Genomic DNA, 56,467 nt, shown 5'->3' with positions numbered 1-56,467 from the left:
GTACACGTTGAGCTTGGGCAGAAGCCGGAAGTCTTGGAAGACATAGCCGATGGATTGACGCAGTCTGTTGACCTCGCGCCCCTTCAAAGCGTTGACGTGGAAGTCCCCGAAGTAGATATCTCCCGAGCTGACATTGGTTTCGCGCACCATGAGCTGGAGGAAGGTCGACTTGCCGGAGCCGGACGGGCCGATGAGAAAGACGAATTCTCCGTCTTCAATCTCAAAGGACACGTTGTCCAGCGCGGGCCTCGTGGAGGTCGGATAGACCTTGGACACATTCTCGAAAGTGATCACTTAAGCCACATTAGCAACATTTGCTACTCGGGCCTAGGCCTCCTGCTGCGCCATGCGCCACCGAATCCCGGATTCTAGGAAGCCATCGATATCTCCGTCCAAGACCTTGGAGGGATCCCCCACCTCATAGTTCGTGCGCAGATCCTTGACCATCTGGTACGGGTGCAGCACATAAGAACGCATCTGATTACCCCAGGAGGCATTGCCGCCCGCGCCCAGCGCATCAAGCTCCGCGCGCTCCTCCTGGCGCTTGCGCTCCAGCAGCTTCGCCTGCAACACGCGCATCGCGGAGGCCTTGTTCTGAATCTGGGACTTCTCGTTCTGGCAGGTCACCACGATGCCCGTCGGGATGTGTGTCAGGCGCACCGCCGAGTCTGTCGTATTTACGGACTGCCCGCCCGGCCCCGAGGAGCGGTAGACATCCACGCGCACCTCCGAATCCGGAACCTCGATGGAGTCAGTCTGCTCCACCACCGGCAGCACCTCGACCTCCGCGAAGGAGGTCTGACGGCGGCCCTGGTTATCAAAAGGTGAAATACGCACGAGGCGGTGCGCGCCCTGCTCCACGGAAAGCTGACCATACATGTATTCACCATGCACCACGAAGGTGGCAGACTTAATGCCCGCTTCTTCGGCATAGGAAATGTCATAGACATCCACCTTGTGGCCGTTCTTTTCCGCCCAGCGCGTGTACATACGCATGAGCATCTCCGCCCAGTCCGCGGCATCCACGCCACCCGCGCCGGAGCGGATGTTGATGACCGCCTCACGCTCGTCATATTCGCCAGAGAGCATCGTGGTCACCTCGAGCGATTCGATAGCGGCGCCGAGCTCCTTCAACTCTGTCTCGACAAGCTCCTGGGAGGCCTCATCGCCCTCCTCCTCCGCCAGCTCAGACATCACGGGCAGATCCTCAATGCGCCCGCGCAGGGAATTCAGCTTGCGTAACTTTGCCTGCTGCGCCGACAGCTCCGAGGTCACCTTCTGCGCATGATCGGGGTCATCCCACAGCGACGGGTCTCCCGCCTGGGCCTCGAGTTCGCGCACGCGCTCGGACACCGCCTCCGGGTCCATCACCTTCTCAATAGAGGTCAAAGTGGCGCTGAGTTCCTCAAGTCGTGCTGTTTGTTCCGGACGCATAGACCCCTACTTTACTTATTCTTTCTCCCTGATTAGCCATCGGCCGCGTTTAGCGCGACAATAGGCGGCATGAGTGACCAGCCAAGCCTCACCGAGATGATCGATGCCATCATCAAGACCTTCATCGTTGCCCACGCGGACGATACCGACGCCCACCTTGCCCAGGCGCTTGTCTATAACGCCGGCCGCCTGGCCTGGCGCCTGCGCGAGCAGGGAGTAGACATCGAGCAAAAGACCTCCGTCTCCGATGTCGTCACCGACGCCGACTTCGCCGCCGAGCGTTTCGTCGCCGGTGTGCTTGAGGCCCTGCGTGGCGAGGACGGCATCGTGGGCGAGGAAGGCGCGAACCGCCAGTCGAAGTCCGGCCGCACGTGGGTCATCGACCCCGTCGACGGCACCTACAACTTCGCCTCGGGCTCCGATTATTGGTGCTCTGCGCTCGCGCTTGTCGACGCTGATGGGGTCGTCCTCGGCGCCGTCCACCGCCCCGCCATGGGTTATACCTGGTTCGGCGGCCGCGACCACACCACGAGCTTGGACGGCAAGGACGTCGCCAAGCTCAGCGATGCCCCCGCCGACAAACTGTGCTTGTCGACGTACCTGCACCCTACGTCCATGACCGACCCGAACATCGCCGCCGCGTGGGAGAAGGTGGCACCACACTTTGCCACCGTGCGCATGCTGGGGGCGGGTTCCGTGGATCTCTCCTGCGTGGCGGATGGCACGTGGGGTGCCTGGATGCAGCACTCAGTTAAGGATTGGGATTGGTATCCCGGCCAGGCGCTAGTGCTGGCCGCGGGCGGCGCGGCGCGCAAGGTTGAGGCCGGCGGTGTGGAATGGTGTATCGCGGGTAATAAACAGGTAGTCGATCAGATGGAGGAATGGCTCCGTGGGTAAGTACAAAGAAGACCTCGGCTTAGCCTTGGAAATGGCGGGCCATGCGGATGCCGTCACCATGCACCGCTTTGAGGCTGCCGACCTATCCGTGAAGGACAAGCCGGACATGACTCCGGTTTCGGATGCGGACTTAGCCTGCGAAAAGGCCATCCGTGATGCGCTCAAGCGTTCCCGCCCGCGCGATGAAGTCTTAGGCGAAGAGTTCGGCGGCGAAGCCTGCTATGAGGGCCGCCAGTGGGTCATCGATCCTATCGACGGAACCAAGAACTTCGTGCGTGGCGTCCCTGTCTGGGCCACGCTTATCGCTCTTCTGGAAGACGGCGAACCCGTCGTCTCCGTCATCTCCGCTCCTGCTTTGCGACGTCGCTGGTACGCCGCCAAGGGCGGCGGCGCCTACCGCGTTTTCGGCGGCGAGCCGAAACGTCTGCGCGTCTCCGAAGTGTCCAATCTCGAGGATGCTTCCTTGGCCATGAGCTCCCTGGCCGGGTGGGGGCTTCACCGCGACACCTTCATTTCCCTGACCGACAAGGTCTGGCGCCTGCGCGGCTACGGTGACTTCTGGAACTACTGCCTCGTGGCCGAAGGTGCGGTCGACATCGCTGCCGAGCCTGAGGTTTCCCTCTGGGATCTAGCAGCTCCGGCTCTCCTTGTCACCGAGGCCGGCGGCCGCTTCACCAACGTCCGCGGTGAAGACGGTCCCCACGGCGGCTCGGCACTGGTCACCAACGGCACTCTGCACAAGGCTGCCCTCTCTGCCCTGTCCTAACGCCGCGTGGCGCCCCAACGCCACACGCCGGCTTCGCTCCCCTGCGAGCCGCGCCGCGTAGGTCACTTCGATGGTCACTTCGATCAAATAAGGCCCCAGATCTTTAAAGATCTGGGGCCTTATTTGTTAGAAACGTACTTCTAGTTCTCCGGAAGCGTGAATCCAGAACCCACCTCACCGCGGCGGTTCAGATCCGCAACAATGGCATCGGTGTTGGAGACGACCGTCGGGTTGTGCAGCGCTCCTTGCCACGGAGTACGGCAGGACGGCAGTCCCGGGAACAGTCCACGGGAGACGGAACCGACGATGCGACCATCACGGAAAACTGGTGCACCGGAATCCCCCACCATGGCGCAGACCTGGTTCACGGAGATCTCCTTGCCGTGCTGGAAGGTCATACCGCAGGTGGTACCAGTGGCGACGCCACGCTTGCAGGCAACCTCACCCGGCTGTGCCGCGCCGCCGACACCGTAGGCGGTCACGCCGTTGTAGCTGCGGGTTACCTCAGCCTTGGAACCAAACTCAATAACCGAGTAGTCCAGGTAGGTGTTCTTAGTCACCAGGGTGCCGGTAGGGCCAACCTGCCAGGAGTCCGCCGACGACACAGGATCACCCACGTTGCCGCAGTGGCCAGCGGTGATGCCAACTTTGCGGCCTTGGGCATCGGTACCTGCTGCAGTCAGCGTGCACATCGTGTCCTCGCTGATATACAGCGGGGTGCCCGGGCCGTAGAGGGACTTACCCTCGGTCATCGCAGTGTTGGATTCCTCGGGTATCTGCGGTGCATCGTAGAAGGAACCAGGTACACGGTGCAGCACGTAATCTGCCTGCGGCTTGCCTGCAGCTAGTTTGGAGAACGAGTCGTTCTTCCACACGTAGTTCGGATCCGTGCCCTTCGGCACGAATTCCGGCTGCGTAGCCTCCTGCAGCAGCCCAATCGGCTCCGGGTTGGTCAGCGGGTCGCCCGTGATGGCGTCAGCACCGGTGTAGGCAGGAGCATCCGGGAAAACCGGCAACTGCGCTTGGTCTACGACCTCGCGTGCCACTGGAAAATTCTGTGCGGACGCCGCTGCGGCGGAAGCGTCTTGTGCTGCTTGAGCGGCGGCGCCGTTGACGGCGGTATCGATGGCGTCGGTAAGCTCGGCGTCCACCGGCTTGGTCTCAATACCCACAGACGCCAAATCCGCTCGCACCTGGTCCACGATGCCCGCCGAATCTAGCTCCGGGATGGTGGGAAGTTCCTGGGCGCCGGCCGCCGGGTTGCCCAGGAAAAACGCACCTGCGAAAGCCGAGCCCACAAGGACTTTCTTAAGGTGCGGGATTTTTCGCATTACGCAATTCCTCTTTCACTTCTTCTCGTATTGGTCTATAAGACCTACCCATGATGGCACGCCCACTGTGGCGTGTGTTTCAACCGCGTGGGACTGTGTCCAACCCGTTACATTACTGACAGCTTTCGGGTGCCCCCTCTTTTCTTTCACCACAGTCCCCCTACCCCCGCCCAGACCTACAATGGAGGTATGTCTGAGAACCCCACCTCGCCATCATCAGCTGCAGACATTTCGGAAATTGTCGCCATTGTACTGCGTGATACTCACGGCCGAGTTCTTGTCATTCGCGCTACGTCCACCCCAGAATTCGTCCTGCCTTTCGGCTCCATTGACAGCACCCTCAATCCCGCCCGCGCGGCCCAGCTCATTGCCCACGAAGCCATACGCGCGGTGGTCGATACGTCCAAGCTGCGCCGGCTTGCCACCTATATCTCCCCAGCCGCCAACGACGCCCCACAGACTATCCACGCGCACGTGTATGTCTACGAAGAAGAAATCTCTGTTGCACACCCCGACAAGGAGATTGCCGAGCTAGCGTGGGTCGATCCCGCCGCTCCGGATGTCGAAATCGCCCCGTTACTCAAGGAGAGGGTATTCCCCGCCCTGTAGGAACTCTAAGTCCATAACGTCTAGACTCCCCACCATGATTACGCAGCGACTACTCCCCGTTCTCGCCGCCGATTCCCTTGCCCTTGCACTGGCCGGCTGCATCACCGACGACAGCACTGATGGCACGCTTTCTGCTGTCTCCCCCACCACTCAAGCTGGGTGGAGCGATCCGTCAGCCAGTTGTCTGCGCCCTCCGGGATGCCCACGACCGGCGCGATGGCCGACAGTGTGTCGTAGCGCTCTCGATCGCCCGAGGAACGAACATCAAGGATGAGGAGAAGGTCCGGCTGCACGCCGAGCGAGAGCGCCAGCTCGGCGTCGCCCCAGCCCAGGGCCACGACGCGCCGCGGGGCCTCGTCAATGGTGACGCCGCCGAACTTGGTGGAGATGGTGGCCGGGAATGCCGCGTTGTCCGAGTTGGAGGCGGAGGCCGCGCTCGAGGAGCAGGCGGCCAGGCCGAGGGCGAGCACAGCGACGACGCCGAACACGCGCACGGAGGCAGGACAAGAGTTCACGAGAGGTACTTGTATAGAAAGGAAACGATGTGCCGCGTAGCTGGGCCTTGCCCATCTCCCATGCGCGAATTACCGGCAGGCTAGGACTGCTACACAGGAACGATATCCTCCAGCAGCGGCACCCGCTCGTCCAAGGCGTAGTTGGTGGACTCTGCTGTCGCGAGCGAGAAGGCCTGCGAAAGCTCCTTCGGCATGACGATGGCGCGCCCCTCGCGGACCGCGGGCAGGCCCATCCACGCCGGGTCCGTCTCCACCGTGGAGATGTCCGTGGACACGGCCTGCGCAATGACGACCTCCGAGTCCGCGTTGGACAGGGTCTCCCCCGAGAGCGGGATATTCTTCGCGGACGCCGACTGCGACTTCACCCAGGGGTTGAGCGAGAAGCCGAGCTCGATGAGCCGATCTGCGCGGTTGGTGCCGTCGTTGTAGGCACCCCACGTCGTGGCCGTGCGGCCGAGAACGGCGAAGGTCGTGCCCGACCACTCCGGATGATCCGCGGCGATGCCCGAGATGCGCTCCTGCAACTGCTCGATCTGCTCCTGCGCCTCCGCAGGCTTGCCCAGAGCGGCGCCGATCATGGTGAGCTGCTCGTCGCGCGACGTCTTATACTTGTCGCCGCCCGCCGAGACGCCGATGACCGGCGCGATGGCGGAGAGCATGTCGTAACGCTCCTGGTCACCGGACGAGCGCACGTCGAGGATGAGGTCGGGCTCGAGCGCCGCCACCGCCTCGTAATTCACGTCGGTCGTGCCGAGGATCTCCGGCGACTGCGTGTAGCCGTGTTCTACCCAGGGGCCCACGCCGTCGCCACCGAAGGAGAGCCAGTCGGCCGCGGCGATGGGCTCGACGCCCAGCGATAACGCTACCTCCGCATCGCCCCACCCCAGGGCCACCACGCGCCGCGGGGCCTCCTCGACGGTGACGTCACCGAACTTGGTGGCCACTGTGACCGGATAGGCCGCGGCGTCGCCGTCAGCCGATGCCGACTGCGCCAACGATGCCGACGATGCCGCCACCGAGTTGTCGGCCGCACCGGAATCGGGGTCCGACGAGCATGCGGCCGCACCCCAGCCGACAAGGGCGAGCGACAGGAATACCGCGGCCGAGCGACGAGTGCGGGAAGTCCGCAGAGGCATAAAAGACCTGGCGAATTGAGAAAAGATAGCCTAACCAACATTAGGTGGACCTATCTCAAGCCGACAAACCTCCAGCAAGGAAAGACAATTCACGTATATCGGCGAAATAAGGCTAACCTTACCTACATGACATCGACGACTCTGCCGACACCGGCCGCGGGCACCCCGCGCGCCGCGGGCCACAGCAGACGACTCCTCGGCCTAGCCCTCCTCGTGGCCGCACTCGCCGCCCTCGTCTTCGCCAGCCTGGCACTGGGCGCCAAGGCGACCTCCATCTCAGAGCTCACCCAGGCCTGGCCCACCGCCTGGGAGATCCTGCGCGGGCACACCGACACCGCCCAGGCCGCCGGCACCGTGGGCAGCAGCGTCGCCGAGATCGCCGGAATCCTTGCCACCATGCGCATCCCGCGCACCGTGCTCGCCATCGTCATCGGAGCTGCGCTCGGACTAGCCGGCACACTCGTTCAAGGCCTGACCCGCAACCCGCTCGCGGACCCTGGCCTACTCGGCGTCAATGCGGGCGCCGCACTCTTCGTCGCGGCGGGCATCTTCCTCTTCGGGCTGACGTCCATGCAGTCGCACCTTTTCCTCGCCTTCCTCGGCGCGGGCCTGGCGGCGCTGCTCGTCTTCGGGCTCTCCGCCGGCGGCATCGGTCGCGGCGACACCCTGGGCCTCGTCCTCGCGGGTTCCGCCCTGTCCGCCGTCCTCGCGGCGGCCACGTCGGCCATCGTCTACATCGATCCCAACGCGCTCGACACCCTCCGCTTCTGGCAAGCGGGGTCCGTCACCGGACGCGGCTTCGACATCATCACCCCTGCGCTCGTGCCGCTCGCCATCGGCGCGGTACTAGCGCTGGCGCTGGGCCCGACGCTCAACATCCTCAATCTGGGCACGGAGGCCGCGCAGGCGCTGGGCACCAACGTTGCCCGCGCCAATATCCTGGGCCTCGTGGCCATCACCCTGCTGGCCGGCGCGGCCACGGCAGCCGCGGGCCCCATCGGCTTCATCGGTCTCGTGGTGCCCCACGTCGCCCGCGGCATCACCGGCCCGGACTACAAGTGGGTGACCCCCTACTCCGCGCTGGCGGGCGCCTGCCTGTTGCTCGGCGCCGACATCGTGGGCCGCCTCATCATGCGCCCCGGCGAGCTCCAGGCGGGCATCGTCATCGCGCTGCTCGGCGGGCCGGCGTTTATCTGGCTCGTCCGGCACCGAACGGTGGTGAGCCTGTAATGAAGTACCTCAGCCTCGGAAAGTTCAGCTTCCTCTACCACCCGCGCACGCAAGCCTGGACCGCGGCCATCGTGGTCGCGAGCGCGCTCGTGTGGGTCATCAGCCTCGGCATCGGCGAGTTCCCCCTTAACCCCGCCGAGGTCATCGGCGTGCTGGCGGGCGGCGGAAACAAGCTCGAGCGCACCGTCGTCATCGACTGGCGCCTGGCCCGCTCGCTCGTGGGTCTAGCCGTCGGCGCCGCGCTGGGGCTCTCCGGCGCCATCACGCAGCGCATCGCCCGCAACGGCCTGGCCAGCCCGGACATCCTGGGCATCAACCAGGGCGCCACCGTGGCGGCCGTGGCCATCATGGTCTTCGGAGGATCTGCCGGGGCCGGCGGGGCGTTCGGCGCCTACGTCGGCATCCCGCTCGCCGCCATGGCCGGCGGTCTCGCCACCAGCGCGGCCATCTGGATGCTGTCCCGGCGCGGCAGGGTGGATATGTTCCGCCTCGTCCTCGTGGGCATCGGCGGCAACGCCTTCCTCCACGCCCTGGTCACGTACATGTTGGCCGCCACAGATCTCAACACCGCGGCCGCGGCCAAGGTGTGGATGGTCGGCTCGCTCAACGGCTGCACCTTCGAGCACCTATGGCCCACCCTGGGCATGCTCGTGGTGTGTGGCCTAGTGCTAGCCCGCATCGCCATCGATCTGCCCGCGCTGGAGCTCGGCGAGGATTCCGCCCAAGCCCTCGGCGCCCCCTTGAAGAAGATCAACGCGGCACTGCTCATCGTCTCAGTTCTACTGGCCGCGGTGACCGTCTCCGCCGTGGGCCCGGTGGGCTTCGTGGCCTTCGTCGCCCCGCAGATCTCCGCGCGCCTGGCGCGGGTCGGGGCGCCGCCCCTGGGGACATCGGCGGCCATGGGCGCAATCATCGTGTGCGTGTCCGACCTCATCGCCCGCTGTGCCTTCGGCTGGGAGATCCCGGTGGGCATCATCACCTCGGTCATCGGCGGACCTTTCCTCATCTGGCTGCTCTGGCAGCAAACTCGAACACGAAAGTAGACGACCATGCAACGACGTAACTTCCTCAAGATCACCGCTGGCCTCGGCGTCGCCGCCTTCGCTGCGGCCTGCTCCAAACAGGAGACTGCGCCGAGCGAGCAGGCGGCCACCTCCGCGGCATCGTCCAGCGCCGCCGAGCAGCACCAGCGCGTGATCGCGCTCAACACCGGCCAGCTGGACAACCTCCTCATGCTGCGCATTCTCCCGGTGGGCGCGGCCAAGGCCAAGAACCTGGGCGTCGTCCCGGACTACATCCGCAACCGCTTCGGCTCCGACTTCGATCTGGACTCCATCGCGGACTGCGGCCTACGCGCCAACCCGGATCTGGAGACCATCGCCTCCCTGAAGCCCACCCTCATCTGCGCTAACTCGCGTACGGACGAGGCCATCCTGGAGCAGCTCAAGGCCATCGCGCCCGTCGTCACCGGTAAGGGCGGCGGCGAGAACTGGAATCAGGACCTCCTCACCATCGCCGAGGCCGTGGGCAAGAAGGACTCCGCCGAGACCCTCCTGGCCGAGTACGAGTCCAACGCCAAAGCCTGGGGCGAGGGCCTATCCTCCAAGCCCACCGTCTCCTTCCTGCGTTCCAAGGACGACCAGTTCCAGCTCTACGGGGTCAACTCCATGGCGGGCTCCGTGGCCGCCGATGCCGGCCTGCCCCGCCCCGCCAACCAAAAGCAGATTGAGAAGGCTGGCCAGGACATCTCCGCCGAGCAGCTCTCCGAGGCCGACGCCGACTGGATCTTCTACGGCGTCAACGCCGGCGCCGCCGACCCCTCGCAGGCCGCCACGTGGCGCTCTCTCAAGGCAGTGCAGGCCAACCAGGCCGTGTCCGTGGACTACGAGTCCTGGTACATGAACGCGTCCCTGCTCTCGGCCACCATCATCCTCCAGGGTCTGAAGGACAGCATCAAGTAATGAACGCTCGACTTTCCGCGCACTCCGTCTCCGTCGGTTATGGCGATACCGTCATCAGCCGCGACGTCACACTCGACATCCCCGACGGCCAGGTCACCACGCTCATCGGCGCCAACGGCTGCGGCAAGTCGACCCTCCTGCGCGGCCTGTCCCACTTGCTCCCACTGTCGGCGGGCTCCGTCACCCTCGACGGGAAGAAGCTGGGTGACTACTCCTCCCGGGAGCTAGCCACGCGCTTGTCGATGCTCCCCCAGTCCCCCATCACCCCTGCCGGCGTCACCGTCGCAGACCTCGTGGCCCGCGGCAGGCACCCGCACCAGTCCTGGCTGCAGCAGTGGTCCGCCTCCCACTCCGCCGCCGTGGACGAGGCCATGGCGCTCACCAACGTCTTTCAGCTGCGCGACCGCCCCGTGGACTCCCTGTCCGGCGGCCAGCGCCAGCGCGTGTGGATAGCCATGGTCCTGGCTCAGGACACCGACATCGTCTTCCTCGACGAGCCCACCACCTACCTGGACCTGGCGCACTCCATCGACGTCCTCGAGCTCGTCTCCACGCTCAATAAGGAACAGGGCAAGACCATCGTCATGGTGCTCCACGATCTCAACCTAGCCGCCCGCTACTCGGACAACCTCGTCCTCATGAAGGACGGCTCCGTCACGGCCCTGGGCTCGCCCGAGTCCACCATCACGCCGCAGGCCCTGCGCGACGTCTTCGGCCTGGACTCCCGCGTCATCGAGGACCCCGTCACCGGCGGGCCGCTCATCGTGCCGGAGCGCCCATAAGCCCCGTCGTTCCCTGCGTTTTTCGATCATGGGAAAGGCGGCGGGAGTTCATCATGTTCACACTTTCAGTCACAGGACGGCTACTGCACACTGTGTGACACATTCTGCGAATCGTTGCTCATTGCTAGCAAAGACTTAACAGACTCGTGACCAGTAATCTCTAGTCCCCGTCGTGCTGTGAAACTACCCTGTGGGTATGAAGAATCTGCGCGCACTCCTGTCCCTCAGCCTGCTGCTGCCACTCGCCGCGTGTTCCGCCGGCGAGGAGGACTCTGCGGCACCGTCGGCAGTCACGACCACCGTCGTTCACTCGGCCAACGCCCCTGCGGGTGACGATGCCGCCGACGACGTTGCTTCCGGGGCCGCTCCCGGCGCGTCCGGCACCGCACCAGCCCCAGCATCCTCCACTATCCCGCCCTTGCCCGAGGGCGCCTGCGCCACCTCCCAGCTCTCCGCCGAGATCGCCAACGAGCAAGGAGCCGCTGGCTCCCTGCTCGTCGACATCGTGCTGACCAATACCTCTGGCGAGGAGTGCACCCTCACGGGCTTCCCCGGCGTCTCCGCCGTCACCGGCAACGACGGCACTCAACTAGGCCCCGCCGCGCTGCGTGAGACCAGCACCGAAGCTGCCACCGTGACGCTGGCGCCAGGGGCCCAGGCCCGCGCGGGGCTCAAGATCACCAACGTGGGATTGCTCGACGCGGCGGCCTGCCAACCGCAGGACGCCGATGGCCTGCGGATCTATCCGCCCGAAAACACCGACAGCCTCTATGTCGCAGTACCGGGCCTGCAGGGCTGCGCGGGCGAGGTCGACATCTTGTCTGTCCAGCCCATTACTGAGCTCTCCCCGTAAATCATTTCGATCTCTAACAATTTCCAGCCGGTGATAGAACTCGGCTTCGCGCTTCGTTAGTCTCGGCCACGAGTTCGCCCCTCGGACGAAGGACATACACCATGACCACTCTCCCTGCCCTCCTGCCCCAACGCACCGCGCGTGCCGCAGTAGCGGCGGCATCAGCAGCCGCGCTCGTTGCGTCCTGCTCCCTCCCCGACACCCGGCGCGAGGCAGCCCCGTCGGAATCCGCAGTGGCACCTGACTCGAGCACGGCGACCGAGTCTGCCTCCAACCCAACAGCGACCTCGAGCACTTCCTCACGCGCGACTCGCAGCAGAACCAGCCCAGCTACGTCGAGCAGGGCGGCATCGACACGCAACTGGCCCGTATCCTTGGCCGAAGAAAGCTGCGACTCGAACGCCGGAGTCGCCGACACCGGAGCCGGCGAATTCGTTGGCAAAGGCGAAGCACCAACGGCCATCGTTCATTTCCTGTCGACGGAGGAGCCTGAACGCGGAGCACCTCTCAAAGACTTCAAGGTCACCCAAGATTCTTTCGATTCGTGCGAGCCCCTGAGCTACATCATCGCCTCCGGCAACTACGAGGGCGAACAAGTGGTCTTCCCCATCGTTTTCAACTGGGGCCACCCGCTCAATGACAGCAATGGGTACTTCTCCGGCGACGGCTTCGACTTCACCATTGGCAGCGACTCCGTAAGTTTCACTACGGGCGATACTCCCGCACATGAGGCAGGCAAGCCAGTGAGCGTGACATTTACCGCGATGGACTTCGGAGCACTCAAGACCGAGCTCAACGCAGAAGACAAACACCACATCGGAATCGACCTCACCCAGCTGAGCGACGCCGTCGATCCGGCCGACCTCGACGAGTTCTACGAATTCGACACCAATAGCGGCCCCGTCCGCTGCCGCTTCTCCATCAGCGAAAGTGAATGCGGCTTCATCGACGGCGATTTTTCCCCCGCGGAAGCCATGAACGGACCAAGCAACTACTTCCTCAAAACCCATGGCGAAACGGAAGTCGACCTCGCCACCTTCAGAGACGACTCCAAGGACTTCCTGTCCGACAAGAAATTTGAAAAGGTCGGCGACGGCACTTACGAGGCCGGCACCTTGGGTCACCCCATCCAGGCGGAGCTCAAAGACGGCACTCTGACCCTCTACTTCCCCGACGGCGCCTACGTCTTCGAGGACGGCGTCCTCGACTTCTTCAACGAGGATGACCTGGAGGCGGGTACCATGCGCTCGGCGGCAACGTCCTCTGCCCGCGCGGATTAGCCCTCGATGTCGCGCAAGTAACGGGCCAACACCCCGCCCGCAATAGTGCGCAACGCGACGTCCTTGGTCACCACCGTGCCCGCGGCCACGACCGCATGCTCCCCTTTGTGGATGCCACCTTGATCCTGGAAACGCGCGCCCGAGTTGATGACAACGTTTTCCCGATGTGCGTGTTGCTGCCAAACAGGCTGGATACCTAGCGCGAGCAAGGTATCGCTGTCTCCTAGGCCAACTGCGGCAATGCGCTCGTTCCCATTGCCCTCAATATTTGACGCCGAGGAATCCTCGCCTCGGGAGCAACCGGAAAGGACGAGAGTGGATGCTGCTAAGACAGCGGCCGTCTTCATTGCCGCGCGACGGGTCAGCGAATTGTTTCGAAACATATAGAAGCCTAACGTGTAGGGAGCTCATTGGGGTGCGGTGAAGGCCATCGGACGCACGGGGTGTTGATCGATCCTCGAGCGCGCGTCAATCACGTCTACCGCGTCTACCCCACATGGGGCAGCCTAACTAGATAAAGGATAGGCTAAGTTAATTATTTTTGGGGGTGTGTGGCTGCCGATATGGAGGCAGCTCAGCCGCTAGGGGCCAGCCGACAGGCGCTCCCAGCCGAAGGGGTGAGACCCCAGCCGATAGGAAGGCTCCCAGCGGAAGGGGGCCCGGCCGACAGGGGGCACTTTAGAAACGGTTTAGCAAACCACCGAACGTCCGCTGCTCCTCCACACGCTTCGCCCGACCACCGGCAGTTACCTACCTCCCCTCCCCACCTCGAACAGCTGGGCACTCCACCCCACCGGCTGCTTCGAACGCACTACCGCACCCACGGCAGCCAGGTGCTTCGCAATCACACGGGCCGTGGGCAGCTGCGATCCATACAGAACGAGGCGTGATAAATCTTCCTGGTAGTCATGATCCTCGGCCCCACTTTCCTGCAACACTGGGGTCACCAGGAACAGCTGCGCCCCAGAACGTAGTACGGCAGCTACCAGCTGCTGCAACTCTATAGCTGGCCAACGTCGCCACGGATCAACCAGCACCACAGCATCTACCTGCTCGCACAAAGTAGCCACTGTGCCAGCCCAATCCGCCCGGCGCGCATCCCCACCGCTACGCCCAACCATTGGAGCGTGCAGTGCACTATATCGAGCACGATCCCGGCGGCGTGGAGCAATATCGCGCAGCATAACCTCCTCTGCGCTGGCCTCAGGCTCCGTCATCGCTGCAGTTGTTGGGCCTACTGAAATCCTTGCGTCATCCTCTGCCTCCGAAAACGACCCCAACACCACGGCGTTGGCCTGCGGTATCTTACGTAGAATCTCATCCGCATACACCGCCGCGGCCGGACCTCCCACCGCACATCGAAGCGAGCCAGCATCCTGTCGTGCTAGTAGCTTGGTGCTCAGAATCTCCGCTGCGGCCGGGGCCGACCACTGAGCGCTGGAGGCCGCCTGTTCGTGTTCCTCCACGGCCAGTTGTGGCTGGGTTTGCACAATGTAGTCCCAGCGGTGCTCGCCGGTATCAGCCGGATTCTGCAGTGCCTGCCCTAGCTGGCCAAGTGCTGCGGTCTTGGCGGCTGCCGGCCCGGTAATCCAATCCCTTACTGGAGAATCCGGGTTTGCCAACTCGCTGCCCAGCGTAGTGAGGCCGATTCGAACCGCCCGTTGGTCCGCCACATCCTCCGCTGAGCTATCCAGTGCTACATCCGCCGACAACGTCACTAACCCCACTGCCTCCAGGTAACGCGCAATCCGGAGAGCCAGCTCCTGCTGCAGGCCAGTTGCTTCGGCCAGTTGATCCACTCGATCCGCGCCCTCATCAATCAGGCCAAAAATCCCCAACCCTACGGCTTGGCGCACCAGAATCGCCGACCCCATTTCGGTGAGTTCATGCAGCTCAACCAGCGCATTACGGTGGCTCGTCACAGCCTCTGTCTCCGCCCCCTCACTGTCGCCCTGCGACGGAGTGCCCGTAACCTGCCCCGCACTCTCAGCCTGCGTAGCCGTCGCCCCTGCTTCCGATTGCACCGGTGCCATTGCGCGCCAGTACCCCGTAATCTCCACGTTTTCCCGCGGAATCCCCAGAGCTCGAACCCAGCGTCGGATCACCTTCAATCGCCCGGCCTCTCCCGCAGCCCATACATAGGGCATCGCAGCGGGCTCGGCCGCCCACTCTGGGTGTTCTCCGTACAACTCGGTAACTTTCGCCACGAAGTCCCCGCCCTCGTCTCGCACCTGCCAGTGAATGTCCACCTGTGCTTCGAACTCCAGTCGCTGGACATGTGCCCGCGTGGCTACCTCAATAATCGCCATTGCCCTATACCCGGCGGGCAAAGACTCTATACAGCGAGCAATCGCCGGCAGCGCCGTCTCGTCGCCCACCATCAGTAGCCACGGAGTGTGGGTGGGCAGCGCTGCGCAAGACTTCGGCCCTGCGATATACAGGGGATCTCCCGGTCGAGCTCGTGCGGACCAGTCCTCGGCCAGGCCTTGGCCATGCCGCGCGAAGTCTACGACGAGACGGCCCTGGGAGGCGTCGAATGAACGGACGGTATATGTCCGAAACAGATCTTTGACTTCCTCTTGCCATAGCACCGTCGCGTCCTCCCGTGTGATGGGGTGAGGGCGCTCCCCGGTGGCCGGATCTGGGAAGATGATGCGGATATCGTCGTCGAAACCATCGCTGACTAGCGGGGGTGCGTCTACGCCGAACGCACTATGGGCGCGTAGTTGTTCGCCCGTCAGAGTAATGCGACGCATCCCTGGTGTGATGTCCTCGATGTCATCGACCTGCAGTTCGCGGATCGTAATGGGGTAGATTTCCCTGTCTCGGCTATTCCTCGCCATGGTCATTCCTTTCTCGTTTCTGGGTTGGCGGTGTGCGGTGAGTCGGTGTGCGTAGGGTCAGTATGTGGGTTGGTTCAGTGGATTGGGACGGTGTGTAGCGGGTCAGTGCGGTGGATCGGCATGCGGTGGGTCGGCATGCGCAGGGTCGATGCCTCTCGCCTCGGGTGCTGGCCGGTCAGCCGAACTCTTGTCCAGCACCGCGGTGCCCACTGCTGGAAAACGTTCTTCCAGCCATCGGCTTTCACCAGCTGCGCGTGCGTAAGTTCAAGTTCGCTCACCCGCACCGGATACGCCCCTGGACGGCGCCTCCACGCAGCAGCCGGATCCCACTGCGCAGAAGACAAGCAAAGTTCCTTGCGGGTCGGCGGGCGGCAGCGGGGAGGCGAGTGAGCGAACAAGAAAGGGCAAAAGAAAACACCCCACGCTGCCACACCGGGCGACACACTCGCGAGGGGTGCTGGAGAAAAAGAGACTAAGAGAGCTTTTTCAAGGTAGGCTTGACCTGCTCCAATACCCATGCACGGGACAGGGAGGTCGGCGTGTTCAGGCCGGCAACCACAGCCTCGTTACCCGCCAGGGTGGCGCCGGACTTGACCTGCGGCAGGTCTGAGTAGCCCGGGATCTTCTCCACCTCCGCGATGTCACCGGTGCGGTTATAGATCACCATGAAGTCCGCAGCCAGGGCGGAGACGTTTTCTGGCGACAGAGTCACGCGCCCCTGCTTTACCTCAATAGAGCCGTCGGTCAGAGGTTCCGGGAATTTCATACCCAGGTCGTAGATGAAAGAGGCTCCTGGGTCCTTCGGGTCGGCCACAGCTCCAAAGGATCCCTGAGCGAACTGGGAGACCACACCGGTCTTACCCTCGATATTCGGCAGCTCGGACTTCGCATCGGTGAAGACCTTCTCATCCTGGTCGATGACTTCTTGAGCTTTATCTTCCTTGTTGAAGATCTTGCCGAGCTCCTTCAGCTGCGACTTCCAGCCGATCCCCTCACCCTCGGTGCCAATACCACCCAGAGTGGGCGCGATCTCGGAGAGCTGTGTGTAGTTATCCTCGGAGATCGTCCAGTAGTCCCCGACGATGAAATCCGGAGCAGCGGCAGCGATCTCTTCCTTCGGCAGAGTCTTGAAATCGGTCTGCTTGATAATCTCCACGCCGTCCAACTTGCCGTCGCGCCACGGGGCATTCATGTCCTTAGCAGACACCACCACGGCGGAGGGCTTGATGCCCATAGCCAGCAGGTTGTCGATGGCTGGACCAATGGCAACGACGCGCTCGGGGTTTACGGGGTATGTGTCTTCCCCCCTGGCGTGCTTGATGGTGACTTCGGAGGCATTATCACCGGAATTCGCTGCGGAGTTTGCGCCTGAGGAAGTATTTTCCGCCTTGCCATCTGTATCGGAGCTGCAGGCTCCCAACATCAGGGTAGTGGAGAGCACGGCGAGACTGAGCGCACGGACAACGATTGAGTTCTTCATCCTGAATGGGTTTCCATTTCACTAAACGAACAAGGTTAGGTAAGGCTACCATCACCCAGGGTAGGCTAACAAGGGTAATCCGAGACTTTTTAACTTAATTTGGATCGGGGAGGGCACGACGATCCAGCTTCCCATTACTGCTCAGCGGCAATGCCTGCAGAGCTGAAGCCATGTCCGACAACAACACGTCCAAACGGCCCCGGCTGAAACATCAACCCCGATTAAGACACCCGCGAGGTTGACAAAATATATCGGAACGCCTCCAAAAATGAAGCCTCGTATATTCCATTACACAGGCCTACAATCGCGGCCATGGAATCGAAGACGCTGACGTCACTGGTATTTGGAAATGTTGTGCTGGAATCGCAGATGACGAAGACGATTATCGTCGTCTACGCCGACGACATGCGGTCATGGTACTTTCGTCCGAGCCCGTATACGGAGCTCAAGGTGCCCCTCGATGAGCTGCAGGGGAAGCTGAGCAGAGAGCGCGCGGAACTCATCTCAGAGCGCATTTTTGATGGCGTCAAGCTGGAGCTCGAGGAAAGCTACTCCGGAGGCGTCGACCGCGCCCAAAAGGAGCTCTGCGGTTGGCTCCTGTGTGAGGAATCAGCCGCTTAGACCAACATCAGGCCGGTGCAGGTGCTGATTTAGGCTCGATGCGGCCCGTTGGACCGTACGCCAGCCGGCGATGCGCCCACTCGAACGGGCCAGGTTTGCCCCAAGCCTCAAGCAGAGCAGCGAGAAGCAGCGTCAGGACAAAGACCAGCAGACCGATACCAAGCTTGCCGCTCACAGAAGCATCCGCACCTAGTCCGAAGCCGGCTGGGGTGACAAGAACAATAAACAAGACCGATTGCGCAATGTAGCCCGACATTGAGCGCTTGCCCAGCGCCACGAAAGCATAGGCCCACCTGGGAACACGGTTGTTGAGTTTCTCCGTGAGCAGTGCCAATATCGCCAGAATGCCAGGACCAGTAAGAAAGCCACAAGCCTGGTTCAGCATAAAGAACACTGGTTCCAGTTCAATTGGTAAAACGCCAGCGGCAGTAAGACCCCACGGAAGCCCCACAAAGACGATGACCGCGCCTGCGATGACAACCCAGGTGATGAGAGTGCGGCGGTGTGCAGAAACGTTGGCCAGCACGCCCTCCCGCGCCCAGACGTACCCGATGAGAAAAGCGCCTACTAGCCCCACGAAGACGATGGGGACCTGCCCCAAGGCAGCAACCTCACCGCGCAGGTTGCGGGCAAAGTAGTCGCCGAAGGTGACAAGGTCACCGGTCATCGGCCACGAACTGGGCAGAGGATTGAAGTAACCAAAATAGGCTCCCAATGCACCCGAACCGGCGAAAGCCGCATAGCCGCCAAAGAACCAGTAGGCAATGCGCCGCAGAGTGCGCGTCGAGAGCGTAAAACACCACGCCAGAGCGATGCCCATGAGGCCATAGACCAGCATGATGTCCCCGTCGAAAAGCACGAAGCCATGTGCCAGACCAAAGACCGCCAGCAGCCCGTAGCGGCGGATGAGTACGCGCCGCGATTCTTTAATGGTGTAGCCCTTACGCTGCAAACTAGCAGCAATGAGACCAATGCCGAATCCCAACAGCATGCAGAACATCGGCAGACCTCGCACACGTACAAACATGGCCGTAAATACCGCGGAGAAAATGTCTAAAGTGCTGCCGGGGCGCACACCGCCCACGGTGGAGCTGGGACCTATCGACCAATCATTGACTACCCAGCTCTGCACAGCATTCGCCATGGCAATCCCCAACAGCGCCGTGCCACGCGCTAAGTCTGGAACGATAAGGCGTTGCTGTTTCTCCTGCATACACCCTATTTTACTCTTCTCAAGCATCATCTAAGGGCCGTTTGACTAGGCTAAGCCCCATGCCTGAGCCACTGTCCTATTCCTCCGCCGAAGGGTTCCCGCAGCTACACATGTCCCGTGTCATAGACGCCGATTTCGATATTGCCGCAGACAAACTGTTCCGCTGGGGCCTGCAGCGCAGCGGTCTTTTTCGGGTTCGCCCGAGCCACGCCACGGTGGAAGAAGGCGCGGAGGTCGGCCTCGGGTTGGGGCCGTGGGAGTTTCGCTGCCGAGTGGTGGATGTGTTCCACGAGGAGGGACGCTGCGGTTTTACCTACGGCACCCTACCCGGCCATATCGAGCGCGGCGAGGAAACCTTTACGCTGGAGCGCCTGCGGGATGGGCGCACGCTGCTGCTTGTCGACGCCTCCTCCCAGCCCGCCCACCTAACCTTCCTGCGCCCGCTGCTCGATATTCCCCGGCGCGCACTGATCCGGTGGTTTTATCTGCGGGCGCTGGATGAGCGATAGGGATGGCAGCCGCTTTAGCCGCAGTCCCAGTCGAAGAGAACCTTGTCGAAGTTACGTGCGGCGAGATCCTCGGGGTGGATGTAGAAGTTTCCGATTCCTCCATCACCCCATTCGAATGTGCCACCATTATCCACCGTCGCGAGTGCGATGTGTTCATCGCTAATAGGAAGTTTGCTGGGGTTCCAGTAGGTAGCGTAGCCGCCGAGGCGAACCTCGCACTGCCCGTCCTCGAGGTTTACGCGCTCCTCTGATTCCTCAGCGGTGGGATCAACGCTGAACCCCTCGGCTTCAACGCGGGCCACAATCTCATCGAACAATTCCTTCTGGCCGTCCTTAGTATCGCCGGGGAGCTTCGTCACTTCGATTGTGGTTTCCCCGTCGATAACGCGCCGCGTGATAATGTCCCAGCCGTATGTGTGAACATCCACCAGGTCCTCGCCGCGCCGCAGGAGAGCCCTAAGGTCGTTGTTCCAAAAGGCGGTGCGGCCGAACTCGTGCGCGTTTTCGGTAACGCTCAGCTCGCTCAGCTTCCCGTCGATAGTCGTAGCCTCCAGCGGTTCCTCCGCTGGGTGCTCTCCTGAATCCTCTACTTCCTCCGGCACCTCGCCTACGTGTGGGGCGGAGATGTCTTCAAGGTATCGAGCGAAGGGCGTGGAAGTGCGTTCACCTGTCGCCACATACTTGTTACAGAGTTCCATTCCCCATCCGTACTCACCGGGTACGAAAAGCTGAAGGAGGCCGGAGGTAGGGAAACCGGGAAGCGGTTCAAACTCAGCGAAATTGAACTGGGCAATAAAGCACATGGGCTCGTCGTCGTACTCGGGGTACGGCGCGTGCTCTGGCAGGTACGGGGTTCCGCACAGCTTGGAGGTGGTAGGCGAATCTGGGCGGGCGCTTTCCGCAAAGTCGATGATCGGGCGCGTGAAGACACTGTCGAAGGAATACTTCAGGGCATAAAAGTCGTCTTCTGCTGTCATGGGGGCGATTTTAAAGAAGAATCATGCAGGTAGCTCGGGGGATATTCCCCACCGCCTTTCCGATGGCAAGCGGCATGCAGGCGTTCAATGTAGCTTGGCTCACATGGAAAACACGTCACGCTTCTCTCTAACGCCTCTGTTAACGGCGTTGATCGCTGTTCTTGGAACAACCGCTCTTGCCGTTGTATCAGGTCTCCTTCCGGTAGCCTCTGCTGAAGAAGAGACGAACGCCCCCAGTTCCTCTTCCAGCACCATGGCCCCAACCATGGTGGTTTTCGATTCCTCCGGCTCGATGATCACCAACGACGCCGGCGGGCAGACCCGCATTGATGCCGCCAAAGATGCCGCCCGCACCTTCATCACGGAGGCTGGTGACGACGCCCCTCTGGGGCTTGTCACCTACGGCGGCAACACCGGCGAGGCCCCTGAAGATGAGGCGGCCGGCTGCCAGGACATCACCGTGGTCACACCACCCGAGGCCGGCAACTCTGAGAAGATGATCGCCCACATGGACGGCCTGCAACCGCGCGGCTTTACGCCCATCGGCGAGTCCCTGCGCAAGGCCGCGGCAGAACTCCCCAAAGAAGGCCAGCGCAGCATCATCTTGGTCTCGGATGGCGTTGCCACCTGTACCCCGCCACCAGTCTGCGATGTGGCGAAGGAGCTGAAGGAGCAGGGCATCGACCTAGTCATCAACACCGTCGGCTTCAACGTTGAGCCCGAGGCTCAGCAGGAACTGCAGTGCATTGCCGACGCCACCGGCGGCACCTACGCCAACGCCTCCGACGCCGATAGCTTGGCCAAGGAGCTGAACCGTGCGGCCCCGCGCACCTTCAACGCCTACGAGTCCAACCTAGAGGAGATCGAAGGCGGCAAAACCGAGGGTTCCCCCGCCAAGGTAGACCGTGACATAGAGGCCTTCTCCACCACTCTTCTGCCGACGGAAGGTAAAGGCCACTCGGCTGAATCCGAGACATTCTTCACCACCCCCATTGCTGAAGGCGAGCGTGTGGTGATCAGCGCTACCACCACGCAGACTCCCAGCATCAATAATTTCCGAAAAGGCGGATCATTCCACTTAGGTATTGATGCAGCTGAACTATCCTGTGAACTCGACTCCGCTTCCGCCACTGATACCTCAGTGAACCAGTACCAGACCGCAACCTTGTACAGCACCCAAGGTGGTGAAGAGGGGTGCGACTCCGATCAGCTCGCTTTTTCGATTCAGCGAAAAGGTGACTGGAAGCAAGATGAAGAGCTCGGGGTGGAAGTGACCATTACCCGCTTCGGTGAGCCGGATATGGACGGACAACCAGATCCGGCCGAAGAAAAGACCGAACCAGACACCGTCACGGCTTCCGGTGACCCCACCGAGATTACTCCCGGAACGTGGTTCACCGACGCAGCTGAGCTCACCCCGCAGCAGCCGGTGCGCGCACAAATTGTCCCCGGTGAGACGCACTTTTACCGGATGCCTGTCGAACATGGGCAACAGCTTGCTGGCAACATCGCCATGGTCGAAGAAGCCGATGACTTTGACAACAATGGACCGGGTGACGCCCTGATCGTTACCGCGTACAACAAAGCCCGTGCACAAATTGACGTTGAGGGTTCCCACGCAACCATTCAAAAGGACAGCAAGATCGATTTCAGCTACCCAGCTCCCATCCTCTTCTCTAATCGTTACGGTGGCTCACACAACGATGGTGCGGGAGGTCTAGGAATTGAAAAGGTATGGCAGGGCGGCGAGCAATACATCGCCGTCAACTACGAGAAGCTCCTCACCGACCAAGAAATCGACGAAAACACGCAGCTTCCCGTGCTGACCTATGACCTCGTGGCGGACGCCGTGGGGGATCCCGTTCCGGAGCCGACCTTCGCACCAGTCAAACTTGAGACTGAGAAGCCCTCTGCACCAGCGGAAAAAGACGCTAAAGAAGACACGGAGAACCGCGCGCAAGAAGACGATGACTCCTCACTCTTCTCCGGATTCCCCTTCCTCTTGGTAGGGCTCGGGCTCCTCGTCCTCTTCGGCCTCGTCGTTGCTCTGGTTGTTGTTATCAGGAGCCTCAACCGCTAGCCCCGCTGACCACGAACGTCATTCACGGTAATTAGAGCCCCGAATCTGCAAAGATTTCGGGGCTTATTTACGGTGACTGTCGTGACGTAGTACTCCACCCTGTAGGGCAGAGCCCTCCGCTACTGAAGCGAGCCCACCGCCTGCCTCAAAGTGTGCGCAACCGACAACGCCGTAATGGCAGAGGTTTTGGGATTCACTGGATGTGGAGAAGATTCGCTAACCAGAGAGAAAGCGCCGGCGGAGCCTGATACCTCGATGTCATGGCGTGTTTTAATCAGATTCGGAGAAGCAACTAGTTCCACCGATACGCGCTCAAGTGATCGCGCAAGCAACTCGTCATCGCTGGAGCCTCTGCCGCGAGTTGCCCAAGCAAGAGCGACGGAAACATTGACGTTGCCGGGGAATTTTGCAATCGCGTCACTAGGCCTACCGCTGAAAAGTACAAACGGTTCTGTTGGGCTTTCTAATTGAGCGCGCTCAGCATCATTCATCCAGCCTTGAATGAGAGACTCTGCATTCTTGGTGGTTCGAATCTTTACGGTATCCACGGCATTCGACTCTGCTAATGCCGCCCACAGATCGAATCCTCCGATCGCACCGGAGGTAACATGCACTTTCCCAGGCCCAGACAGCAGCGCCTGGCGCGTGTCAGGATCGGCCAAAGCGCCTACCGAGGTCAGCACCAAATCCTTGCCGCGGGCAATCACTGCCGGTCCATGTTCTTTCGCCGCCGCAACGCCCGCGCATTCAACCACAATATCGTGGGCATCGATGAGCTCTAGAAGGTTATCATTGTGAAGCGATACTCCCAAGGCGCCGCGTTCTCGGTGCGGGGCAGCATCACGAACAAATCCACTGACTTCGAATTCCGATGGGTCAAAAAGTGTCACCAATTGACGTCCGATTGCACCAAAACCAAGGAGTAAGACTCGTGGAGCCGAAGCAGACATGATAATCCTCCATTACCGTGCGTTTTAGATGTGAACCCACTCTATCCATTTAGCTCCTACCAGGGAAAATGAAAAAGAACCCCACCAGCCATGTTGACTGATGGGGTTCTGGAAGTTGGTAGCGGGGGCAGGATTCGAACCTACGACCTCTGGGTTATGAGCCCAGCGAGCTACCGAGCTGCTCCACCCCGCGTCGAGATGTACTTCCAAACATCAAGCGCTCGGCACACTGTCCCGTGTGCCGGCGACGGATGTAACTATACAGACACCATGGCGCCTACCCAAATCCCCTGGGCAGGCGCCATTTCATAGGTAAGGCGCCGGGCTGTTGTACCGGCGCCTATCCAGACTTACTGAGACTGCAGCGAGCGGTAGTCCTCTACTGCCTTATCGAGCTCGTCCAGGGCCTTGCCGTACTCCTCAAAGGAACCGTTCTTAGCCTTGTCCACGCCGTCGAGAGCCTTGTTGATAGCGTCGATAGCCTCACCTTCGCTAGATGCCTTCGGAGCGGAGGCCGGTGCAGAAGCATCGGAGTCCTTAGCGTCTTCCGCATCCTTCTTCTCGCTATCGGTGGATTGCTCGTCCTTCTCCGTCTGCTTGCCGGAGTCACCTTCGATTTCGGTGATGTCCTGGGCAGCCTTCGGGTCGATGCCCACCTGCTCCAGGGCCTCACCAATCGTCGGGGCATAGCCCACGCGGCCCTTATAGGAGACCAACACACGCAGCAGCTTCGGGAAGGCAGACTCCTGGCCCTTGCGCTGCGAGTAGATCGGCTCCAAGTAGAGGATCTCTCCCCCACCCACCGGCAGGGCCAGCAGGTTGCCGTTCTTTAGATCATTCGAGCCCTGCCACAGCGTGCGGTCACGAGCCACCTGGTCAGAAGACATCATGGCGTCCTGCGCCTGCTTCGGACCTTGGGTCTGGGTATTCGTCGGCAGCACACGCACGGTGATATCACCGTAGGTATCCGGGTCGGAGGACACCGCCATGTGTGCAGAAAGGAACTGACGGTTCAGACCGCGGTAGGAGGTGATGAGCTGGAAGCTCGGCTTGTTGGTCTCCGGGTCGGAAGCCAGCACGTAGTACGGCGGCTGGTTCAAGCCCTGGGACTCACCAGCGGTCGGATCCTCCGGTACGGACCAGAAGGCATCGTTGTTGAAGAAGACGCCCGGGTCATCCACGTGGTACTTGGCCAGCAGGTTGCGCTGCACCTTGAACATGTCCTCCGGGTAGCGCAGGTGCTGGCGCAGCTCGTCGGAGATTTCAACCTCTGGCTTCACAACCCCCGGGAACACACCCTCCCATGCCTTGAGCACGGGGTCTTCGGTGTCAAACTCGTAGAGATCGACGGTGCCATCGTAGGCGTCGACAGTCGCCTTGACCGAGTTACGGATATAGCCCACCTGGTCATTGACCAAGCGCTGCGTCGTGCCCGTCGGGTTCTGCGCGTCCTGGGTGGTCTCCGTCAGGGAGGTGCGCTGCGAATACGGCAGGGAATCCAGGGTGGTGTAGCCGTCAACGATCCACTTGATGCGGCCATCGATAACCGCCGGGTAGGTGGAGGAATCCGTCGTCAGCCAGGGAGCAACCTTCTCCACGCGCTCGCGCGGGTCACGGTCATAGAGCAGCTTGGACTCCGGCCCCACGCGGTCCGACAGCAGGAAGTTGAGTTCCTGGTACTTCAGTGCAAAGGCAGTGCGGTCAACGATATTGCCGATGTCGACGCCACCCTTGCCGTCATAGGTGTAGGTAGAGGTATCGGTGTCGTACTCGACGGACTCATCACCGGTCTTGCCCACGATGGCGTAGTCCATACCGTCCTGGGCGCTAGCGATAACCGGGCCGAAGTAGGTGCGCGGCTGGTCCACCTTGATGCCGAGGGATTCTTCAGCATTCTTGGTTTCGCCCTCGCCCTCGGCGTCCTTACCCGCCTGGGTCTGCAGGTCAGCCACCGTGAAGATGGGGAAACCACCGCGCGCGGAACCGGCGTCACGAGCCACCTCATCGACGGTGTTGGCCTGCGCCGCGATGAAGCCGTTGCCGTGGGTGTACACGGTGTGGCGGTTGATCCAGTTCTGCTGGTTTTCTTGCAGCTCATTCGGATCCAGCTCGCGGGCAGCAACCACGAAGTCACGCAGCTCGCCATCGATTTCGTAGCGGTCCATCGCGAGGGTCTCTGGGAAGCCGTAGAAGTTCTTCAGCTGCTGCATCTGAGTAAACGTCGGCGCCAAGATGTCCGGGTCCAGCAGGCGCAGGTTGGAAATGGTGGAGTCATCCGAGGCGACCTTGTCATCGGCGACGTCGTCGGCACCCCAATTCTCCTCGTAGGTCACCTTGTCATCGGTGAGGCCATAGGCAAAACGGGTGGACTCGATGTTGCGTGAGATGGACTCCGCTTCTTTAGCCTGACGGTTCGGGTTCACGGAGAAGCGCTCCATGATCAGCGGCCAGCCCTGGCCAATGACCAAGGAAGACAGCACCATGAGAACTACGGCCAGGCCCGGAATTCGCAGGTCCTTAATCACCACGGCAGAGAAGATCGCCACGGCCACGAACACGCCGATGATCATGAGGATGATCTTTGCCGGCAGGTAGGCATTGATATCCGTGTAGGAACCACCCGTAAACAGCGAGTGCTGGTTGTACAGCAACTCGTAACGCCCGAGCCAGTAACCGGCCACTTGGAGCAGCATCCAGATTCCGCCAGTCACGGCCAGCTGAGTGCGCGCCGACTTCGACAAGGAACCACGGACACCGGCGGCGCGGTTACCTAAACGAATGCCGCCGAGGATGTAATGCCCCACCAGTGCGATAAGGAAGCACACAGCGACCAGCATGGAGAAAGCATTGACCAACATCGACCACACCGGCAAGCGGAAGGCGTAGAAGCCGAGATCGTGGTTGAACTGCGGGTCCGTCACCCCAAAGTCATGAGAATTGAGGAAGAGCATGACGGTGCGCCAATTTGCCTGCCCCAACAGGCCAGAGACAACGCCAACGAGGACCGGGATGACCTTGAGGAAGACACTCATCGTGCTCTCAATGGACTTGCGGTACTGATAAACGGGGGAATTGAAATCCGCCATGTCCATCGAATCGCCGCGCCCCCGCCACACAATCAGGCCCGCTACGTAGGTAACAGCCGCTGCCACGAGGCCGAAGAGGACGAAGAGCACAATGCGCGTGATCAGGGTCTTGGTGAAGACCCCGCGGTACTCAATCGCGCCGAACCACTTCCAATCCGTATAGAAGCCCACCAACATGGGGCCAATGAACAAGAGGACCGCGATGATGGCGACAACCCATGAGAGAAATTTGGGCGGACGTTTCATCGGGGCGGTGGGTCGGTTGAGTCCGGAAGCCAACTCCAGCTCCAATCAAGTGTCGTGCGAATATAGAGGTATCAAGCTTCTAGTCTAGAGAAGCACTATGACCGTCAACGAACAAGGACGCTTATGAGTTCCCAACCTTCCTCCCAGCCCGCTGTACACCGCGCGCTCAACAAGGCCATGCGCGAAGCCGTGGACTTCATCCACGCCGAGGGCTGGGATGCGCCTCCTACCCTTTTTGCTCTCGTCCCCACTGAGCTGGTGGCCGCACAGCTCGGTGACGTCGACGACTCCTCTCCCCTCACGCTCGTGGTGCAAGAGTTGCCGGAAGGCATCGAGCCGGGTTCCGAACACCTCGCGGACTACGTCTCCCGCTTGGCCTGGCCACAGGAGATCGCCGGCGTCATTCTGGCACAGGAGATCATGTTCAAGGACACCTCGGACGCCGCGCTTGGCGACGCCCGCCCCGCCCGCCTCTTCTCCGGAGTCCTGCGAGCCACCGCCCTGGACGGAAGCTCCACAGCCGATTCGGAGAGTTTCGACGACGATGGCGCCGAGCTCACGCTTTTGCAGTTACGTCCCACCGAGGAAGAACTGGCGGAGGCCGGCCCCTTCGCGGAGGACGATATCCAACTGCGTGGCGGACCGAATGTGGCGCCTGGGGTCATCGCTGCGCTGCGCTACGGGTTGGAGCAAGATCCGGAGGAAATGCTCTAATCGACTAAACTCAGACTGCAGTGGCCATTAGCGCTCAGCTCTCAGGGCTGGGCACGCAATTGATAGAGGAGTCTCTCGTGCGCTTGACATCCCGCTTCACCGCCGCAGCTTCGGCCGTGCTTGCCACCGGCTGCCTGCTCTCCGCATGTGGGAAGGACGATGTCCCCTCCCCTGAGCCGACACCTGCGAGCGAAGCAACGACCGCCGCCGCGAAGAAGACCAGCGCGCCGGCCCCAGCCACCTCCGCTGAGGAATCCGAGACGACTACTCCCGCCACCTCCGAGTCTGCAGACAGCTCGGAGGCGGAGGATGAATCCTCAACCCGCAGCTCCGCCGACCGCAAAGACAAAGACAAGGACGCCAGCGAGTCCGCGGAGCCCAGCGGCAAGTTCACCGACTCTGTGGAGCAGGCTTATAAGATCTTCGGTGGCCTCGTGCCGGAAGAGATCTTCGCGCAGTTCGACCGCTGCGATCCCAATGGCGTGACGGATTCTTTCAACTGCTCCGGCTCCGAGGTGGGCCAGTTCCAGTTCTTCAAGTCCAAGACCAAGGCTTCCCAGACCACCCAAGTGCTCACTGAGCTGCGCAGCTCCCGCGTCATCGAGGACAGCGGCAACCGCGTCGTGGGCTGGTCCATGCTGGGCAACACCGCTATCCTCACCGTCGTTGACAACGATGAGGGCCTCATCATGCAGCAGATGATCTCCACGGACCAGGACGATCCGGAGGAGCGCCTCAAGGAGCTTGGCTTGGTGTAGCGGTCTAACCTTCGCAGGTCTCGACGGGCTTGCCCTCCGCGAAGTCCTGCATGGCCTCGATGGCATCATCCAGCGTGTGGACCTTGGCCACCACCATGTCCCCGGTATCGCGGCTTACTGCCTCTGCACAGTTTTTGGCTGGGGCGAGGAAAAGCTCGGCGCCCGCCTCCTTCGCTGCGCTTACCTTATGCACAATGCCACCGATGGGGCCGACCTCGCCGTCCTCACCAATAGTGCCGGTACCGGCGACAAACCGGCCGCCGGTGAGATCCTCGCTAGAGAGCTTGTCAATCACCGCCAAGGTAAACATCATGCCGGCCGAGGGACCGCCGATATCCTGCAGGTTGTAATCCACGGTGATGTCCTCGGTGGGCACCGAGGTCATGAGGATGCCCAGCAAAGCCATATCCCCTTGCTCTGGGTGGGAGCCAAGGGTCACGCGGACTGTTTTTTCCTCTCCCTTGCGAACGATGCCTAGCTCCACCTCATCACCAGGTTGAAGAGCTTGAATCTTCTCTTGTACTTGGCCGGGCTCCGTGACCTTGTCGCCGTTGACGGTGGTGATGATGTCGGCGTCGTCAAGCGCGCCTGCTGCGGGGCCGTCGTCGAGGACTTGTGCGACCTCAATCCGCACGGGCTTGTCCAGATAGTCCATGGCGGCGACCGTGGCCGCTGACTCGGACTGGGTAAAGGCCTGCTGATTGGCTTCCTGGACTTCCTTATCCGTCTTGCCCTGCGGGATGATGTTTTCGATGGGGACGATGGTGTCATCCGTAAACAGCCAGAGCCCCAGGGCCTGGGCCAGCGTCATGTTGGTGCGCACAGAGACTGTCGTCATGTTGAGATGTCCCTTCGGTTGGAACGTCTCTGGGGCTTCGACGTTGACCACTGGCTTACCTTCCACCTCGCCCAAGGTATCCAGGGTAGGCCCTGGGCCTTCGGCGGCGTAGGGAACGGACAAGGTGATATCGGTGCCGGGAATGTGGTCGATGCTGAGCAGGGCTCCCGTCAGCACCACCGGAATGGCTCCCCACGTGAGGGTGGACAGGCGGCGGGCTCGGGGGTTCTGCGGAGTTTTCACGGAGAATCAGCCTACAGCCTTGTGGCGCTTGTTCGCTCTCAGCGTTGCCGTGGTCCTAGAATCCGCGCTAGGAAACCTAGTAGATTAGGGCCCATGAGCAACGGATTCGGTTTTTCCTTCCCCAATAACGACGATGACGATGATAACGATCGTCGCGACCAGAACCCGTTCGGCGCCTTCGGCTTCAGTGCGGGCAACGGTGGCCTAGGAGACCTGTTGAATCAGTTCGGCCAAATGCTGTCCGGCATGGGTTCCTCCATGAACTCCCCGGAGGGTGCTGGTCCGGTCAACTATGACTTGGCCAAGCGCATCGCGCACCAGCAGATCTCCCGTGATAAAGAGGTCAGCGAGCAGGACCGCACCGCCGTGCAAGAAGCCGTGCGGCTGGCGGAGCTGTGGCTGGATGATGCCACCATTCTGCCCACCGCGTCCGGCACCGTCACTGCCTGGAATTCCGCGCAGTGGCTGGATGAGACGCTGCCGATGTGGCAGCGCATGGTCACCCCGGTGGCCGAACACATGAACTCCGCGCAGCTGGAATCCTTGCCGGAGGAGGCCCGCGAGATGATGGGCCCGATGTCCTCGATGATGAACTCGATGTCCGGCATGAACTTCGGCATGAAGCTGGGCCACGCCCTCGGTGATCTGGCAGCGCAGGCATTAACCGGTTCTGACTTCGGCTTGCCGGTCTCCCCCGCAGGTACCACCGCGCTCTTGCCGCACAATATCCAGGCCATCGCGCGCGATCTCAACGTTCCGGGCCAGGAAGTGCTCGTCTACATCGGTGCCCGCGAAGCCGCTCGCCAGCGCCTGTTCAAGCACGTGCCGTGGTTGGTCGAACGCCTCGTCTCCTCCGTTGAGGAATACGCCATGGGCTTGGTTATCGATACCTCCCATATCGAGGAAGCTACCCGCGAGCTCAACCTGGAATCCGGTGATCCCCAGGCCATCCAGGACGCCATGAGCAAGCTGCAAGGCATGGACCTGTCCCCGCGGATCACCTCCCGCAACGCGGGAGCGGCTTCTCGCTTGGAGACCCTCCTGGCGCTCGTCGAGGGCTGGGTTGAACACGTGGTGACCGAGGCACTGGGAGAGCGCATCCCGTCCACGAAGGCAATGACTGAGGCGTGGGCACACCGCCGCTCCACTGGCGGCTCCGCGGAGAAGGCCTTCTCGCAGGTCGTCGGCATCGAGCTCAATACCCCGAAGGTGGAGGCCGCCGCTGAACTCTGGCGCCGCGCCACCGTTGCGGTGGGCGCCGACAAGCGTGATTCCGCTTGGGACCACCCGGATCTTCTGCCCACGGCCGAGCACTTGGAGAACCCGGCTTCCTTCATCGACGGTTTGCTCGATGACACCCCTGATGAGGGCTTTGAAGCGGAGTTCTCCAAGCTGGAGGAGATGCTCCGCCAGCAGGATGCCGGGGACGATGCCAGCGATAACACCAGCGACAGCGCTGGCGAGGACACAGACGCCGACGGCGACGACAACAAAAAGGACGGGCCAGAGGAAGAGAACTAGCGGAAACGCTGGTAAGCCTCGAGGTACCCTTTCGCGCGCTCCGCTTTGGGCGCGCGGTCAGCCCACTCCCAGAAATCCGGACCATGACCTGGAATGAAGGTGTGCGTTAACTCGTGGATGATGACCGCGTCGAGGACGTAGTCGGGAACATCCTGCAGCCGGTCAGAAATCCGAATATCTCCCGTTGAGGTAGTACAGCTACCCCAGCGGGATTTTTGGTTACTCACCCACCGGATGGAGCCCACCGTGGCGCGGCCCTCCAAAAAGCGGGCATTCAGTGTGCGGGCGCGGTCGGCCAGGGAATCGTCGGAAAGCTGCGAAGAGGTGTGCTTTTTGCACACCTTCGCCACGATGCCATCCACCGCTTCGCGCTCCTCCGCCGCAGACATCCAAGCAGGGATGCGCACCTCCAGAACACCGTCGACCACGCGGGCTTGGACGGTGCGACGGCGCCGGGCCGAACGGATGACACGTACCTCGGGATTGCTCGACATGACAGGGCATTCTACCTGTGGTGCAATGGTGTCTATACACACCTGGGGTGGGGCCATAAACGGGGAGGATAGTCTTGAGTGCACAGACGTACATGCTGGCGCCGGAAACCACGATCCTTGAGCGCGAACCCGGAATGCTCCAGTGCGGGATGGATGCTACGCGCGTCGGGGTTTTCGAAGCCCACCCACAACTGGCGGGCTTGCTCAACAGGCTGCGCACGCCGCTGACCCGACAAACCATTGAAAAATCCATTGAAAATACGGGCATGAGCCCCTCAGCTGCCCGCAGCCTAGTGGAGGATCTGATTAGCTACCGCGTTCTGTGGCCGGCGCCCCGGCCGCAGCGCGTGGCTGTGCTGGGGACCTCCGCCCTAGCTAATGAGCTGCGCGATGTCCTACTTGGTGATTCCTTTCAACCACGCTCCCCTCTCCACAGCGAAACCCCCGCCGAGTACATCTCAAACGTGGCCGGGCATCTGCCTATCGTGGCTGTCGACATGTTGGATGGCGCCACGGAATGGGCACAGGCCCTGCGCAATTCCCCAGCCACCTGGTTGCCGGTATCTATGATCGATGCCCGCGGCATCATCGGACCGGTTCGCATCGACGGGGCCGGCCCCTGCCCGCTATGTGCACACCTGCACCGCATCGAATCAGACGAGCTATGGCACGAGGTGGCCCACCGCGCCGCGGCAGTGGAAGCACCGGGCGACCCAATCGTGCGCACTGCGATAGTGACGCATGCGGTGGTGATTATTCGCCGGCTATTGGGGAGGCCGGCCCCACCAGGAGCCCCCGGTGGCAAGCCGCTCGCCGGCGAACTCACGGAGATAGACCTCTACGGCTTAGAGCAGCGGAGACTACTTATGGAACATCCCCGCTGCACGTACTGTGCTGCTTCATAGTTCCTCTTAGCCGCGGGAAGAAGCAATGATCTGCAGCACCTCCGCACCATAGCGCTCCAGCTTGGAGGGGCCCACCCCGGAGATATCCAGCAGCTCCGCCTCATTGGCGGGAAGAGCCTCCGAAATCGCTTGCAGAGTGGCATCAGAAAACACGACGTAGGCAGGAACCTGAGAGTCCTTCGCTACAGACGCCCGCCACGCGCGCAGCGCGTTGAAGACATCCTCATCGCCCTCATACTCGCACCACTCATGGCGGCCGAGGACCTTCTCCGCCGGGCTGCTGAGCTGCCCCGAACACACGCGGCAGCGGCGCGGACGATAGCGGCGGTTCGATGACTGGCTTTCCTCGATTCCCGGGACCACGCCGTCCAAGAAGCGAGTGCGCTCGCGCGAGGCCCGCGAGCCCGTGGTCTTAGCCAGCGCCCACGACAAAGCTAGGTGCTCGCGGGCACGGGTAATGCCGACATAAAACAGCCGGCGCTCTTCTTCCACGTGTTCATCGCCAGACTTAATAGCGTGGTTAATGGGCAGCAGTTTTTCGGTGAGGCCCACGAGGAAGACCGCATCCCACTCCAAGCCCTTGGCGGCGTGGATAGTGGCCAAGGTGACGCCCTCCATCGTGGGGTTGTGCTTGTTTTCGGAACGGCGGTGTAACTCACCTAGCACGCCGGGAAGGTCGATGCCCTCGTGGTCCTCCACGATCTGCGCGATGAGATCCACTAACGCCGTGAGCGACTGCCAGCGCTCGCGAGCCTGCGCACCCTGCGGTTCCGTGGCGGACAACCCCAGCTCCACGAAGGCCGCACGCGCCACAGCCACCGGATCATTCGGCAAATCATCGCGGCGCGTGGCAGCGATGAGCACGCGGATGGCCTCTAAAATCTCTGGGCGGCGGAAGAAGCCTTCGCCACCGCGGACTTGGTAAACCACTCCAGCGTCAGCAAGCGCCTGCTCAAACTGCTCTGATTGCGCGTTGATGCGGTAAAGAATTGCGATTTCAGAAGCCTTCACGCCCTGGTTCAGCAAGGTCAGAACCTGGCCCGCAACCTCCTTAGCCTCGATCTCCTCAGACTCATAGGCCTTAAACGTGGGCTCGGGTCCAGGCTCGCGCATGCCCTGCAACTCCAGGCGGGTCCCCGCCGCGCGGCCCGAAGCCTTCGAGATGACCTCATTGGCCAGGTCCGTCACCTGCGGTGTAGAGCGGTAGTCTCGCTGCAGCTTCACCACGGTGGCCTGCGGATAGGTGCGGGAAAAATTCAGAAGGTAGTCCGGGGAAGCACCGTTGAAGGAGTAAATGGTCTGGTTAGCATCGCCCACGACCGTCAAGTCATCGCGCTCCCCCAACCACGCCTCCAATACTCGCTGCTGCAGCGGCGTGACGTCCTGGTACTCATCCACCACGAAGGTGCGGTACTGCTCACGGAATACCTCAGCCACCGAAGGAACGTTCTCGATGGCGCCGGCGATGTGCATGAGCAGATCATCGAAGTCAAGGTACATGAGGTCCGGGGTGGCTTTCATGTCCTCATAGCGGCGGAAGACCTCCGCCACCTTGGCTGGGTCCCCCGGCGCTTCGCGGTCTGTAGATTCGATGACACCGGGATAGCCCTCGGGGCTAATCAGTGAAGACTTTGCCCATTCGATTTCCCCCAGGAAGTCACGAATGGTGTCCTTGTTGTTGTCCAAGCCAAGCGAGCGGACCGCACGAGCAACCAGGCTGAACTTGTTGTCGATGAGTTGCCAGGGCAGATCGCCTGCAACCTGCGGCCAAAAGTACTTCAACTGGCGGCGCGCTGCGGCGTGAAAGGTTTGGGCTTGTACTCCCCCAACGCCCATCTGGTTGAGCCGCTCGCGCATTTCACTCGCGGCGCGAGAGGTGAAGGTGACGGCCAGAACGCGCTGCGGGTTGACGAAACCCTGGTCCACCATGTGAGCGATGCGATAAGTAATCGTGCGGGTCTTACCCGTTCCGGCACCCGCCAGGATGCAGACTGGGCCGCGCGGCGCCGTGGCTGCGGCTCGCTGGTCTTCATCGAGCAGGGACAGATCCGGTCTCATCACCGTGGAACCACTCCATAATCATCGTGTGTGCAATTGAACCCTTGCGGGCAATGGTCAGTTCTGGCAGCTCAGCGCGGGACACCCACCGCACTTCTGCGAGCTCTTCGTCAGTATCGCACACGGGCTGGACATCCTCCGTGACCGCGGAAAAGCCCACCATCAAGGAGCCACTAGGCGGCCAGGGCTGTGAGCCCCAATAGGAAACTGACTCAACGCGACGACCGGTTTCCTCCAGCGCCTCGCGGATCATCGCTTCTTCAAGGGTCTCGCCGGGATCGACATAGCCGGCGATGAGTGAAAAGAATCCTGGACGGTGACGGTTGCGAGCCAGCAGGATACGGTCCGACTCCGCGTGGTGAATGATGCCGATGACGGCGGGATCCAAGCGGGGAAAGACGAGGCGTTCGCCATCGTGTCCCACGGCCCCGGGCGCAGGGTAGGACAACTCCCGCCCAGTGCGTGGATCAAAGCGCGCTTCCCGACGGTTACGGATCAGATGCAGGGCTTTGAGAATGTCGCGCTGACCGTTAAAGAAGGTGGCATCGCGCAGTGTACCGAGCCGCTCGGCGGCCTTGGACTCCACCAGGAAAGCGTGAATATCCCCGGCCGCAACCACGATCTCCCCCGCCGGCTTAGCCAGAAAGACCGGCTGGCCTTGTGGCGATACCGGGACAAGTCCAGTCTCGGTGACGGGCAGGAACATTAGTTGCCTTCATCCTCGTCTTCATCGGTATCTTCCGCAGCCTGCTGCATCTCATGCTTGATATAGAGCAGGCGGTCACCAGGCTTGAGTGCATACGCGTCTGCCGTATCGACGCGGTGTAGCTCGTTGTTGCGCAGAACCGCCAGAACAATGTCGGCGAGGTGACGCGGGTTGGAGCCTACTTCGAATTCGCGCACCGCACGCTCGGCCACGGAAAAGCCCTCGTTCGGCGAGAGGAGGTCCTCCATCATCTCCACCACCGTCGGTGTCACGGTGGCTAGGCCCAGGAGACGTCCGGCGGTCTCCGCGGAGGTGACCACAGAATCAGCACCGGACTGCAGGAGAAGGTGGCGGTTTTCAGATTCGCGCACAGACGCGACAACCTTGGCCTTCGGATTGAGCTCGCGCACGGACAAGGTGCACAGCACCGCAGTATCATCCGTGGACGGCGTCACCACCACGGAGGAGGCGTGCTGCGCGCCAGCGATGCGCAGCACGTCCTGCTTGGTTCCAGAGCCATAGATGGTGACGAGACCATGGTGCTCGGCGCTGGCTAGGGCCGCACGGTTATTGTCTACGACCACGATCTGAGACGCAGGAACGTCATCGGCGATGAGCGCGGCGACCGCACCGGCGCCCTTGGTGCCATAGCCGATGACGACGGTGTGGTTACGCAATTGCTTTCTCCAATTCTGGATTTCAAACGTGCGACGGGCTCGATCCGTTAGAACCGACAAGGTAGCACCGACCAACAAAACAAGGAAGAGCAGGCGGGCCGGGGTAACGATCATCAGGTTGATGAAGCGCGCCGTGGGGGTGACGGGAACGATATCGCCATAACCCACAGTGGTCAGCGACACCGCTGAATAGTAAGCGGCATCGAGGAAGGACAGGTCTTCGCTGTATCCATCGCCGTCGAAGAAGACGATGATGGTGACAAAGACCATCAGGCCCATGGCCCATATCACGCGGCGCGCCAGTTGCTTCCACGGGCTGGTGCTCTGCGTGCGCGGAATCGTGATGACATCGAGCAACGCGTGGTCAGGCTGCGAGGTCAGCTCAACCTGCGATAAAAAACGCGACGTAATGCGTTTTCCTAAGTGCTTGGGCACGAAGCGCCAACCTCCCTAGATGATGCGGATTTCCTCGTGAGACTACCTTAGACTCAACCCTGGTGGCGTGGAAACTGCAGAGCTTAAAAGCTCAGCCAACCGTGCTCCGGCAGGCAAGTCATCCGGCTCCAAAAGATAGTTCTCATACACGTAGTAGAACGCCGCGCGGACGGTGTCCACACCGTGGATGCGCCGCCAAGCTTCTGCGTAGACGGCGAGCTGAATCTGCGCTGAGGCCAACGCGGCGCCCTGCGGGCGGCGGCCAGTCTTCCAATCCACGATGAGCCAGGAGCCATCCGGCTGCTGGAATACCGCGTCCATGCGGCCGCGGACGACGGAATCCCCGATGGTGATCTCGAAGGGCGCCTCGACGAAAGCCGGCGTGCGCTGCGCCCACTCGGAGGCCAGGAAAGACTCCTTGAGGGATTCCAAGTCGTGGTCCGGCTCATCGTGCGAGCCGGGAAGCTCGTCCTCCCCTAGCAAGGCAGGCGCGCCGAAACGATCCTCCAGCCACGCGTGGAAAGCAGTGCCGCGCTTGGCGTAGGAATTAGGTTTGAAGGGGATGGGGCGGCGCTGGCGGCGTGCGAATTGGGTGGGGTCTGCCGACATGGCCACCATGTCAGAGGCCGTCAGCTCGCCGGGTAGTTCTACATCGACCACCGGGGCCTGCAGCGCTTTGTGCTCTTCAATGAGCGCGCTCGCCTCTTGTTCCCAGAGACCGAAAACTTCACCATCACGCAGCGGGGGGAGGTCCTCCATCGCCGCTCGCACCGCCTCTGCGGCGTTCAGTGCTTCCGGCTGCGGGCTCAGCGAAGGGAAGGAAGCCTGTAAAGCACTACCTTCTTCCTCTTCCACAGGGGTTTCGGGGATATCCCAATGCCCGACCAATTCTGGGTGCTTATCCGCCAACAACTGCAGGTAGGAATAGGGGCCCTTCTTGCTTTTTCCCTTCAACCTATTGGTTCCGGAGCCAGTCACCGTCAGGGTGGACTCGGTGCGGGTCATCGCCACGTAGAACAGACGGGCTGCTTCCTCTGCTTGGAACTCGCGGTTTTGTTCCTTAAAAGCCGTGCACGCCTTATCGAAATCGGAACGCGTCACCGCGTCCTCGGGGACATCGATGACGTCCTCATCGCCCGGGGCCTTTTCAATCTTGGTCAAGAAGGTCTCCGCCTGCGCCTTATAGCTCGAGGAATCCGCATGTACCACGCAGACGTGTTCCCATTCCAAGCCCTTGGCCTTGTGCACCGTCATGATCTGCACGCGGTTGCGCACAAGCGGGACCTCTCCCAGCTCGAGCCCGTCTTCTTTCTCCTTGGCCAACTCAAGATAGTCCAAGAGGCCGGCCAAGCCATCACCGTGGAAGCCCGCGACAAAGTCGGCGAAGGCGTCAAGGTGCGTTGCTCTGCCCGGCTTGCCGGAGGCAAGGACTTCGGTGCGCAGACCAAAAAGCAGCTCAATATCGGCCACGATGTCGTTGAGAGTCTTACCCAGGGAATACGTACGGAGGTAGCGCAGCTTAGAGGAGACCTCTTCCATGCGCTCCAAACCTTCTGCACTGTAGCGATCGCGCTCGCCGAGGTCTGCGAGGGCGTCGGCAAGCCCCAGCACCTGGTCCGGCCCCTCCGCGGTAATCTCCTCGACCTGTGTGGCCAGATGATCCAATGGATCACCGCCGTTCCACCGCGTGCGTCCCTCGGTGGCACCTGCAAGGTTGCGCTGACGCGAATGCAGCGCTTGAATGTCGGCGATACCCAGGCCACACATCGGCCCAGTAAGCACGCGCAGCGCCGCAGCGGTGTCCTGTGGCCGCACCAAAAGCGTGGCAACCGCCACGAGATCTTGGATCTCCGGCTGCCAGAGAAGTCCACCGAGGCCAAAGATCTCGTTGGGTACGCCGACCTCGTCCAAAGCAGCGGCGATCAACGGCGATTGTCTATTGGTGCGCACGAGAACGGCGGCACTGAAATCCTCGCCTTCCGGCGTGGACTCATAGAGCCGGCGGAGGTGCTCAGCGATGAACGCGCGCTCCTCATCCTCCGAAGCGAAGTAACCCAGCTCTACCTTGCCGGCCGGTGCGGTGGGCTTAGGCGACAGCTCATCCACTGGGCGCTCGCCAGGGCTTAAGGAGAAGAGCTTCGACGCCACGTCATTAGCCAAGCTGAGTACCGTCGAGGGATTACGCCAAGAGGTAGTGAGCTGATCCTTCGGCGCCGGGGTGCCGTCCGGCTGTGGAAAGTCCGTGACGAAGGCCTCCAAGTTTTCTGCCGTAGCACCACGCCAGCCATAGATGGACTGCATGGGATCACCCACCGCAGTAACAGATAGACCCTCACGCTCGCCGCCGAAAAGCGAGCGCAGCAAGATGCGCTGCGCGTGGGAGGTGTCCTGGTACTCATCCAACATGATGACGCGGTAGCGCGCGCTTTGTTGCTCGCCTAAGAGCGGGAAGTTCTTGGCCAGGGTGGCGGCGATGGACATCTGCTCACCGAAGGTGATGACCCCGCGCTCCGACTGCTCTTTTTTGAGAGCTTCCACCAAGGGCAGGTACTCCAGACGCAGGCGCTGGGTATCCAAGTATTTCTGCAAATCCTTGCCGAACTCGCCTTTAGTCCGCTTGCTCTTTTCTAGATCCTCCGCGGTCTTTCGGAAGATATCCTCGTGCTCATATAGATCCTGCGGATCTTTGAGCTCCCCGTCCATCGTTTCCGCGAGCTTGAGCAAGGTAGCGGTCACCGTGGCCACCGCGCTATCGGTGCTCAACGAACCCGTGTAGTTGCTGACTACCTCGTGGGCAATGGCATAGCGTTCCGCCTCGGTGATGATGCGGGCATTCGGTTCCACTGGCATGAGCAGGCCATACTCACGCACGAGGTCACCCGCATAAGAGTCATAGGTGGACACATTCGGCGCGATATTCTCCACCGCTTCTGCCGCTGGGCTGCCTGGGGCAAGGATTCCGGAGGAGCGCAGGGTCAGCAGCTGGCGACGAATGCGTTGCTCTAGCTGCTGGGCTGCCTTGCGGGTAAAGGTCAGGCCAAGGACCTGCTCGGGCCGCACAAGCCCATTGGCCACGAGCGATACAACTCGCGAGGCCATCGTCTCCGTCTTACCGGCGCCGGCGCCGGCCACGACGAGTTTGGGCCCGAGCGGGCCATCGATGACCGCCGCCTGTTCCTGAGTAGGCGGAAAAGGTTTACCCAGCGCGGTAGCCAGTTGCTCAGGGCTGAAGTGGTGAGCGGGATTCTTAGGCATCGGTCACCAGACCTCCTTCATTCATGACGGGGCAAATAGAGCGAATCGGGCAGCGATCACAATCGGCGTTTTCACGCGCGGTCAGGTCTGGTCCACGCAGCTCAGCCACGAGAGAGGGCAGTGCCTGCGCAAATTCTTCGAGTTCCTCCGGGGGCTTGGTGGCTTGTTCCCGGGTGGACACGGAGGCAGTAGTGGATCGCGGGTATACCAGCACACCGCCACCACGCGGCAGGCCATCACCGGTCCGGATAGACACAGCCTGGGACTCGCCGCCAGGTTCTACGGGTGCTGTGACGAGCTCACCGTGCGCCAACGCCAACTGATACGTCATGAGCTGAGTATTGTTCTGCGCACTGTCCGCGGACGGGACTTTTGTCCCCGTCTTGAGATCCACCACCACGTAATCCTCGCCGGCCTTCGCCAGCCGGTCAATGAAACCGCGAATGGTGACGTCGGGGCCGATGTCCACGGTGACGGGGACCTCAACGCCAACGGGTTCAAGTGACGTCGAGCTCGAGAGCACCCAACTATGGGTGCGGTCGATGAGGCGCTCAAAGTCCGCGAGCGAGGCCTCCCGGTGCCATGCTGGGCCCTCCAGAAGCGAATCGAAAGCATCGAGCACCAGACGCTTCGCAGGCTCGGTGGAAGCGCCACGACCCAGCGCTTCCAAGAAAGCATGCGCTAAATTACCCCGTAGCAGGTTGATGTTCGCAGAATCATCCTCCACGAGCTGCCCCAGCACCGCATTGAGCGGGCAGGACAGCAGGGCGTCGACCCGGGACGGCGACACGGTGTCTGAACCCCGCAGCGGCAGTTCCGAGGCCACGTCACGCGCGGCCCACCACTGATCCGGATGCGCCCCCGGGACCCCAGCCTCCGCCAACCGTGCCAACTGCCGTACAGCTTGGGAGCGCTCGGCCTCACCTGCCTCCGGATCAGTGGCACAGCGGCGCAGCTGTGCCACGAAGGCGGGCACCGAGAGCACCGAGACATCGAGGGGATCTATGTCCTCATCAGCACTCGCACCACTATGCAGCGTGACCGGGCTCGGCTCTGGGACCTCAAGGCCCAGTTCACGCGGCCAGGCCTGGCGTGCGAGGCGCTTTCCTGCCTCCCGGCGCGCTTGTGCCCCGGGAACATCGACGCCGCGAGCGGAAAGGAATTCGTCGATGAAGCGGGAGGGCTCTTCCACGACATCGCCCTCCGGCGAATCGACCGCCACGATGAGCAGGCGGTGCCGATGACGGGTGGTGGCCACGTGGAAGAGACGGCGCTCCTCCGCCAAGCGCCCCGACACGTGGCTGACGGGCGTGCCGGGAGTGATGCCGCGATCCAGCAGATCGATGAGGTCTTCTTGCCCAAAAAGAGAGCCGGTCTCCCCTACCGAGGGCCACGTTCCTTCCTGAACGCCTGCCACGATGACGGTGTCCCACTCGCGCCCCACTGCGCCATGCGCGGTGAGAATTTCTACCGCATTGGGCAAGGCCGAGCGGCGATCCCGCACGCCGGTGGGCAGTTCTTGCTCCGTGATGTACAGAATGAAGGACTCCAACGATGCCGCCGGACGGCGCTCGGCGTAATCGCCGGCAGCGTCGAACAGGGCCATCATCGCATCCAAGTCGCGGTCCGCCTGCGAACCCGCGGCGCCGCCGCGCAGGGCTGCTGCCTGCAGGCGTGTATCCAAACCGGTGGCTTGCCACACCTCCCACAGGACTTCCTCAACAGCAGCGCCTTCCTGCAAGGCCGTACGCCCGGCAGACAGCACCCCGCGAATACGCGCCAGAATCGCTTCCTCCCGCTCGGTGAGGAGGTTATTGAAGTCCGGCAGCTCACCGTCCAGCAACTCTCGCAGCGTATTCATTCCACGCTGCTCTGGTTTCCAGCGGCGCAGGCCGCGGATGAGCCTCCGCAGCGTCACCGGATCAGCGCCGCCGACGGGACCGGTAATCAGGTCCTCGAGCTCCACGGGCTCAAGCTCATTCTCCAGAGCACGCAGAGCCAGGAGCACCGCTTTGACCAAACGCTGCTCAGCGAGCACCACATCCGTGGGGTTGATGTGCACCGGCACGCCAGCAGACAGCAGCGTGCGACGGGCAGGTCCAATATCCCCGGTGGAGCGCACGATCACTGCGATATCACGCCAGTCCACGCCGTCTTCTAAGTGCCGGCGGCGAACCGTATTGGCCAAAACATCACGCAAGGTGCCACGGGAATCCACGACGCTCACGCATGCCGGGGACGGCCTGCGGTGCGTAGAACTCAGCCGAAGTTCGTTCTCTGCCTTCCAGGTGGTGAGGAATTCCGAATTAGCACCGCGGAAGGCAAAGACCGCTTGGTCGGGGTCACCGCCAATCACGGTTAGGCGTGCGGTTTTCGCCAGCTCCGCGATCAGCTGGCCGGAGGTCGGGTCCAGCAACTGCGCGTCATCGACCACGATGGTGTGCCACGGGTGCTCGCGCACCAGCTCCGGGCGCAAAAGCACCTGGCTGACCAGCTCCGCAGCGGAATAGGAATGCGAACCCGCCAGCGCCTGAGTGCGCTCATATTCGCGCAGGAAGTCTCCGGCAGCCACCCACATGGGCCGGCCGTAGCGTTGCCCCAGCTCTTCCAGATCTGTCGGGCCCAGACCACGTTCGATGGCGCGCAGCAACAAATCACGCAATTGGCGTGCAAAGCCCACATACTCCAGGGCCGGACGCATCTCCTCTGGCCACACGCCCCGGCGATCGGCCGCATGGCCCTGCAACAGCTCACGGATCACTGCATCCTGTTCCGCACCGGTGATAAGGCGCAGCTCCTCCTCGCTGCTTTGGCGCAGAAGCGCAAAAGCCAATGAGTGCACCGAGCGCACCATCGAAGTCTGTGCGGCGTAGTCATCGAGGTTCTCTGCTAACTCCCGGCGCAGCAACGAGCCGGATTCCTTGGATGGGGCGACGACGAGGATGCCGGAGGCATCGGCTCCAACATTGAGCTGAGCCAAGACAACGTCGATCAGCAGGCTCGACACCCCTGACCCCGCCGCTCCAAGCACCCGCCAGGTACCTTGCTGCGGCAAAGGAACATCCCACTCGCGCGAGGTGGCGCGGCGGCTTCGGGGAATGAGGCGGACTTCCGGTGAGGGAGGAAGCGTGACACCGGTACGTGTGGGGGATTCGCTGCTGTACTTCACGCCCTATAGTGTGTCAGATGCTGCGGACACGAGGGCCTCTTCCACCCGCTCAATATTCGAACGCACGGTCGCTTTGGAGCGCGGGTGCAGGGTATTGACATAACGGCGATACGCCACCGCACGTAAAAGCAGCTGCTGTATGCCGGGAACCGACGCAAAGCGGGCACAAATATCATCATCCACTACGCCCGCGATGAGGCCATCCACCATGACCAGCGCGGCGGACCAGCCGACCGGGCGCGGTGCCGCGGAAGGAACGATATCAGTCAACGCCGGCGGGTTCGCCCCAGAGAAAACCGTGGTACCCAGCACGTCCATGTGGGCGGTAACAAGTGGGAGCTGCGCAAGCTCAGCATCGGAATAGGCCTCGCCGCTCTCCTCCCAAGCAGCCCGTTCTGCCCGTGCGAACACATCATCGCGCCGGTCCACCGTCGGCAACGGCGCCAACTCGAGCGCTTCATCAAGGCACAGCGCCATCTGCACCGTCTCATCGATGCGCCCCCGCAACTGCCCCTCCACGAATTGCGTGGCCTTCCATCCGGCAGCAGTGTAGCGACCATCCGCAGTCAGCACTGGCCGGGCAATACGTGCCCCCGGCAGGCTGAGTTTCTCGCGTACCTTGGCGGACCAGCCAGTCCACGGCCGAGCCTCGGCGAAGACAATATCGCCCACGCGGATCCCGTTATCCCACGCAGGGCCCACGAGCTCACCCTGTGTTCGGCGCGGGTGAAATTCGGCGTTGAAAGCGGCAAGAACGGGCTCAGGTGGCAATGGCATGGGGAAACAATCCTTAAATTGTGGGCGACCTACTCGGGCTTAGCGTGATCAGAATTAGCCGGGTTCGGGTAGGGCCACGGGTTCGGCTCACACGTGACATCCTCGTCCGGATAAACCTCGTTGGGTTCCTTCTCAAAAAGCTGGGCGTTGTTCAAGCTCAGCGTCTGTTGCATCATGACCGGCGCGAGTTTACCGTCCCCGCCGCAGGCCTGATGCGCCGCAAAACCGATAGCGTGGCCAAACTCATGGTTAATCAGGTACTGGCGGTAATTGCCCAAATCCCCCTCAAAAGGCTTCGCGCCACGCACCCAGCGGGATTCGTTGAGGTTGACCGCGGATTCCCCCGTAATGGTCGTGTGACAGGAGGTTTCTGATTCCAACTGTGCGCCACACAACTTCGCCGTGGTTCCCAATGATGTCAGGCGGATGTGCGTATCGGGGTTGTCATCGGCTTTGACGTGGATGAATTCAAAATCGCCGTTGGCCGTCCACCCGCGAGGGTCGGCCAGGGTGGCGTCGACAAGCGCAACGACAGCACCGTCCCCGCCATATGCGGAAGTATCGATGCCGTTTTCAATTTCGACGGAAAAGCGGATGGTTTGCTTCCCGCCCTTGCCCGCGTGCATGGTGGACGGCCCTGCATCGCGGTAGGTTTCCTCACCTTGTTCGGTGAAGTCACCGCCAGCGGGCAAACCATCCTTGGCGGCAGCCACCGCGCTGGCATTGGCAGGATCCGGCCCCTTACGCGAGGAGACGGATGCGGCTGTGCTGCTTGCCGACGTCTCCCTCGCCGCCGTCACATCCGCCTCCTGGGCGGGCGAGCGGAAAACATCAACAAGCACCCACACGGTGATGACGACCATGACGGGGATCGCCACCACACGCCACCAGCCGTACTCGCGAGCGAAGCGCTCCACCGCTGAGACGGGGTGTGGGTGCTGCTTAAAATCCGCGGGATTCTCCATGGCCATTTAGGCTACCCGCTGAGCCAGCGCGCGCGTACTTAGCCCGCAAATCCGACGGTGTGCGCGCGTGCAGTGCCGATCTCTACGTAAACGACTCGCTCAGTGCGCACGATGTAGGAGCGACCCTTGGTGTCCTTCAATTCGAGGGTGGAGTTGTCTGCCAAGGCGTTGTTGATGGTCTGGGTCAGTTCTTCGCGCTCACCCTCCGCGTGAATAACCAGCTCGCGGGCGGTATCGGCAAAACCAAACTTGATATCCATGTGGTGCATCTCCCTTAAATCGTGTTCTTTAATCGGTGCCGTGAGAACTGCGCCCCGGCGCTCTAATGGCCCCACTATAGCCACGTCCTCTACTATCAAGGTGTGCTTGCCCCGAAATCATCCCGCGATTCCCGCGAATCCCCTACCTTTGCCGAACTCGGCGTCGCTGTAGAGATCTGCGATGCCCTCGCTGACAACGGGATTACGCGCACCTTTGCCATCCAGGAGCTTACGCTGCCCATCGCTTTGAATGGCCAGGACCTCATCGGTCAAGCGCGCACCGGCATGGGCAAAACCTATGGCTTCGGTGTCCCGCTGCTGGATCGCGTTTTCGATGACGCCGATATCCCGGAGCTCGACGGCACTCCCCGCGCACTGGTCATTGCACCAACGCGCGAGCTAGCCATCCAGGTCAGCGGAGATCTGGAGCTCGCCGCCGCAAACCTTCCGCTCAGCGTGGTCACCCTGTGTGGCGGGCGCCCCTACGAAGAGCAGATCACACAGATTGAATCGGGTGCGGACGTCGTCGTCGGCACCCCCGGCCGCCTGCTCGATCTCTGCCAAAAGAAGCATCTCTCCTTCGACCACGTCAGCGTTCTCGTTCTGGATGAGGCCGACGAGATGCTGGACTTGGGCTTCTTGCCGGATATCGAGAAGATCCTCTCGCTCCTGCACGGCAACCCGCACCAGACCATGCTCTTTTCCGCCACCATGCCCGGGCCCATCGTGACCTTGGCACGTACCTTCCTGGAGAAGCCGGTCCACATCCGCGCCGAGTCTGGTGACGCCCAGCACACCCATTCCTCCACACGCAAGGTCACCTTCCAAGCACACCGTATGGACAAGATCGCGGTCTTGGGAAAGGCCCTGCAGGCAGAAGGCCGCGGGCGCACCATCATTTTCACGCGTACGAAACGCTCAGCCGCCGCCGTCGCGGAAGAGCTAGCACAGCGCGGCTTTCGCGTGGGCGCGGTCCACGGTGATTTGGACCAAAAAGCACGCGAACGCTCGCTTAATACCTTCCGGGAAGGCACCGTGGAGATCCTCGTGGCCACGGACGTCGCCGCTCGCGGCATCGACATTGAGGATGTCACCCACGTCATCAACTACCAGGTGCCCGATGACCCGATGACATTTGTCCATCGCATCGGACGCACTGGCCGCGCAGGGCACACGGGCACAGCGGTCACCCTCGTTGGTTATGATGAGCTGAGCAAATGGCAAGTCATCAACGATGAGCTCGATTTGGGCCAGCCAGAGCCACCGCAGTGGTTCAGCACCTCCCCGGAGCTTGCGGAAGCCCTCGATATCCCAGAGGCGGTTGCTGACACCGTCGGCCCGCCCACCACAGTGCTGGGTGCACCTCGGCGCTCAAACTCACGCGGGGAGTCGCCGCGTGGAGACTCACCACGTTCCTCCACGGCATCTGCCCGTGCCTCCCGCCGCACCCGTTCCCGCACGCGCAAGCACCGCAAAGGAGGACGCCGATGAGCACCGAGCATGGCCCGGAATCCGCGAAGAAGCCAAGCTCTGCGAAGAAGGCTCCCGTCTTGCGTTCCACCAAAGCAGACTGGCTTGCTGTGGGCGCGATCAGCGCGGTCTGTGCCATTGCTATTGGCGGCGCTGTGATCACGGCACCGATCCACAAATCGGAGCTCACTCCCGCTGTCGATGCCGCGTCTGATGCCGAGACTCAGACTCTCGATTCCGTCCCCGACTCCCTCACTGACACCTTCAGCGTCCCCAACACTGTGGTGCCGGGGCAGTCCCGCGCGATATCCACGAAGGGGCTACTGATAACCCATGACGGTGATACCCTCCGCGCTTCGGATACCTCCGGCGATACAGTCTGGACCTACGAGCGCCGTGATGCCGACCTCTGTTCGCTCGGCACGGCGTGGAACAAGATCGTGGCCACCTATGACGTGGGAAATGGCTGCGGCGATGTAGTAGCCATCGATGCGGTCTCCGGCCAGTACTCCGATACCCGCAGCGCCCGAAATTCCGAGCAGGTGGTCCCCATTGTGTCGAATGACCGCGTGGGGACCGTTTCCGCCGAGCGCATAGAACTATGGCGCTCTGACTTGGTGCGCACCGTTGAATATGGTGATGTCGAAGCCAAGCAAGAACCGAACCTCCAACCCCACGAGGATTGCGCCATCACCTCAGCGCTGACCCGCACCGAAACGATGGCCGTCACCGAATCCTGTCCGGATTTCCCAGACTCCACGTGGCTGCGTATCCAGAACACCACGCCAGAGGATGCGCGTACGCCAGAGATCTCCAAGGATATCGAGATTAATAACCCAGGCGCGCGTCTCATTGCCTATGGTCAGGAGGCCGCTGCTGTCTTCCTGCCGGGCGATGCGCCACGTATCGTCTCCTATAACTTTGAGGGCGAAAGGCTCTCCTCCACGGACGTGGAGCCTTCGAAGTCCATCACGAATTCTGCTTCCCCCTTCGCCCCTGCGGTCGCTGATCTGCCCCACCACATGACATGGTTCGACGGCGAGCGGCTTTATCTCTTTACCCCAACCGAACTCAAAGTGGACCACGTTCTGGAGCAGGCAGTCGGCACCGGCATCGCCGTCGGCGAGCGGCTACTGGTGCCCACGGAGGAAGGGATCGACGTGGTGGATTGGGCTACTGGAAAGACCGAGCGCAGCATTCCCGTTGACCGTGACGGCTATACCGGTCCGATTTCGCTGACTCTTGCGGGCACGGCCATCGTCGAGCAGCGTGGAAACACCGCCGTGGCGCTCACTGCCTCTTAACTTCTTAGTTGTTCAAGAAGCAGCTCGCCTAGAAGTGGCTTTCAGCCCATTGCGCCGCCTCGCGTCGCATCATGAGCAGGTAGAGCACTACCGCAGCACTTGCCAGCGTCACGACGCCGAGCGCTGCTGAGCCTCCGCTAAACATCTGGAAGGCGATAGCACCCAAAATAAACTCCACGAGCACGATAGCTCCGCGGCCCCAGCGCTTGCCCTTAACGAAGGCCCACGAGGCGACGATGACAAAGCCGAACACGATGAAGACGAAGATAGCCGTACCTAGGCCAACGAAGCCCGCCGCCCCAGAATCGGAAACCATAGAGTCATTTTCAGCACCCGTTAGCTCACGGACAACGAGGAAGATTCCGAAGATAATAACTGCGATGGACTGGAGCACGGCGATGCCGGCAGCCGCTATCACCGCCCCCGGGGCGCGGCCTCCGGCTGTGCGGGCAGGCGTGGTCGAGGACTGTTTCTGCTTCTTATTCACGGGTATCTAGTCTACGTCTCTGTTCCACGCTTAGGCCTACTCCACGCCAGTGCTTCACGCGCCCACGGATATCCTCCTTTCCGCATACACCGTCACCATGCTCATCTTCAGCTTCCCGCCCTCCACGTTTCGGGGGCAGAGGGAGCAATCCGGATTTGACGCGATCCAGGTCACCACACTCACCCCATTTGCCCCATTAACGCAGGTTGAAGCATTACTGACAGGATTCTTACAGGACCCAATCCATAACAAATGCGTGAATTGACGGAATTTATTTAGTGACTTTGGACACTTTTTAGCCTCTCCCCCTAGCGGAGATTGAGTAAACGTGTCATTATTCTCAGGTAGCAAAAACAACGAGCTGTTAAATCAGTTCTTAACTCGGAGAAACCTCCAAGTTAACCGCAAGTGAACCATGGCGGCGGCGACGCTGGCCCTAACTCGAGACAGGGCCCCACTGACCGCAGACCAGTTCACTTAAACCCCCGGAGCACTCGGAACAGTTCACGGCTGTGGACTGCCCTTGGTGCGCCTGCTTTCACTCACTGCTGTCAAAAATTAGTTAGGAGATTTCAATCATGGATTGGCGCCACGAAGCTGTTTGCCGCGACGAAGACCCGGAGCTCTTCTTCCCTGTCGGTAATTCCGGCCCTGCACTCACCCAGATCGCTAAGGCCAAGCTGGTCTGCAACCGCTGCCCGGTTGCTTCTTCCTGCCTCAAGTGGGCCCTCGAGTCCGGACAGGATGCCGGCGTGTGGGGCGGCCTCTCTGAAGAGGAGCGTCGCGCTATCAAGCGCCGCAACCGCAGCCGCGGCCGTGCCCGCGTCTCTGCTTAAAGAGTCCTCAAAAGCTGCACCCCCCCGATTAACACCCCGGCATACCCTGCCGCTACAGTTAAATAAGTTCATTTACCCTTAACAGAAGGAGTACGCGATGAGCAAGCGTGGCCGTAAGCGCAAGGATCGCCGTAAGAAGTCCGCTAACCACGGCAAGCGTCCTAACGCATAACGTCAGCAATCAATTAGGGCTCGTTTCCTTCCTCATTCCGAGGACGGGAACGAGTCCTTTGCTTTTGCACCGAGGCCTATCTAACTTGATCTAAGCGTTAATTTGGCCTCGGCGGCCCTAGCCCCAGGTAATCTCAGTCCGCGTAATCTCCACGCAAATGCGCTGGCGCAGTGACTGCGGTGCAGCCTGCCCCCCGCAACATTTGCGCACGAGCGCTCGGATTACTTCTTCACTCTCGACGCGCTGTTGACAGGCATCGCACTGCGCGAGATGCTCGCGGATTTCCAGTGCTCGCGCATAGCTGGTTGATTCATCGAACAGCTCCCGAAAGAGCGCTTCAACCTCGGGAGAGTTACACGCACCGCAATTGCGTCCTGTTGCGCGTTCCATTACTTCTCCTCCATCTCTGGGTGGTTGCGACCAATGCCTTTTTCTCGTGCTACGTCCTTCAACGCCGCGCGAAGCAATTTTCTTCCGCGGTGGAGGCGGCTCATGACCGTCCCCAATGGGGTGCCCATCACTTCTGCGATTTCCTTATAGGCCAAACCCACCACATCCGAGTAGTACACCACCATGCGGTAATCCTCCGGCAGGTCATTCATGGCCTCGGAAATCTCCGAATCCGGCATCTGCTTGAGTGCTTCGACCTCCGCTGATTCCAGGCCCGTGGAATCATGCCCGGACGTGGTATACAGCTGAAAGTCACTCAGCTCATCCGCTGAGGATTCCACCGGGCGGCGCTTGGCCTTCCGGTAAGAATTGATGTAGGCATTCGTCATGATGCGGTACAGCCACGCCTTCAAGTTCGTGCCCTGTTTGAAGGAATCGAAGTTGCTAAAGGCCTTGAGGTAGGTCTCTTGGATCAAATCCTCCGCGTCTTGCGGGTTGCGCGTCAGACGCATCGCTCCACCGTAGAGTTGGTCCAGCAAGGGCAAGGCTTGCTCCTCAAACAACCGCTGTTTCTGAAGCATCTCGCTCGTCGTTTCTGTGGCCATACCGACCATCCTAGCGCTCCGGACTAGGGTGGTTTATATGTCCAAGAAGACCCCGCGTGCCGCTACCCCCGCCCTCAAACTCCTCGAAGAGGCAGGTATTGACCACCACGTCTCCACCTTTGAGGGCGGTCGCGAAAACTTCGGTGAGGCAGCCGCTGCGGCCCTCGATGTTGCCCCTGAGCGCATTTTCAAAACCCTCGTCATTGATCTGAGCGCTGGCAAAGGCCCTAAACGCCAACTCGCCGTCTGTGTCCTTCCAGTCACTCACCAGCTCAGCCTCAAGAAGGCTGCTGCCGCTTTCGGCGCATCCAAGGCCACGATGGCCGCGCCTGCCGACGCCTCCAAGTCCTCCGGCTACATCCCCGGCGGTATCTCCCCGTTGGGGCACAAGCATGTCCTGCCCACTGTCGTTGACGAGACCGCGCTGCTCTTCGACACCATCTTTTTCTCCGGAGGCAAGCGTGGCCTCGACATTGAGATGAATCCGGAGGATCTCCCCCGCGTGCTGGAGCTCTCCTTCGCCGACGTTCTCGCCGACTAGTTCTCGCGAACTAGAAGAGGGTGGTGGCCGGTGGTTCGTCGATAAGCTCTGCGTAGTCGTTGCGCACGTTGCCCACCGCGAGGTCTGCCGGGCGTGCCTGAAAGCCGCACACGGAGCTCGGCTCCAGCAGTGCCTCCCCCGCCAGCCAGGGCGCGATCTCTTCTGTAGTCAGAAACTTGGGCAGGCGGTGGTGCAGCCACGCCATCTCCTCCGTGGCATCCGTGGTCACCATCGTGGCCGAAAGCCTCTCCATCCCCGTGGCCCACAAACCAGCCGCCCACAGCAGGCCATCGGGCCCGGTCACATAATAGGGCTGCTTCTTAGCCTTCTTATCCTCCCCGGCCTTCCACTCGTAGTAGCCATCCAGCGGGATGACACAGCGCTGCGCCTTGAAGGCATCGCGGAAGGAAGGTTTCTGCGCCACAGTTTCCGCGCGGGCATTAAACAGCGGCGGGCCGTCGAGGTTTTTCTTCCAATGCGGGATAAGCCCCCAGCGCGCTGGCTCCACGCGGGCGGTCTCCTCCGCAACCCGCACGATGGCGATGGGCTGGGTCGGAGCAATGTTATAACGTGCTGGTGGCAGGCCTTCCGGCGCATGAACTTCCGTAATGGACTCCCACGCTCCGACTTCCTCCAGTAGGGACTCGGTGAACAGAACAAATCTTCCGCACATGCCCTTTATTATGGACTACATGTCTGCTTTCTGGAGTGCTCCCCAATCCACCGGCCCGCTGTCCTGGACTCAGGAAGTTCCCGGTTCAAAGTCGATGACCAACCGCGCCCTCATCCTCGCCGCGTTGGCTGACTCACCTTCTATCATCTACAACCCGCTGGTCTCCCGCGATACTGACCTGATGAAAGAAGCTTTGAAGGCCATGGGCGTAGGTATCTCCGAGTGGGGACCGCACCTGCGAGTGACGCCGGGCGAGCTCCACGGGGCGACCGTGGATTGTGGCCTGGCTGGCACGATCATGCGCTTCTTGCCTCCGGTGGCAGCGCTGGCGGATGGGCCTGTTGTCATCGACGGTGACCCTTATGCCCGGAAGCGCCCCATGTCCACGATGACCACGGCCTTGCGTGAGCTGGGCGTCGACATCGAAGGCGATAACCTGCCGCTGAGCATCACACCCCATGGCATTCCGGAGGGTGCCGAAGTCACCATTGATGCCTCCGCTTCTTCCCAATTCGTCTCCGGCCTGCTTCTGGCCGGGGCGCGCTACCGCAACGGCATCAGCGTGCGCCACGAGGGCGGCACTGTCCCTTCCCAACCGCATATTCTCATGACCATTTGCATGCTGCGTGAGGCCGGCGTGCATGTGCTCGCGAGCGAGGATAATTGGGTCGTGCGGCCCGGGAAGATTGAGGGGCGTGAGTGGTACATCGAACCAGATCTCTCCAACGCCACTCCGTTCCTTGCCGCTGCCGCCGTCTCAGGCGGCAGCGTGAGCATTCTGAATTGGCCGGAGGAAACGACCCAACCAGGTGATTCTTTCCGCGGCATCCTGGAGCAGATGGGGGCACAGGTTGAGTACGTTCCGCAGGCACCTTGCCAGGATCCCTACCTGCAGGTCACCGGCCCGGAGGAGGGTCTCGCAGGCCTGCGCGGCGTCGATCTCGATATGGGAGATATCGGCGAGCTCACCCCTACCGTGGCTGCGCTGTGCGCTCTGGCTTCAACACCGTCGACGCTGACCGGCATCGCGCACCTGCGAGGCCATGAGACCGACCGTCTGGCGGCCCTCGCTACGGAGATCAACGCCCTTGGAGGCAACGTCACCGAGCTTGACGACGGCCTCCGCATCACCCCTGCCCCACTCCACGGCGGCCAGTGGCACTCCTACGCCGACCACCGCATGGCCACCGCTGGCGCCATCATCGGCCTGGCAGTCGACGGTGTCGAGGTCGAGGACATCGACACCACGTCCAAGACTCTCCCTGGATTCGCCAAGATGTGGGAGGCCATGATCCATGGCTAGGCGCGCGAGCAGCTACGACGAATCCGATGTCCGCATCCGGCCGGGCAAAGGCTCGCGCCCCCGCACGAAGGACCGCCCGAAGCACAAGGATGCCAAGTTCGGCATGGTCATCACCAAGGACCGCGGGCGCTGGGGAGTTGCCCTTGATAATGATGGTCCGGTCGTCACCGCTATGCGCGCCCGCGAGATGGGCCGCACGCCCATCGAGGTCGGTGATCGGGTCGGTGTCGTGGGCGATACTTCTGGTAAAAAGGACACCCTCGCGCGCATTGTGAAGCTAGAGGAGCGCACTTCCGTCCTTCGGCGCACCGCGGATGATACGGATCCTTATGAGCGCATCGTGGTGGCGAATGCGGACCGCCTACTGATCGTGAGCGCCGTGGCGGATCCACCGCCGCGCTCCGGATTCGTGGAGCGTGCCCTCATCGCGGCCTTCGCCGGCAATATCCAGCCGGTCCTGTGTCTGACGAAGACCGACCTCACCGACCCCACTCCGTTCGCCCAAGAGTTTGCGGACTTGGATGTCACCGTGGTGGAAGCTGGCGTGGACGATGGACTGGAGCAGGTCTGTGCCGCAATTGATGGACATGTCACGGCCCTCATCGGCCACTCGGGCGTAGGAAAATCCACGCTGGTGAACCGACTGGTACCGGATGCCAACCGCGAAACCGGCGAAGTCTCCGCCGTGGGCAAGGGCCGCCATACATCGACGCAGTCGGTGGCGCTGCGGTTGCCTGCTGAAGGGAGCACCCCGCATGGCGGGTGGATCATTGATACCCCAGGCATCCGCTCCTTCGGCTTAGCCCATATTGATGCGGAAAACGTCATTGAGGTCTTCGATGACCTTGCCAAAGCGATTGAGGATTGCCCGCGTGGCTGCACCCATGCCGGGCCACCCGCGGACCCCGAATGCGGGCTGGACCTCAGCTTAGAGGAGGGAACGGCTTCTGCGCGCCGCCGCGATGCAGTGCGGGGCCTTTTGGCTTCTCTGCGCACCAACGTTGATTGGGCCTAAGGCCTAAAGGCCTTAGGCGTAGTAAAGGAAGGGCTTTACCCGTCCTAATCGCGCCTAGTTCTCCTAGGTCTTAGAGCGGAAGCATTGCCGCCAGCTGCGGCGGCAGAACGGTCTTGAGGAAGGGGCCAGCCGCGCGGAGAACCATAAGGATCACGGCCAAGCCGCCGGAGACGCCGAGGATGATAGCGCCGCCGGTATCGATGTTGGAGGAGGTGTTGCCACCGGTCTCCTCTTCCTTATTGAACTCTTCCTTCTTCGCACAGGCGTTGAGGGCCTTGACGTACTCCGGCGCAATCCCACGGAAGGCCTCTACCACCGCAATATTGTTCTTTGCGCGCTTGACGGCGTTCTCATCACCGAGTTCGCGCTCCGCCTCATAGTCAGCCAGAGCACGGTAGAGCTCGTCCGATTGGTTCTCTACGTCGCGAGCACGCTTCTCCGCGTCCTTGGGCGAAATCTTAAGGCCATTCTTCAGCAAGCTGCTGTCGACATCGTTTTCCTTCGACTCCGCATTCTTCAGGTCGCTGGCTTCCTCCTCGCTCAAGGTGATGGTGCACTTCTCATCCTTGATGGTGGTGCTTACCGCGCCCGCCGTGGGGACTGCGACACCACCGGCAAGGACCGCAACGGACAAGCTGGAGGCAGCGACTACGCGGCGAAGACGAGAGGAAGACATTCTGAGGAAACCTTTCGATCGAGCTGAATTTTACCCCCGCAGATTATCAACAATTAGCCCAACTTGGGCAGGTAATCACCAAACTCCTTGTAGGCGGCGAAGCCAATGCTGATGATTCCGAAGAGGATGGCGATAACGATGGCTACTGGCCCCTGCGAGGATCCCTCGAGGATTCGCAGCCATGGGGTCGTTACACCCGTATCAGGATCCGGATTCTTTGGGGTCGGGTTGCTGCGATCCGCGTGCTCCTGCGCGATCGGCGCTGCAGGCTCCTCTGCACCGGCAACTGGTACGGCGACAAGCGCAGCGGTGCTCAAGGCAGCGGCAGTGACAAGGCTGGCAAGACGAGATGCCTTCATGGTGGTGCTCCTTCTTAAACGATGGCGTTAGAGGCTTAGAGTAGCACCACGCGTGAGGCACCGGTGATTGTTGGCAGGAAGACCCCTAGAGAAGCTCCACGAGGATGGGCAGTTCGGTGGGGTCATAGAAAGCCATGAAATTATCCAGAGCGTCACCGACTGCGAGCTCAGCGTCCTCATCCCCGAGGTCAGCGTTGTCGATAGCGTCAATAGCCTTGGCCGTAGCGGCTTCGGACTCCTCGATATCCACGTGGATGGCCTGCAGGTTAGCCTTCGTGATCGTGGCGGGATTGAGGGCCACGACGGGCTCGCCCATGTCCGGCTTCGGAGTCACCACGGACTCATCCACGTCGACGGAGATGACCACGCGTCGGTGGGGAAACTTTTCTTCATCCCCGACAGCCAGCAGGCGCAATGAAGCCATGGACGCTTCAAGGAAGGCAGAGTACTCAATTTCTTCCTCGTCACCTTCGGTATAGAACTCACGCAACGCGGGCGTTAACGCAAAACCCCAACCACTGCGGGCGGCGAGCTGGCCGGTCTCCTCAAGCTCAGCCAGCATGCCGAAGGTAGCCGGCAGGAAGACGCGCACATCCTTCGACACTTAGAACTCACCTTCAATGTCGAAGACTGCCTGGACCTCAACGCTTGTGCGGTCGAAGACCGTATAGAGCATGCCCACCATGCCGTTCTCCACAGCAGCGCGCACGTTAACGATGGAGTCATCCACCATGACGCAGTCATTAATCGGCAGGTCAATAGCATCCGCCGCAGCTTGGAAGGCAGCACGGTCCGGCTTCTCAGCGCCAACCTCGCCAGAGAGCACCACGGCATCCACGATGCCGCGGTATTCCCACTCACGAATGTGCTCCGCGCCTGGTCCGCCTGGATCGTTGGAAAGGATAGCGGTGGCAACTCCGTTGGATTTCGCGGCGGCGAATAATTCCCTCCAGCGCTTGACGTCCTCCTCGGTGCCGTCAAGCACGCCTACAAAATCGACGATGAGTCCACGCATATTATCTGCCCTTCGCATTGAACTGTGTTTATCGTCCGAAAGTATAGCGAACATACCGCCTGCCTGCTCTCACCGGCCGATGCACTGCAAAGCTCTAGCCGCAGACGGGGCTGCCGTGGCACAATGAACGTGCACCCAGCTTCCTTCTCTGTGCCCATCCCTCGATCCTTGCTTCAGCGCCTTCCTCCGTACCGCACATTGCGGAAGAGGACGCGATTCACATGTACACCCCCATCCCCGGCATGAGCCACCTACAACTGTATGTTGCCCCGCAACATATCCGCTACGAGCGCGAGCCCACAGCTCGCGACCTGGCCACGCGGGAAGAGATCCGTGGTCTCATTGTCATAGTTCTCGAAGTCGCCGCTGCCTTGCGGCCTTTGAGTCATCTCAATAACCCACGCTTTGCTCCGGAAATCACTAAACATGTGCGCGCCTGGCGGAAAGCCCAGGCAGCGGCTGAATCGCACGGAGGAATGACGCTACGCAGCTTGCACGCGCGCTCAAATGGTGAGTTCTTCGGTTCGGTGCTCTTAGGCTCAACACGGCGTGCTTTTACCGGCGCTGCAACCGGCCGATACCTCCGGTCATTCCGCTTACTTTCGGGCGGCCTGCACACCCACTGACATTAGAGAAAGAGGTTCTTGAGGTTTTAGAGAGGCCTAGAAATAAAGGCTACGGCTTAGCCCTGGTCTTAGAACAGCGATCCAAGCTTGATCAGGATGGGTGTCCAGTCGATTCCGGCGAAGGCCGCAGAAGCGCTCACCAAAGCTAGGCTGATGCCGCCAAACATGGTGGCTCCCACCACGGGAAGCTTCGCAGTAGCTTCATCAAGGCTTTCCGGTTCAGACACCGCGCCACACTGAGTGGAGACGACATCCTGTGAGCTGAGTTCAGCGTCCTCCAAGGAGTTATCGCTCTGAGAGCCTAATACGGAGGCCAGCTGGCACTGCTCTTCTGGAGCAAGTTCCACAGCCGAAGCAGCTGCGCCGCCGCCCAGCAGGGTGGCAGATGCGAACACGGATAGACCTACTCGCAGAGAGAAGC

At 61.5% G+C, this 56,467-nt stretch carries 56 protein-coding genes and 1 tRNA gene (2 of these 57 running past the window's edge); 24 read left to right on the top strand and 33 right to left on the bottom strand.

The window, feature by feature from the left end; genetic code table 11:
• Both ftsE and prfB read right to left on the bottom strand, forming a co-directional pair.
• Positions 1–294: the start of a cell division ATP-binding protein FtsE gene (gene ftsE, locus CAURI_RS03875; RefSeq protein WP_010189097.1), read on the bottom strand. Its footprint begins 396 nt before the window's first position; 294 of the gene's 690 nt are visible here — the first part of the coding sequence; it begins with the start codon at positions 292–294; the stop codon falls past the left edge of the window.
• 33 nt (positions 295–327) lie between these two features.
• The gene (prfB, locus tag CAURI_RS03870; RefSeq protein WP_010189099.1) at positions 328–1,434 is read right to left on the bottom strand and encodes a peptide chain release factor 2; all 1,107 of its coding nucleotides are present in this window, start codon (positions 1,432–1,434) and stop codon (positions 328–330) included.
• Between the two features lie 69 nt (positions 1,435–1,503).
• On the opposite strand from prfB, the gene CAURI_RS03865 reads away from it, so the two are divergent.
• Both CAURI_RS03865 and hisN read left to right on the top strand, forming a co-directional pair.
• A complete protein-coding gene (locus CAURI_RS03865; RefSeq protein ID WP_010189101.1) occupies positions 1,504–2,331 on the top strand; it encodes an inositol monophosphatase family protein in 828 nt (275 codons plus the stop codon).
• Complete coding sequence (gene hisN, locus CAURI_RS03860; RefSeq protein ID WP_010189103.1) at positions 2,324–3,097, top strand: histidinol-phosphatase; 774 nt, start codon at positions 2,324–2,326, stop codon at positions 3,095–3,097. Before CAURI_RS03865 ends, hisN begins: the two co-directional genes overlap by 8 nt.
• A gap of 140 nt (positions 3,098–3,237) precedes the next feature.
• Here the strand turns inward: hisN and CAURI_RS03855 are convergent, their stop codons facing one another.
• Positions 3,238–4,428 (bottom strand): S1 family peptidase, encoded by a 1,191-nt coding sequence (locus CAURI_RS03855; protein ID WP_010189105.1) that lies wholly within the window; start codon positions 4,426–4,428, stop codon positions 3,238–3,240.
• A gap of 189 nt (positions 4,429–4,617) precedes the next feature.
• Between CAURI_RS03855 and CAURI_RS03850 the strand changes: the two genes are divergently transcribed.
• Positions 4,618–5,037 (top strand): NUDIX domain-containing protein, encoded by a 420-nt coding sequence (locus tag CAURI_RS03850; protein ID WP_010189107.1) that lies wholly within the window; start codon positions 4,618–4,620, stop codon positions 5,035–5,037.
• 101 nt (positions 5,038–5,138) lie between these two features.
• Here the strand turns inward: CAURI_RS03850 and CAURI_RS03845 are convergent, their stop codons facing one another.
• Positions 5,139–5,552, bottom strand: a complete 414-nt coding sequence (locus tag CAURI_RS03845; protein ID WP_010189109.1) for an ABC transporter substrate-binding protein — start codon at positions 5,550–5,552, stop codon at positions 5,139–5,141.
• Positions 5,553–5,641: 89 nt separating this feature from the next.
• Entirely contained in the window at positions 5,642–6,688 is a 1,047-nt protein-coding gene (locus CAURI_RS03840; RefSeq protein WP_012714913.1) for an iron-siderophore ABC transporter substrate-binding protein, read from the bottom strand.
• 126 nt (positions 6,689–6,814) lie between these two features.
• Between CAURI_RS03840 and CAURI_RS03835 the strand changes: the two genes are divergently transcribed.
• From CAURI_RS03835 to CAURI_RS03805, 6 genes are all read left to right on the top strand, one after another.
• On the top strand, positions 6,815–7,918 hold the full coding sequence (locus CAURI_RS03835; RefSeq protein WP_010189113.1) for a FecCD family ABC transporter permease: 1,104 nt from the start codon (positions 6,815–6,817) through the stop codon (positions 7,916–7,918).
• Positions 7,918–8,961, top strand: coding sequence for a FecCD family ABC transporter permease (locus CAURI_RS03830; protein WP_012714912.1), 1,044 nt, complete (start codon positions 7,918–7,920; stop codon positions 8,959–8,961). The genes CAURI_RS03835 and CAURI_RS03830 overlap by 1 nt, the downstream gene beginning before the upstream one ends.
• A 6-nt stretch (positions 8,962–8,967) precedes the next feature.
• Complete coding sequence (locus CAURI_RS03825; protein WP_010189118.1) at positions 8,968–9,879, top strand: ABC transporter substrate-binding protein; 912 nt, start codon at positions 8,968–8,970, stop codon at positions 9,877–9,879.
• Positions 9,879–10,661 carry an ABC transporter ATP-binding protein gene (locus tag CAURI_RS03820; protein WP_010189119.1) on the top strand — a complete coding sequence of 261 codons (783 nt, stop codon included), beginning with the start codon at positions 9,879–9,881 and terminating at the stop codon, positions 10,659–10,661. The genes CAURI_RS03825 and CAURI_RS03820 overlap by 1 nt, the downstream gene beginning before the upstream one ends.
• A 196-nt stretch (positions 10,662–10,857) precedes the next feature.
• A complete protein-coding gene (locus CAURI_RS03815) occupies positions 10,858–11,514 on the top strand; it encodes a DUF4232 domain-containing protein (RefSeq protein WP_010189121.1) in 657 nt (218 codons plus the stop codon).
• Positions 11,515–11,615: 101 nt separating this feature from the next.
• Positions 11,616–12,794 carry a hypothetical protein gene (locus CAURI_RS03805; protein ID WP_012714910.1) on the top strand — a complete coding sequence of 393 codons (1,179 nt, stop codon included), beginning with the start codon at positions 11,616–11,618 and terminating at the stop codon, positions 12,792–12,794.
• Here the strand turns inward: CAURI_RS03805 and CAURI_RS03800 are convergent.
• From CAURI_RS03800 to CAURI_RS03790, 4 genes are all read right to left on the bottom strand, one after another.
• Positions 12,791–13,177, bottom strand: a complete 387-nt coding sequence (locus tag CAURI_RS03800; protein ID WP_010189124.1) for a hypothetical protein — start codon at positions 13,175–13,177, stop codon at positions 12,791–12,793. The two genes, CAURI_RS03805 and CAURI_RS03800, sit on opposite strands and share 4 nt — an antisense overlap.
• 363 nt (positions 13,178–13,540) lie before the next feature.
• A complete protein-coding gene (locus tag CAURI_RS03795; protein ID WP_010189125.1) occupies positions 13,541–15,637 on the bottom strand; it encodes a siderophore-interacting protein in 2,097 nt (698 codons plus the stop codon).
• A 74-nt stretch (positions 15,638–15,711) separates the two neighbouring features.
• Positions 15,712–15,981 (bottom strand): hypothetical protein, encoded by a 270-nt coding sequence (locus CAURI_RS14020; protein WP_128081836.1) that lies wholly within the window; start codon positions 15,979–15,981, stop codon positions 15,712–15,714.
• 128 nt (positions 15,982–16,109) lie between these two features.
• Positions 16,110–17,117 carry an ABC transporter substrate-binding protein gene (locus tag CAURI_RS03790; RefSeq protein ID WP_010189126.1) on the bottom strand — a complete coding sequence of 336 codons (1,008 nt, stop codon included), beginning with the start codon at positions 17,115–17,117 and terminating at the stop codon, positions 16,110–16,112.
• 312 nt (positions 17,118–17,429) lie between these two features.
• Between CAURI_RS03790 and CAURI_RS03785 the strand changes: the two genes are divergently transcribed.
• Positions 17,430–17,738: a hypothetical protein gene (locus CAURI_RS03785; protein ID WP_012714909.1), complete on the top strand. Its 309-nt coding sequence runs from the start codon at positions 17,430–17,432 to the stop codon at positions 17,736–17,738.
• A 7-nt stretch (positions 17,739–17,745) separates the two neighbouring features.
• Here the strand turns inward: CAURI_RS03785 and CAURI_RS03780 are convergent, their stop codons facing one another.
• Entirely contained in the window at positions 17,746–18,951 is a 1,206-nt protein-coding gene (locus CAURI_RS03780; protein WP_010189128.1) for a DUF418 domain-containing protein, read from the bottom strand.
• 59 nt (positions 18,952–19,010) lie between these two features.
• Between CAURI_RS03780 and CAURI_RS03775 the strand changes: the two genes are divergently transcribed.
• Positions 19,011–19,460, top strand: coding sequence for a DUF1990 family protein (locus tag CAURI_RS03775; RefSeq protein ID WP_010189130.1), 450 nt, complete (start codon positions 19,011–19,013; stop codon positions 19,458–19,460).
• A gap of 14 nt (positions 19,461–19,474) precedes the next feature.
• Here the strand turns inward: CAURI_RS03775 and CAURI_RS03770 are convergent, their stop codons facing one another.
• Positions 19,475–20,437, bottom strand: a complete 963-nt coding sequence (locus CAURI_RS03770) for a YwqG family protein (RefSeq protein ID WP_010189132.1) — start codon at positions 20,435–20,437, stop codon at positions 19,475–19,477.
• Between the two features lie 265 nt (positions 20,438–20,702).
• Between CAURI_RS03770 and CAURI_RS03765 the strand changes: the two genes are divergently transcribed.
• Positions 20,703–22,517: a vWA domain-containing protein gene (locus CAURI_RS03765; protein WP_010189135.1), complete on the top strand. Its 1,815-nt coding sequence runs from the start codon at positions 20,703–20,705 to the stop codon at positions 22,515–22,517.
• A 119-nt stretch (positions 22,518–22,636) separates the two neighbouring features.
• Here CAURI_RS03765 and CAURI_RS03760 read toward each other — a convergent pair whose 3' ends face one another.
• The 3 genes from CAURI_RS03760 to CAURI_RS03750 form a co-directional block, all read right to left on the bottom strand.
• Entirely contained in the window at positions 22,637–23,467 is an 831-nt protein-coding gene (locus tag CAURI_RS03760; protein WP_010189137.1) for an aspartate dehydrogenase domain-containing protein, read from the bottom strand.
• Positions 23,468–23,583: 116 nt separating this feature from the next.
• A tRNA-Met gene (locus CAURI_RS03755) sits at positions 23,584–23,660 on the bottom strand.
• A gap of 157 nt (positions 23,661–23,817) precedes the next feature.
• On the bottom strand, positions 23,818–26,799 hold the full coding sequence (locus tag CAURI_RS03750) for a UPF0182 family protein (protein WP_012714906.1): 2,982 nt from the start codon (positions 26,797–26,799) through the stop codon (positions 23,818–23,820).
• Between the two features lie 123 nt (positions 26,800–26,922).
• On the opposite strand from CAURI_RS03750, the gene CAURI_RS03745 reads away from it, so the two are divergent.
• Both CAURI_RS03745 and CAURI_RS03740 read left to right on the top strand, forming a co-directional pair.
• A complete protein-coding gene (locus CAURI_RS03745) occupies positions 26,923–27,513 on the top strand; it encodes a PPA1309 family protein (RefSeq protein ID WP_010189140.1) in 591 nt (196 codons plus the stop codon).
• 77 nt (positions 27,514–27,590) lie between these two features.
• A complete protein-coding gene (locus tag CAURI_RS03740; RefSeq protein WP_010189142.1) occupies positions 27,591–28,271 on the top strand; it encodes a beta-N-acetylglucosaminidase in 681 nt (226 codons plus the stop codon).
• A gap of 4 nt (positions 28,272–28,275) precedes the next feature.
• Here the strand turns inward: CAURI_RS03740 and CAURI_RS03735 are convergent, their stop codons facing one another.
• Entirely contained in the window at positions 28,276–29,352 is a 1,077-nt protein-coding gene (locus tag CAURI_RS03735) for a YlbL family protein (protein WP_010189144.1), read from the bottom strand.
• A gap of 93 nt (positions 29,353–29,445) precedes the next feature.
• Here CAURI_RS03735 and CAURI_RS03730 point away from each other — a divergent pair, with 93 nt between their 5' ends.
• Entirely contained in the window at positions 29,446–30,873 is a 1,428-nt protein-coding gene (locus CAURI_RS03730; protein WP_010189145.1) for a zinc-dependent metalloprotease, read from the top strand.
• Here the strand turns inward: CAURI_RS03730 and CAURI_RS03725 are convergent.
• On the bottom strand, positions 30,870–31,367 hold the full coding sequence (locus tag CAURI_RS03725) for a M48 metallopeptidase family protein (RefSeq protein ID WP_010189146.1): 498 nt from the start codon (positions 31,365–31,367) through the stop codon (positions 30,870–30,872). The two genes, CAURI_RS03730 and CAURI_RS03725, sit on opposite strands and share 4 nt — an antisense overlap.
• A gap of 74 nt (positions 31,368–31,441) precedes the next feature.
• Here CAURI_RS03725 and CAURI_RS03720 point away from each other — a divergent pair, with 74 nt between their 5' ends.
• A complete protein-coding gene (locus CAURI_RS03720) occupies positions 31,442–32,272 on the top strand; it encodes a hypothetical protein (protein ID WP_010189147.1) in 831 nt (276 codons plus the stop codon).
• A 6-nt stretch (positions 32,273–32,278) separates the two neighbouring features.
• On the opposite strand, the gene CAURI_RS03715 is transcribed toward CAURI_RS03720, so the two are convergent.
• The 8 genes from CAURI_RS03715 to CAURI_RS03680 are packed head-to-tail and all read right to left on the bottom strand — an operon-like array spanning position 32,279 to position 44,574.
• A complete protein-coding gene (locus CAURI_RS03715; protein ID WP_010189148.1) occupies positions 32,279–34,330 on the bottom strand; it encodes an ATP-dependent DNA helicase UvrD2 in 2,052 nt (683 codons plus the stop codon).
• Entirely contained in the window at positions 34,302–35,036 is a 735-nt protein-coding gene (locus tag CAURI_RS03710) for an NAD(+) diphosphatase (RefSeq protein ID WP_010189149.1), read from the bottom strand. The genes CAURI_RS03715 and CAURI_RS03710 overlap by 29 nt, the downstream gene beginning before the upstream one ends.
• On the bottom strand, positions 35,036–36,148 hold the full coding sequence (locus CAURI_RS03705; RefSeq protein WP_010189150.1) for a potassium channel family protein: 1,113 nt from the start codon (positions 36,146–36,148) through the stop codon (positions 35,036–35,038). Before CAURI_RS03705 ends, CAURI_RS03710 begins: the two co-directional genes overlap by 1 nt.
• Before the next feature lie 42 nt (positions 36,149–36,190).
• The gene (locus CAURI_RS03700) at positions 36,191–39,403 is read right to left on the bottom strand and encodes an ATP-dependent helicase (protein WP_010189151.1); all 3,213 of its coding nucleotides are present in this window, start codon (positions 39,401–39,403) and stop codon (positions 36,191–36,193) included.
• On the bottom strand, positions 39,396–42,572 hold the full coding sequence (locus tag CAURI_RS03695; RefSeq protein ID WP_276324766.1) for an ATP-dependent DNA helicase: 3,177 nt from the start codon (positions 42,570–42,572) through the stop codon (positions 39,396–39,398). Before CAURI_RS03695 ends, CAURI_RS03700 begins: the two co-directional genes overlap by 8 nt.
• 3 nt (positions 42,573–42,575) lie before the next feature.
• The gene (locus CAURI_RS03690) at positions 42,576–43,349 is read right to left on the bottom strand and encodes a hypothetical protein (RefSeq protein ID WP_010189155.1); all 774 of its coding nucleotides are present in this window, start codon (positions 43,347–43,349) and stop codon (positions 42,576–42,578) included.
• 29 nt (positions 43,350–43,378) lie between these two features.
• Positions 43,379–44,320, bottom strand: a complete 942-nt coding sequence (locus CAURI_RS03685; RefSeq protein WP_010189157.1) for a DUF3152 domain-containing protein — start codon at positions 44,318–44,320, stop codon at positions 43,379–43,381.
• 32 nt (positions 44,321–44,352) lie between these two features.
• The gene (locus tag CAURI_RS03680; protein WP_012714903.1) at positions 44,353–44,574 is read right to left on the bottom strand and encodes a DUF3107 domain-containing protein; all 222 of its coding nucleotides are present in this window, start codon (positions 44,572–44,574) and stop codon (positions 44,353–44,355) included.
• Between the two features lie 102 nt (positions 44,575–44,676).
• Here CAURI_RS03680 and CAURI_RS03675 point away from each other — a divergent pair, with 102 nt between their 5' ends.
• Both CAURI_RS03675 and CAURI_RS03670 read left to right on the top strand, forming a co-directional pair.
• Positions 44,677–46,065, top strand: a complete 1,389-nt coding sequence (locus CAURI_RS03675) for a DEAD/DEAH box helicase (protein ID WP_010189161.1) — start codon at positions 44,677–44,679, stop codon at positions 46,063–46,065.
• Positions 46,062–47,348 carry an Rv3212 family protein gene (locus CAURI_RS03670; RefSeq protein WP_010189163.1) on the top strand — a complete coding sequence of 429 codons (1,287 nt, stop codon included), beginning with the start codon at positions 46,062–46,064 and terminating at the stop codon, positions 47,346–47,348. Before CAURI_RS03675 ends, CAURI_RS03670 begins: the two co-directional genes overlap by 4 nt.
• 28 nt (positions 47,349–47,376) lie before the next feature.
• Here CAURI_RS03670 and CAURI_RS03665 read toward each other — a convergent pair whose 3' ends face one another.
• Positions 47,377–47,835 carry a hypothetical protein gene (locus CAURI_RS03665; RefSeq protein ID WP_010189164.1) on the bottom strand — a complete coding sequence of 153 codons (459 nt, stop codon included), beginning with the start codon at positions 47,833–47,835 and terminating at the stop codon, positions 47,377–47,379.
• Positions 47,836–48,413: 578 nt separating this feature from the next.
• Here CAURI_RS03665 and CAURI_RS03660 point away from each other — a divergent pair.
• Entirely contained in the window at positions 48,414–48,671 is a 258-nt protein-coding gene (locus CAURI_RS03660) for a WhiB family transcriptional regulator (protein WP_010189168.1), read from the top strand.
• A 97-nt stretch (positions 48,672–48,768) separates the two neighbouring features.
• On the top strand, positions 48,769–48,843 hold the full coding sequence (locus CAURI_RS14260) for a 50S ribosomal protein bL37 (RefSeq protein ID WP_012714902.1): 75 nt from the start codon (positions 48,769–48,771) through the stop codon (positions 48,841–48,843).
• Positions 48,844–48,960: 117 nt separating this feature from the next.
• On the opposite strand, the gene rsrA is transcribed toward CAURI_RS14260, so the two are convergent.
• Both rsrA and CAURI_RS03650 read right to left on the bottom strand, forming a co-directional pair.
• Positions 48,961–49,233: a mycothiol system anti-sigma-R factor gene (gene rsrA, locus CAURI_RS03655; protein ID WP_010189169.1), complete on the bottom strand. Its 273-nt coding sequence runs from the start codon at positions 49,231–49,233 to the stop codon at positions 48,961–48,963.
• Positions 49,233–49,838 carry a sigma-70 family RNA polymerase sigma factor gene (locus tag CAURI_RS03650; RefSeq protein WP_010189171.1) on the bottom strand — a complete coding sequence of 202 codons (606 nt, stop codon included), beginning with the start codon at positions 49,836–49,838 and terminating at the stop codon, positions 49,233–49,235. The genes rsrA and CAURI_RS03650 overlap by 1 nt, the downstream gene beginning before the upstream one ends.
• Positions 49,839–49,875: 37 nt before the next feature.
• Here CAURI_RS03650 and ybaK point away from each other — a divergent pair, with 37 nt between their 5' ends.
• The gene (gene ybaK / locus CAURI_RS03645; RefSeq protein ID WP_010189173.1) at positions 49,876–50,379 is read left to right on the top strand and encodes a Cys-tRNA(Pro) deacylase; all 504 of its coding nucleotides are present in this window, start codon (positions 49,876–49,878) and stop codon (positions 50,377–50,379) included.
• 10 nt (positions 50,380–50,389) lie between these two features.
• Here the strand turns inward: ybaK and CAURI_RS03640 are convergent, their stop codons facing one another.
• Positions 50,390–51,052 (bottom strand): SOS response-associated peptidase, encoded by a 663-nt coding sequence (locus tag CAURI_RS03640; protein ID WP_010189175.1) that lies wholly within the window; start codon positions 51,050–51,052, stop codon positions 50,390–50,392.
• Between CAURI_RS03640 and aroA the strand changes: the two genes are divergently transcribed.
• The gene (aroA, locus tag CAURI_RS03635) at positions 51,051–52,355 is read left to right on the top strand and encodes a 3-phosphoshikimate 1-carboxyvinyltransferase (RefSeq protein ID WP_010189176.1); all 1,305 of its coding nucleotides are present in this window, start codon (positions 51,051–51,053) and stop codon (positions 52,353–52,355) included. The two genes, CAURI_RS03640 and aroA, sit on opposite strands and share 2 nt — an antisense overlap.
• Complete coding sequence (gene rsgA, locus CAURI_RS03630; protein ID WP_012714900.1) at positions 52,348–53,370, top strand: ribosome small subunit-dependent GTPase A; 1,023 nt, start codon at positions 52,348–52,350, stop codon at positions 53,368–53,370. The genes aroA and rsgA overlap by 8 nt, the downstream gene beginning before the upstream one ends.
• Positions 53,371–53,440: 70 nt before the next feature.
• On the opposite strand, the gene CAURI_RS03625 is transcribed toward rsgA, so the two are convergent.
• The 4 genes from CAURI_RS03625 to CAURI_RS03610 form a co-directional block, all read right to left on the bottom strand.
• Positions 53,441–54,046 (bottom strand): hypothetical protein, encoded by a 606-nt coding sequence (locus CAURI_RS03625; protein WP_010189180.1) that lies wholly within the window; start codon positions 54,044–54,046, stop codon positions 53,441–53,443.
• A 53-nt stretch (positions 54,047–54,099) separates the two neighbouring features.
• Positions 54,100–54,405 (bottom strand): hypothetical protein, encoded by a 306-nt coding sequence (locus tag CAURI_RS03620; protein WP_010189182.1) that lies wholly within the window; start codon positions 54,403–54,405, stop codon positions 54,100–54,102.
• An 85-nt stretch (positions 54,406–54,490) separates the two neighbouring features.
• Positions 54,491–54,997 carry a DUF6912 family protein gene (locus CAURI_RS03615; protein WP_029158932.1) on the bottom strand — a complete coding sequence of 169 codons (507 nt, stop codon included), beginning with the start codon at positions 54,995–54,997 and terminating at the stop codon, positions 54,491–54,493.
• 12 nt (positions 54,998–55,009) lie between these two features.
• Entirely contained in the window at positions 55,010–55,420 is a 411-nt protein-coding gene (locus CAURI_RS03610) for an HAD-IA family hydrolase (RefSeq protein WP_010189184.1), read from the bottom strand.
• Positions 55,421–55,662: 242 nt separating this feature from the next.
• On the opposite strand from CAURI_RS03610, the gene CAURI_RS13560 reads away from it, so the two are divergent.
• Positions 55,663–56,046, top strand: a complete 384-nt coding sequence (locus CAURI_RS13560) for a hypothetical protein (protein ID WP_236660841.1) — start codon at positions 55,663–55,665, stop codon at positions 56,044–56,046.
• 68 nt (positions 56,047–56,114) lie between these two features.
• Here CAURI_RS13560 and CAURI_RS03605 read toward each other — a convergent pair whose 3' ends face one another.
• Positions 56,115–56,467, bottom strand: the 3' portion of a protein-coding gene (locus CAURI_RS03605; protein ID WP_010189186.1) for a hypothetical protein. The gene runs 7 nt beyond the window's last position; 353 of the gene's 360 nt are visible here — the last part of the coding sequence; its start codon lies beyond the right edge, outside the window; the stop codon is at positions 56,115–56,117.

The sequence above is a fragment of the Corynebacterium aurimucosum ATCC 700975 genome, from assembly GCF_000022905.1.
GTDB lineage: Bacteria > Actinomycetota > Actinomycetes > Mycobacteriales > Mycobacteriaceae > Corynebacterium > Corynebacterium aurimucosum_F.
This window is presented reverse-complemented; position numbering and strand designations above follow the sequence as displayed.

Bases quoted from the DNA above. Each gene is read 5' to 3' on its own strand.
- CAURI_RS03840 (WP_012714913.1), bottom strand. From the start codon at position 6,688: ATGCCTCTGCGGACTTCCCGCACTCGTCGCTCGGCCGCGGTATTCCTG.
- rsrA (WP_010189169.1), bottom strand. From the start codon at position 49,233: ATGGAACGCGCAACAGGACGCAATTGCGGTGCGTGTAACTCTCCCGAG.
- CAURI_RS03830 (WP_012714912.1), top strand. From the start codon at position 7,918: ATGAAGTACCTCAGCCTCGGAAAGTTCAGCTTCCTCTACCACCCGCGC.
- CAURI_RS03610 (WP_010189184.1), bottom strand. From the start codon at position 55,420: ATGCGTGGACTCATCGTCGATTTTGTAGGCGTGCTTGACGGCACCGAG.
- CAURI_RS03865 (WP_010189101.1), top strand. From the start codon at position 1,504: ATGAGTGACCAGCCAAGCCTCACCGAGATGATCGATGCCATCATCAAG.
- CAURI_RS03680 (WP_012714903.1), bottom strand. From the start codon at position 44,574: ATGGATATCAAGTTTGGTTTTGCCGATACCGCCCGCGAGCTGGTTATT.
- CAURI_RS03815 (WP_010189121.1), top strand. From the start codon at position 10,858: ATGAAGAATCTGCGCGCACTCCTGTCCCTCAGCCTGCTGCTGCCACTC.
- CAURI_RS03725 (WP_010189146.1), bottom strand. From the start codon at position 31,367: ATGTCGAGCAATCCCGAGGTACGTGTCATCCGTTCGGCCCGGCGCCGT.
- CAURI_RS03835 (WP_010189113.1), top strand. From the start codon at position 6,815: ATGACATCGACGACTCTGCCGACACCGGCCGCGGGCACCCCGCGCGCC.
- CAURI_RS03650 (WP_010189171.1), bottom strand. From the start codon at position 49,838: ATGGCCACAGAAACGACGAGCGAGATGCTTCAGAAACAGCGGTTGTTT.
- CAURI_RS03820 (WP_010189119.1), top strand. From the start codon at position 9,879: ATGAACGCTCGACTTTCCGCGCACTCCGTCTCCGTCGGTTATGGCGAT.
- CAURI_RS03620 (WP_010189182.1), bottom strand. From the start codon at position 54,405: ATGAAGGCATCTCGTCTTGCCAGCCTTGTCACTGCCGCTGCCTTGAGC.
- CAURI_RS03685 (WP_010189157.1), bottom strand. From the start codon at position 44,320: ATGGCCATGGAGAATCCCGCGGATTTTAAGCAGCACCCACACCCCGTC.
- CAURI_RS03790 (WP_010189126.1), bottom strand. From the start codon at position 17,117: ATGAAGAACTCAATCGTTGTCCGTGCGCTCAGTCTCGCCGTGCTCTCC.
- CAURI_RS03800 (WP_010189124.1), bottom strand. From the start codon at position 13,177: ATGTTTCGAAACAATTCGCTGACCCGTCGCGCGGCAATGAAGACGGCC.
- CAURI_RS03660 (WP_010189168.1), top strand. From the start codon at position 48,414: ATGGATTGGCGCCACGAAGCTGTTTGCCGCGACGAAGACCCGGAGCTC.
- CAURI_RS03700 (WP_010189151.1), bottom strand. From the start codon at position 39,403: ATGCCTAAGAATCCCGCTCACCACTTCAGCCCTGAGCAACTGGCTACC.
- aroA (WP_010189176.1), top strand. From the start codon at position 51,051: ATGCCCTTTATTATGGACTACATGTCTGCTTTCTGGAGTGCTCCCCAA.
- CAURI_RS03785 (WP_012714909.1), top strand. From the start codon at position 17,430: ATGGAATCGAAGACGCTGACGTCACTGGTATTTGGAAATGTTGTGCTG.
- CAURI_RS03670 (WP_010189163.1), top strand. From the start codon at position 46,062: ATGAGCACCGAGCATGGCCCGGAATCCGCGAAGAAGCCAAGCTCTGCG.
- CAURI_RS03710 (WP_010189149.1), bottom strand. From the start codon at position 35,036: ATGTTCCTGCCCGTCACCGAGACTGGACTTGTCCCGGTATCGCCACAA.
- CAURI_RS03770 (WP_010189132.1), bottom strand. From the start codon at position 20,437: ATGACAGCAGAAGACGACTTTTATGCCCTGAAGTATTCCTTCGACAGT.
- CAURI_RS03855 (WP_010189105.1), bottom strand. From the start codon at position 4,428: ATGCGAAAAATCCCGCACCTTAAGAAAGTCCTTGTGGGCTCGGCTTTC.
- CAURI_RS03760 (WP_010189137.1), bottom strand. From the start codon at position 23,467: ATGTCTGCTTCGGCTCCACGAGTCTTACTCCTTGGTTTTGGTGCAATC.
- CAURI_RS03765 (WP_010189135.1), top strand. From the start codon at position 20,703: ATGGTGGTTTTCGATTCCTCCGGCTCGATGATCACCAACGACGCCGGC.
- CAURI_RS03850 (WP_010189107.1), top strand. From the start codon at position 4,618: ATGTCTGAGAACCCCACCTCGCCATCATCAGCTGCAGACATTTCGGAA.
- CAURI_RS03715 (WP_010189148.1), bottom strand. From the start codon at position 34,330: ATGAGACCGGATCTGTCCCTGCTCGATGAAGACCAGCGAGCCGCAGCC.
- rsgA (WP_012714900.1), top strand. From the start codon at position 52,348: ATGGCTAGGCGCGCGAGCAGCTACGACGAATCCGATGTCCGCATCCGG.
- CAURI_RS03750 (WP_012714906.1), bottom strand. From the start codon at position 26,799: ATGAAACGTCCGCCCAAATTTCTCTCATGGGTTGTCGCCATCATCGCG.
- CAURI_RS03640 (WP_010189175.1), bottom strand. From the start codon at position 51,052: ATGTGCGGAAGATTTGTTCTGTTCACCGAGTCCCTACTGGAGGAAGTC.
- ybaK (WP_010189173.1), top strand. From the start codon at position 49,876: ATGTCCAAGAAGACCCCGCGTGCCGCTACCCCCGCCCTCAAACTCCTC.
- CAURI_RS03825 (WP_010189118.1), top strand. From the start codon at position 8,968: ATGCAACGACGTAACTTCCTCAAGATCACCGCTGGCCTCGGCGTCGCC.
- CAURI_RS03690 (WP_010189155.1), bottom strand. From the start codon at position 43,349: ATGCCATTGCCACCTGAGCCCGTTCTTGCCGCTTTCAACGCCGAATTT.
- CAURI_RS03805 (WP_012714910.1), top strand. From the start codon at position 11,616: ATGACCACTCTCCCTGCCCTCCTGCCCCAACGCACCGCGCGTGCCGCA.
- prfB (WP_010189099.1), bottom strand. From the start codon at position 1,434: ATGCGTCCGGAACAAACAGCACGACTTGAGGAACTCAGCGCCACTTTG.
- CAURI_RS03745 (WP_010189140.1), top strand. From the start codon at position 26,923: ATGAGTTCCCAACCTTCCTCCCAGCCCGCTGTACACCGCGCGCTCAAC.
- CAURI_RS03795 (WP_010189125.1), bottom strand. From the start codon at position 15,637: ATGGCGAGGAATAGCCGAGACAGGGAAATCTACCCCATTACGATCCGC.
- CAURI_RS03775 (WP_010189130.1), top strand. From the start codon at position 19,011: ATGCCTGAGCCACTGTCCTATTCCTCCGCCGAAGGGTTCCCGCAGCTA.
- CAURI_RS13560 (WP_236660841.1), top strand. From the start codon at position 55,663: ATGAGCCACCTACAACTGTATGTTGCCCCGCAACATATCCGCTACGAG.
- CAURI_RS03730 (WP_010189145.1), top strand. From the start codon at position 29,446: ATGAGCAACGGATTCGGTTTTTCCTTCCCCAATAACGACGATGACGAT.
- CAURI_RS03780 (WP_010189128.1), bottom strand. From the start codon at position 18,951: ATGCAGGAGAAACAGCAACGCCTTATCGTTCCAGACTTAGCGCGTGGC.
- CAURI_RS03625 (WP_010189180.1), bottom strand. From the start codon at position 54,046: ATGTCTTCCTCTCGTCTTCGCCGCGTAGTCGCTGCCTCCAGCTTGTCC.